Origin of the sequence: Nocardia sp. NPDC056564 (assembly GCF_042793755.1) — a bacterium.
Lineage (GTDB): Bacteria > Actinomycetota > Actinomycetes > Mycobacteriales > Mycobacteriaceae > Nocardia.
In genome coordinates, this window is sequence record NZ_JBHTUR010000009.1 from 169537 (window position 1) to 226391 (window position 56855).

53 protein-coding genes (1 of these 53 running past the window's edge) are annotated in these 56855 nt (G+C 68.8%); 24 read left to right on the plus strand and 29 right to left on the minus strand.

What is annotated here, in order from left to right:
* Positions 1–201 precede the first annotated feature (201 nt).
* Genes ACFQ9K_RS23220 through ACFQ9K_RS23245 form a run of 6 tightly spaced genes read left to right on the plus strand, consistent with a single transcriptional unit; the run spans position 202 to position 5447 of the window.
* The gene (locus tag ACFQ9K_RS23220) at positions 202–1614 is read left to right on the plus strand and encodes an ATP-binding protein (RefSeq protein WP_378722032.1); all 1413 of its coding nucleotides are present in this window, start codon (positions 202–204) and stop codon (positions 1612–1614) included.
* The gene (locus tag ACFQ9K_RS23225) at positions 1614–2039 is read left to right on the plus strand and encodes a roadblock/LC7 domain-containing protein (RefSeq protein ID WP_378722033.1); all 426 of its coding nucleotides are present in this window, start codon (positions 1614–1616) and stop codon (positions 2037–2039) included. The genes ACFQ9K_RS23220 and ACFQ9K_RS23225 overlap by 1 nt, the downstream gene beginning before the upstream one ends.
* The gene (locus tag ACFQ9K_RS23230) at positions 2036–2389 is read left to right on the plus strand and encodes a DUF742 domain-containing protein (RefSeq protein ID WP_150407764.1); all 354 of its coding nucleotides are present in this window, start codon (positions 2036–2038) and stop codon (positions 2387–2389) included. The genes ACFQ9K_RS23225 and ACFQ9K_RS23230 overlap by 4 nt, the downstream gene beginning before the upstream one ends.
* On the plus strand, positions 2364–2969 hold the full coding sequence (locus ACFQ9K_RS23235) for an ATP/GTP-binding protein (protein ID WP_378722034.1): 606 nt from the start codon (positions 2364–2366) through the stop codon (positions 2967–2969). Before ACFQ9K_RS23230 ends, ACFQ9K_RS23235 begins: the two co-directional genes overlap by 26 nt.
* The gene (locus ACFQ9K_RS23240) at positions 2966–4207 is read left to right on the plus strand and encodes a cytochrome P450 (protein ID WP_378722035.1); all 1242 of its coding nucleotides are present in this window, start codon (positions 2966–2968) and stop codon (positions 4205–4207) included. The genes ACFQ9K_RS23235 and ACFQ9K_RS23240 overlap by 4 nt, the downstream gene beginning before the upstream one ends.
* A 10-nt stretch (positions 4208–4217) precedes the next feature.
* On the plus strand, positions 4218–5447 hold the full coding sequence (locus ACFQ9K_RS23245; protein ID WP_378722036.1) for a cytochrome P450: 1230 nt from the start codon (positions 4218–4220) through the stop codon (positions 5445–5447).
* A gap of 77 nt (positions 5448–5524) precedes the next feature.
* On the opposite strand, the gene ACFQ9K_RS23250 is transcribed toward ACFQ9K_RS23245, so the two are convergent.
* Positions 5525–6331, minus strand: a complete 807-nt coding sequence (locus tag ACFQ9K_RS23250; RefSeq protein ID WP_378722037.1) for an SAM-dependent methyltransferase — start codon at positions 6329–6331, stop codon at positions 5525–5527.
* Between the two features lie 214 nt (positions 6332–6545).
* On the opposite strand from ACFQ9K_RS23250, the gene ACFQ9K_RS23255 reads away from it, so the two are divergent.
* Positions 6546–6920, plus strand: a complete 375-nt coding sequence (locus ACFQ9K_RS23255) for a VOC family protein (RefSeq protein WP_378722038.1) — start codon at positions 6546–6548, stop codon at positions 6918–6920.
* Here ACFQ9K_RS23255 and ACFQ9K_RS23260 read toward each other — a convergent pair.
* On the minus strand, positions 6907–8025 hold the full coding sequence (locus tag ACFQ9K_RS23260) for a glutamate--cysteine ligase (protein WP_378722039.1): 1119 nt from the start codon (positions 8023–8025) through the stop codon (positions 6907–6909). The two genes, ACFQ9K_RS23255 and ACFQ9K_RS23260, sit on opposite strands and share 14 nt — an antisense overlap.
* A 382-nt stretch (positions 8026–8407) precedes the next feature.
* Between ACFQ9K_RS23260 and ACFQ9K_RS23265 the strand changes: the two genes are divergently transcribed.
* The 6 genes from ACFQ9K_RS23265 to ACFQ9K_RS23290 all read left to right on the plus strand — a co-directional run bounded on the left by ACFQ9K_RS23265 (position 8408) and on the right by ACFQ9K_RS23290 (position 15496).
* Entirely contained in the window at positions 8408–9982 is a 1575-nt protein-coding gene (locus ACFQ9K_RS23265; RefSeq protein ID WP_378722040.1) for a Na+/H+ antiporter, read from the plus strand.
* Between the two features lie 90 nt (positions 9983–10072).
* A complete protein-coding gene (locus tag ACFQ9K_RS23270; protein WP_378722041.1) occupies positions 10073–11413 on the plus strand; it encodes an ABC transporter permease in 1341 nt (446 codons plus the stop codon).
* Between the two features lie 136 nt (positions 11414–11549).
* Positions 11550–12677 (plus strand): acyl-CoA dehydrogenase family protein, encoded by a 1128-nt coding sequence (locus tag ACFQ9K_RS23275; RefSeq protein ID WP_378722042.1) that lies wholly within the window; start codon positions 11550–11552, stop codon positions 12675–12677.
* A gap of 62 nt (positions 12678–12739) precedes the next feature.
* Positions 12740–13129 carry a hypothetical protein gene (locus tag ACFQ9K_RS23280; RefSeq protein ID WP_378722043.1) on the plus strand — a complete coding sequence of 130 codons (390 nt, stop codon included), beginning with the start codon at positions 12740–12742 and terminating at the stop codon, positions 13127–13129.
* Positions 13130–13160: 31 nt separating this feature from the next.
* On the plus strand, positions 13161–14864 hold the full coding sequence (locus ACFQ9K_RS23285) for a hypothetical protein (protein ID WP_378722044.1): 1704 nt from the start codon (positions 13161–13163) through the stop codon (positions 14862–14864).
* A gap of 125 nt (positions 14865–14989) precedes the next feature.
* Positions 14990–15496 (plus strand): PaaI family thioesterase, encoded by a 507-nt coding sequence (locus ACFQ9K_RS23290; protein ID WP_378722045.1) that lies wholly within the window; start codon positions 14990–14992, stop codon positions 15494–15496.
* Positions 15497–15564: 68 nt separating this feature from the next.
* Here ACFQ9K_RS23290 and ACFQ9K_RS23295 read toward each other — a convergent pair whose 3' ends face one another.
* Genes ACFQ9K_RS23295 through ACFQ9K_RS23320 form a run of 6 tightly spaced genes read right to left on the minus strand, consistent with a single transcriptional unit; the run spans position 15565 to position 20658 of the window.
* Entirely contained in the window at positions 15565–16407 is an 843-nt protein-coding gene (locus ACFQ9K_RS23295) for an acyl-ACP desaturase (protein WP_150407776.1), read from the minus strand.
* 16 nt (positions 16408–16423) lie between these two features.
* Entirely contained in the window at positions 16424–17344 is a 921-nt protein-coding gene (locus ACFQ9K_RS23300; protein ID WP_378720518.1) for an SAM-dependent methyltransferase, read from the minus strand.
* Positions 17341–17598 carry an acyl carrier protein gene (locus tag ACFQ9K_RS23305; RefSeq protein WP_378720517.1) on the minus strand — a complete coding sequence of 86 codons (258 nt, stop codon included), beginning with the start codon at positions 17596–17598 and terminating at the stop codon, positions 17341–17343. The genes ACFQ9K_RS23300 and ACFQ9K_RS23305 overlap by 4 nt, the downstream gene beginning before the upstream one ends.
* Positions 17595–18170: a PaaI family thioesterase gene (locus ACFQ9K_RS23310; protein WP_378720516.1), complete on the minus strand. Its 576-nt coding sequence runs from the start codon at positions 18168–18170 to the stop codon at positions 17595–17597. Before ACFQ9K_RS23310 ends, ACFQ9K_RS23305 begins: the two co-directional genes overlap by 4 nt.
* Positions 18171–18174: 4 nt before the next feature.
* Entirely contained in the window at positions 18175–18963 is a 789-nt protein-coding gene (locus ACFQ9K_RS23315) for a ferritin-like domain-containing protein (protein ID WP_378720515.1), read from the minus strand.
* Between the two features lie 39 nt (positions 18964–19002).
* Complete coding sequence (locus tag ACFQ9K_RS23320; RefSeq protein WP_378720514.1) at positions 19003–20658, minus strand: fatty acyl-AMP ligase; 1656 nt, start codon at positions 20656–20658, stop codon at positions 19003–19005.
* A 233-nt stretch (positions 20659–20891) separates the two neighbouring features.
* On the opposite strand from ACFQ9K_RS23320, the gene ACFQ9K_RS23325 reads away from it, so the two are divergent.
* The 4 genes from ACFQ9K_RS23325 (at position 20892) to ACFQ9K_RS23340 (ending at position 26116) form a co-directional block, all read left to right on the plus strand.
* Positions 20892–22130: a cytochrome P450 gene (locus ACFQ9K_RS23325; protein WP_378720513.1), complete on the plus strand. Its 1239-nt coding sequence runs from the start codon at positions 20892–20894 to the stop codon at positions 22128–22130.
* Between the two features lie 14 nt (positions 22131–22144).
* Positions 22145–23365 carry a cytochrome P450 gene (locus ACFQ9K_RS23330; RefSeq protein ID WP_378720511.1) on the plus strand — a complete coding sequence of 407 codons (1221 nt, stop codon included), beginning with the start codon at positions 22145–22147 and terminating at the stop codon, positions 23363–23365.
* 7 nt (positions 23366–23372) lie between these two features.
* Positions 23373–24752: an FAD-dependent oxidoreductase gene (locus ACFQ9K_RS23335; RefSeq protein WP_378720510.1), complete on the plus strand. Its 1380-nt coding sequence runs from the start codon at positions 23373–23375 to the stop codon at positions 24750–24752.
* A 98-nt stretch (positions 24753–24850) separates the two neighbouring features.
* The gene (locus ACFQ9K_RS23340; RefSeq protein WP_378720509.1) at positions 24851–26116 is read left to right on the plus strand and encodes a cytochrome P450; all 1266 of its coding nucleotides are present in this window, start codon (positions 24851–24853) and stop codon (positions 26114–26116) included.
* A gap of 63 nt (positions 26117–26179) precedes the next feature.
* Here the strand turns inward: ACFQ9K_RS23340 and ACFQ9K_RS23345 are convergent, their stop codons facing one another.
* A complete protein-coding gene (locus ACFQ9K_RS23345; RefSeq protein WP_378720508.1) occupies positions 26180–28156 on the minus strand; it encodes a glycoside hydrolase in 1977 nt (658 codons plus the stop codon).
* An 89-nt stretch (positions 28157–28245) separates the two neighbouring features.
* Between ACFQ9K_RS23345 and ACFQ9K_RS23350 the strand changes: the two genes are divergently transcribed.
* The 4 genes from ACFQ9K_RS23350 (at position 28246) to ACFQ9K_RS23365 (ending at position 32594) form a co-directional block, all read left to right on the plus strand.
* The gene (locus ACFQ9K_RS23350; protein ID WP_378720506.1) at positions 28246–28917 is read left to right on the plus strand and encodes a response regulator transcription factor; all 672 of its coding nucleotides are present in this window, start codon (positions 28246–28248) and stop codon (positions 28915–28917) included.
* Positions 28914–30287 carry an ATP-binding protein gene (locus ACFQ9K_RS23355; protein ID WP_378720505.1) on the plus strand — a complete coding sequence of 458 codons (1374 nt, stop codon included), beginning with the start codon at positions 28914–28916 and terminating at the stop codon, positions 30285–30287. Before ACFQ9K_RS23350 ends, ACFQ9K_RS23355 begins: the two co-directional genes overlap by 4 nt.
* A 126-nt stretch (positions 30288–30413) precedes the next feature.
* Entirely contained in the window at positions 30414–31040 is a 627-nt protein-coding gene (locus ACFQ9K_RS23360) for a LysE family translocator (protein ID WP_150407785.1), read from the plus strand.
* Between the two features lie 681 nt (positions 31041–31721).
* A complete protein-coding gene (locus ACFQ9K_RS23365) occupies positions 31722–32594 on the plus strand; it encodes a hypothetical protein (RefSeq protein ID WP_378720503.1) in 873 nt (290 codons plus the stop codon).
* 41 nt (positions 32595–32635) lie between these two features.
* Here the strand turns inward: ACFQ9K_RS23365 and ACFQ9K_RS23370 are convergent, their stop codons facing one another.
* The 4 genes from ACFQ9K_RS23370 to ACFQ9K_RS23385 all read right to left on the minus strand — a co-directional run bounded on the left by ACFQ9K_RS23370 (position 32636) and on the right by ACFQ9K_RS23385 (position 35573).
* Positions 32636–33046 (minus strand): RNHCP domain-containing protein, encoded by a 411-nt coding sequence (locus ACFQ9K_RS23370; RefSeq protein ID WP_378720502.1) that lies wholly within the window; start codon positions 33044–33046, stop codon positions 32636–32638.
* Positions 33047–33056: 10 nt separating this feature from the next.
* Entirely contained in the window at positions 33057–33431 is a 375-nt protein-coding gene (locus tag ACFQ9K_RS23375) for an RNHCP domain-containing protein (protein WP_378720500.1), read from the minus strand.
* 157 nt (positions 33432–33588) lie between these two features.
* Positions 33589–34923 (minus strand): MFS transporter, encoded by a 1335-nt coding sequence (locus ACFQ9K_RS23380; RefSeq protein ID WP_378720499.1) that lies wholly within the window; start codon positions 34921–34923, stop codon positions 33589–33591.
* The gene (locus tag ACFQ9K_RS23385) at positions 34923–35573 is read right to left on the minus strand and encodes a GntR family transcriptional regulator (RefSeq protein ID WP_378720498.1); all 651 of its coding nucleotides are present in this window, start codon (positions 35571–35573) and stop codon (positions 34923–34925) included. Before ACFQ9K_RS23385 ends, ACFQ9K_RS23380 begins: the two co-directional genes overlap by 1 nt.
* Before the next feature lie 248 nt (positions 35574–35821).
* On the opposite strand from ACFQ9K_RS23385, the gene ald reads away from it, so the two are divergent.
* Positions 35822–36928, plus strand: coding sequence for an alanine dehydrogenase (gene ald / locus ACFQ9K_RS23390; RefSeq protein ID WP_378720497.1), 1107 nt, complete (start codon positions 35822–35824; stop codon positions 36926–36928).
* 43 nt (positions 36929–36971) lie between these two features.
* Here ald and ACFQ9K_RS23395 read toward each other — a convergent pair whose 3' ends face one another.
* From ACFQ9K_RS23395 to pruA, 14 genes are all read right to left on the minus strand, one after another.
* Complete coding sequence (locus ACFQ9K_RS23395) at positions 36972–37496, minus strand: Lrp/AsnC family transcriptional regulator (RefSeq protein ID WP_150407792.1); 525 nt, start codon at positions 37494–37496, stop codon at positions 36972–36974.
* A 50-nt stretch (positions 37497–37546) separates the two neighbouring features.
* Entirely contained in the window at positions 37547–37699 is a 153-nt protein-coding gene (locus ACFQ9K_RS23400) for a hypothetical protein (RefSeq protein WP_378720496.1), read from the minus strand.
* Positions 37700–37727: 28 nt separating this feature from the next.
* Entirely contained in the window at positions 37728–39122 is a 1395-nt protein-coding gene (locus tag ACFQ9K_RS23405) for an amidase (protein WP_378720495.1), read from the minus strand.
* Positions 39123–39247: 125 nt separating this feature from the next.
* Entirely contained in the window at positions 39248–40522 is a 1275-nt protein-coding gene (locus tag ACFQ9K_RS23410; RefSeq protein WP_378720494.1) for an enolase C-terminal domain-like protein, read from the minus strand.
* Positions 40523–40524: 2 nt separating this feature from the next.
* Positions 40525–42036 (minus strand): aldehyde dehydrogenase (NADP(+)), encoded by a 1512-nt coding sequence (locus ACFQ9K_RS23415; protein WP_378720493.1) that lies wholly within the window; start codon positions 42034–42036, stop codon positions 40525–40527.
* Positions 41993–43129, minus strand: coding sequence for a mandelate racemase/muconate lactonizing enzyme family protein (locus ACFQ9K_RS23420; RefSeq protein ID WP_378720492.1), 1137 nt, complete (start codon positions 43127–43129; stop codon positions 41993–41995). The genes ACFQ9K_RS23415 and ACFQ9K_RS23420 overlap by 44 nt, the downstream gene beginning before the upstream one ends.
* A complete protein-coding gene (kdgD, locus tag ACFQ9K_RS23425) occupies positions 43126–44055 on the minus strand; it encodes a 5-dehydro-4-deoxyglucarate dehydratase (protein WP_378720491.1) in 930 nt (309 codons plus the stop codon). Before kdgD ends, ACFQ9K_RS23420 begins: the two co-directional genes overlap by 4 nt.
* Before the next feature lie 17 nt (positions 44056–44072).
* On the minus strand, positions 44073–44957 hold the full coding sequence (locus ACFQ9K_RS23430; protein ID WP_378720490.1) for a LysR substrate-binding domain-containing protein: 885 nt from the start codon (positions 44955–44957) through the stop codon (positions 44073–44075).
* 83 nt (positions 44958–45040) lie between these two features.
* Complete coding sequence (locus tag ACFQ9K_RS23435; RefSeq protein ID WP_378720489.1) at positions 45041–46081, minus strand: lactonase family protein; 1041 nt, start codon at positions 46079–46081, stop codon at positions 45041–45043.
* Complete coding sequence (locus ACFQ9K_RS23440; RefSeq protein ID WP_378720488.1) at positions 46078–47478, minus strand: sugar porter family MFS transporter; 1401 nt, start codon at positions 47476–47478, stop codon at positions 46078–46080. The genes ACFQ9K_RS23435 and ACFQ9K_RS23440 overlap by 4 nt, the downstream gene beginning before the upstream one ends.
* 114 nt (positions 47479–47592) lie before the next feature.
* Entirely contained in the window at positions 47593–48390 is a 798-nt protein-coding gene (locus tag ACFQ9K_RS23445; protein WP_378720487.1) for an NAD-dependent epimerase/dehydratase family protein, read from the minus strand.
* A gap of 221 nt (positions 48391–48611) precedes the next feature.
* Positions 48612–50048, minus strand: coding sequence for an amino acid permease (locus ACFQ9K_RS23450; protein WP_378720519.1), 1437 nt, complete (start codon positions 50046–50048; stop codon positions 48612–48614).
* Positions 50049–50245: 197 nt separating this feature from the next.
* Complete coding sequence (locus ACFQ9K_RS23455; protein WP_378720486.1) at positions 50246–51214, minus strand: proline dehydrogenase family protein; 969 nt, start codon at positions 51212–51214, stop codon at positions 50246–50248.
* A complete protein-coding gene (pruA, locus tag ACFQ9K_RS23460; protein ID WP_378983582.1) occupies positions 51214–52851 on the minus strand; it encodes an L-glutamate gamma-semialdehyde dehydrogenase in 1638 nt (545 codons plus the stop codon). The genes ACFQ9K_RS23455 and pruA overlap by 1 nt, the downstream gene beginning before the upstream one ends.
* 127 nt (positions 52852–52978) lie before the next feature.
* Between pruA and ACFQ9K_RS23465 the strand changes: the two genes are divergently transcribed.
* Positions 52979–54217, plus strand: a complete 1239-nt coding sequence (locus ACFQ9K_RS23465; RefSeq protein WP_378720787.1) for a PucR family transcriptional regulator — start codon at positions 52979–52981, stop codon at positions 54215–54217.
* An 84-nt stretch (positions 54218–54301) separates the two neighbouring features.
* On the opposite strand, the gene ACFQ9K_RS23470 is transcribed toward ACFQ9K_RS23465, so the two are convergent.
* Both ACFQ9K_RS23470 and ACFQ9K_RS23475 read right to left on the minus strand, forming a co-directional pair.
* Entirely contained in the window at positions 54302–54604 is a 303-nt protein-coding gene (locus tag ACFQ9K_RS23470) for a hypothetical protein (protein ID WP_378720788.1), read from the minus strand.
* A gap of 116 nt (positions 54605–54720) precedes the next feature.
* The gene (locus ACFQ9K_RS23475) at positions 54721–55314 is read right to left on the minus strand and encodes a TetR/AcrR family transcriptional regulator (protein ID WP_378720789.1); all 594 of its coding nucleotides are present in this window, start codon (positions 55312–55314) and stop codon (positions 54721–54723) included.
* A 107-nt stretch (positions 55315–55421) separates the two neighbouring features.
* Here ACFQ9K_RS23475 and ACFQ9K_RS23480 point away from each other — a divergent pair, with 107 nt between their 5' ends.
* Positions 55422–56855 carry the 5' portion of an alkyl/aryl-sulfatase gene (locus tag ACFQ9K_RS23480; protein ID WP_378720791.1) on the plus strand. The gene runs 609 nt beyond the window's last position, so only the first 1434 of its 2043 coding nucleotides appear in the window; its start codon is at positions 55422–55424; its stop codon lies beyond the right edge, outside the window.

Here is a 56855-nt window from a genome sequence, read left to right on the forward strand (position 1 = left end):
GGTTCTGGTAACTGTTCGGACACAATCTGTTGTTCGAACGGTCTCCGGTCCTCCGACGTGGACCAGATCCGACCAGGGTGTGCTGGTCGGCGTCGCGAGGAAGGCGAGACGAAGCACAATGACGGACAGACCACGCGCCCTCGTGCATGCGCGCTCGCAAGCGCACCCGATCCTCGGCGGCAATCGACGACGAAAGAACTGATGAATCAAGATATCGCCGTGGTGCTTTCCTGGATCCTCGCCGCTGCTCTCGTCATAGTGGCAGCAGTCGCGCTGTACGCGGTGCAGTACGCGAGACAGCAGCGGGCAAGGGCCGAAGCACTCAGCAGAGAGCAGAGAGCAGCGGAGGAAGCCGTCGAGCACTTCGCGACCACCACGCTGCCGTCGGTCGCGGAGTCGATCAGACGCTTCGACAGCCAGCCGCCGACGGTGGAAGTGCCGCCGGGGCTGGAGAATTCGCGCACCGCGCAGGTGTTGCGGTGGATCGCCGAGCGATACGCCGACGACCTGAGCCTGCTGCGGTCGGAGACCAGGGACCAGACCAACCACGAGGCGCAGCAGGCGATCAAGGTCGCCGAGGACAAGGTGCGCGGCGAGGTGTCGGCCGCGTCCCGGCAGGCGACCAGTGCGGCCGTGCGCTCGTTCGGCACGTCCGTGGTCAGCCTCGGCGCCGACGTCAGCCAGGTGGTCAGCTCCGCGCTGCGTGAGCACCGCAACGACGAGGTGTACGAGACCCTCACCCGCATCGACCACACCGTGCAGCAGATGATCCGCCAGGCGCAGTCCTACGTGATCGTCTGCGGTGGGCTGCCCGGCCGGCGCTGGCCGGCGCAGTCGCTCACCGACGTGGTCGGTGGCGCGGTCGGCCGCGTGCGCGATTACCTGCGGGTGCGCCCGACCCAGCTCGATCGGGTGGTGATCAGCCGGGCGGTGGAACCGCTCGTGCACACCCTGGCCACCCTGCTCGACAACGCGCTGCGCTATTCGCCGCCGACCTCGTACGTGGACGTCTCCTTCCAGGAGGGGCACCACGGCGTCACCGTGATCATCGACGACGCGGGCGTGCGGATGAACGCCGAGCAGATGGAAGAGGCGCGCCAGGTGCTCGCGCACGAGCGCTCGGTCGACATCCACCAGCTCGGCCCGTCGCCCAAGGTCGGCTTCCCCGGCATCGCGGCGCTGGCCCGCCGCTACGGCTTCACCGTCTACATCGACGGCCCGAACGTCTACGGCGGCATGCGCGCGATGGTCTACATCCCCGAGGCGCTGCTGATGACCCCGCAGCCCGGCCAGCACGAGGCCGTGCCCGCCCGCGCGGTCGAGATTCCCGCCGAACCCGCTCCCGCGGCGGTCACGACGACCGCGTCGCATCGGGCACCGGAGAGCGAAGAGCCCAGTGAGAGTGAGCCATTCGCCGTGCACGAGATCACCAACGGCGGCTTACCGAAGCGGCGCCGCCGAACGGTCGCGCTGGCTCCGGTGGGCCCGCGTACCGAACCCGGCCTCGCCCGGCCCGACGTGGCCGCGGCCTGGCACACCGGTTCGCAGAGCGGCCGTGCCGCCGCAGGCGAACAGTCCGACAATTCCGATCACACGGAAGGGATGACATCCTGATGGCCACACCCGTGACCGACAGCAGCAACAAGCTGGGCTGGCTACTCGAAGACCTCAGCGTCCCGGGCGTCAGATTCTCGGTCCTCCTGTCCGAAGACGGTTTACGGATCGCGCATTCCGCGGGTATCGAGCGTGATCAGGCGGAGCGTTTCTCCGCCGCCGCGTCCGGACTGCGCTCGCTCGGTAAGGCGCTCGGCGAGTTCTGCGGGGACGGCGTCAACGGGGTGCGGCAGAACATGACCGAGTACGACCAGGGCATGATCCTGATCACCGCGGCGGGCGACGGCGCGCTGCTCGGGGTCGCGACCACCCCCGAGATCGACGTCGCGCTCATCGCACACCGGATGAACGAGCTCGCCGGCCGGGTCGGACACGAGCTGGGCAGCCAGCCGCGCAGGCGTGTCGATGGTGGCGAATTGCCATGACATCACGGGCCCGGCGTGATCCCGACCTGGTTCGGGCATACGTGCGCACCGGGGGACGCACCCGTCCCACTCGCGAGTTGGACCTGGTCACCCTGGTCCGTGCCGCAAAGGACCCATCGCCGGGTGCCACGCCCGACGCACGCCGGGTCATCAATCTCTGTAGCCGCCGAGGCACGTTATCGATCGCCGAGATCGCCGCGTACCTCGATCTCCCGCCGTCCGTTGTCAAGATCGTCGCGGCCGATCTGATGGACAACGGCCACCTGGTCACACCTACCCCGGCGGAAAACCTGCCGGAGATCGCTCTGCTCGAGGAGGTACTTAATGGGCTCCGTGCTCTCGCCGTCTGATCGCCCAGTCGACTATGTGCCGGAGACCGTTACCCGTTCCGTAAAACTGTTGGTGGCAGGCAATTTCGGGGTCGGCAAGACCACCTTCGTGAGCAGCGTCTCGGAGATCAAACCGCTGCGCACCGAGGAGACGATCACCGAGGCCAGCGTCGGCGTCGACGACATGGCCGGCCTGCCCGGTAAATCGCAAACGACCGTGGCGATGGACTTCGGCCGCATCACGCTCAATCCGCGGCTGGCGCTGTACCTGTTCGGTACCCCGGGCCAGCAGCGGTTCGTCCCGTTATGGGAGGAGCTGGCGCGTGGTGCGCTCGGCGCGCTGGTGCTGGTCGACACCCGGCGCATCGAGAAGTCCGACGAGGTGCTCTCGGTGCTGGAAGAGCGCGGGGTGCCGTATTCGGTGGCGGTCAATCAGTTCGAAGGCTTCAAGAACTTTCCGTTGAGCGAGGTCCGCGACGCACTGGACCTGGCCCCCGAAACACCGCTCACCTCCCTGGACGCGCGCGACCGGGGCACCTGCCTGCGGTCCCTGATCACGCTCGTCGAATTCCTGTTCCATCGTCAGGAGTCACGACTTTGACCACGCCCCCGCGTTCCTGCCCGGTCCAGCACGGATCACCGATCGACACCGATGGCCCCCGGGTGTCGCTGTACTCGGAGGAATTCGCCGCCGACCCGCACGTGGCCTACCGCGAAATGCGCCGCCAATACGGCTCATTGGTGCCGGTGAGCCTGGCCCCGGACGTGCCGGCCACGCTGGTGATCGGCTACCACACCGCGCTGCGCATCCTCAACGATCCCGAGCATTTCCCGGCCGATCCGCGCACCTGGCAGAAGGGCGTTCCCGGTGAGTGCCCGATCCTGCCGATGCTGGAGTGGCGGCCCAACGCGCTGCGCAGCGCGGGGCTGGACCACAGCAAGTACCGGCAGGCCAACGTGGCCGCCATCGCCGAGGTCGACCTGCACAGCCTGCACGCCACCGTCGAGCGGATCGCCATCCCGCTGATCAACGCGTTCTGCCAGGACGGCGCCGCGGATCTGATCAGCCAGTACGCCTTCCCGCTCACCTTCGCGGTGCTCAACGCGATGCTCGGCTGCTCGCCGGAGATCGGCCAGCAGGTCGCCACCGGCATGGCCGCGATCTTCGAGGGCGTCAACGCGGACAAGGGCAACGCCATGCTCACCGACGCGCTGTTCGAGCTGGTGAACACCAAGCGCAAGGAGCCGGGCGACGACATCACCTCGCGGCTGCTCGCGCATCCGGCCAAGCTCGACGACGTGGAGATGATCCACCAGCTGGTCACCCTGTACGGCGCGGGCATCGAGCCGCAGCAGAACCTGATCATCAACACGCTGCTGCTCATGCTCACCGACGACCGGTTCGCCGGAAACGTTCTGGGTGGCAGTCTTTCGACCCGCGACGCGCTCGACGAGGTGCTGTTCACCGACCCGCCGATGGCGAACTACTGCGTGTCCTACCCGCGTCAGCCCATCCTCATCGACGGTGTCTGGCTGCCCGCCCATCAGCCGGTCGTGATCAGCATGTCCGGTTGCAACAACGATCCGACCATCAGTGTCGGTGAGTACGTGGATAATCGATCGCATCTGGCTTGGAGCGTCGGACCGCACGCCTGCCCCGCCCGGTCGATGGCCTACCTCATCGTGCAGGACGCCATCGATCAGCTCCTCGATGCGTTGCCCGAGTTGGGACTTGCCGTCGCCCCGGGTGAATTGTCTTGGCGGCCAGGTCCTTTCCACCGAGCGCTGGTCTCCCTCCCGGTAGTCTTCCCTAAGTCACCACCGTTGAACGTGTTTTAAGGAGACCCCGATGGACACCGAGCCTCTAGTCCTAGACCCGGCGGGCACCGACATCCAGGGCGAGGCGGCTCGCTTGCGCGAGCGCGGCCCGGCGACCCTGGTCGAGTTGCCCGGCGGCGTGCGTGCCTGGTCGATCACCGACGCCGACCTGCTCAAGCGACTGCTCGTCGATCCCAAAGTGTCCAAGGATGCCAGACAGCATTGGCCCGCCTTCGCCAACGGCGAAGTGCCGCAGGATTGGCCGTTGTTCCTGTGGGTCGCGGTGAACAACATGTTCACCGCGTACGGCGCCGATCACCGTCGACTACGCAAGCTCGTCGCTCCCGCGTTCACCCACCGGCGCACCGAGGCGATGCGCCCGCAGATCACCCGGATCGTCGAGCGGCTGATCGCCGAGCTCGCGGCCGTGCCCGCCGGCGAAGTGGTCGATCTGCGTGAGGGTTTCGCGTACCCGGTGCCGATCGAGGTCATCTCCGAGCTGATGGGCGTGCCGGAATCGCTGAACCCCGGCCTGCGCAAGTGCGTCGACGGCATCTTCGACACCGCGCTCAGCCCGGAGGAGTCGCAGGCCAATTACATGGAGATGTACCGCATCCTCGGCGAGCTGGTGGCCTTCCGGCGGGAAAACCCGGGCGACGACATGACCAGCCTGCTGATCTCGCATCGCAGCGAGGACGACGGCTCCAAGCTGACCGAGCAGGAACTCATCGACACCCTGCTGCTGGTCATCAGCGCCGGCCACGAGACCACGGTCAACCTGCTCGACCAGGCGATCTACGCGCTGATCACCCGGCCGGAGCAGCGGGCAACGGTGCTCGACGGCAAGGTCGGCTGGGCGGATCTGATCGAGGAGGCGCTGCGGTTCGAGGCGCCGGTCGCGCACCTGCCGCTGCGCTTCGCGGTGGACGACATCGACCTGGAGGGCGTGCGGATCGCCAAGGGTGATCCGATCCTGCCCGCCTACGCGGCGGCCAACCGGGATCCGAAGGTGCACGGCGACACCGCCGATGAGTTCGACGTCACCCGGGTTACCAAGGACCACTTGGCCTTCGGGCACGGCGTGCACCATTGCCTCGGCGCGCCGCTGGCCCGGCTGGAAGCGGCGGTCGCGCTCCCCGCCATCTTCGAGCGGTTCCCGAACATGCGCCTGGCCGCGGATCCGTCCGAGTTGGGCACCGTGGTCAGCTTCATCTCCAACGGGCACGGCAAGTTGCCGGTGATCCTGCAGCCCGCCGACTAGGAAAGCGCTGAATAGTCAACCAGCACAACCGGATTCGAACTAGGGGTGCCGCGGGCCGCGACACCCCTTTCGCATGTCTATGCCTTGCGCGCCAGGCCGGTCACGATCAGCCGCTCCCAGATGGTCAATTCGCGCTCGTCCGCGTCGACCGGCGTCACATCCGGCCGCCAGCTCGCGCAGGGCACTAAGCCGGGCTCGATGAGCTCCAGCTCGCCGAACAGCGCCGCGATCTCCGCGTCGGTGCGCCAGCGTCCGCTCCCGAACGTCGCCTGGAGCTTCTCCTCGGCGGCCGCCGACTCCCGATTGCCGCCCGAGCGGAAGTGCGAGATGTACACCATGCTGCCGGGCGCCAGCTGACCGATCCAGTAGCGCACCACCGCGGCCGGGGCCTCGTCGTCGTTGAGGTGGTGCAGGATCGCGCTGAAGATGACCGCGACCGGCTGGTCGAAATCGATCAGGTCGACCACCTCGGGATGCTCCCGGATCGCGCGCGGGTTCCGCAGATCGGCCTGGAACACGGTGGTCCCGGCATCGGTGGCCAGCAGCGCGCGGCCGTGCGCGAGGACGATGGGATCGTTGTCGACGTAGACCACCTTGGCGTCGGGCGCGTGGCGGCGGGCGACCTGGTGCACGTTGTCGGCGGTCGGTAGCCCGCTGCCGAGATCGATGAACTGCCGCATCCCGGCGCGGGCGAGGTCGCGGACCGCGCGGATCAGCGCCTGCCGATTGCTGGTGGCGATCGCCACCGAGCCGGGCAGATTGTTCTTGAAATGGTCGCCGATCGTCCGGTCGACGGCGAAGTTGTCCTTCCCGCCGAGCAGGTAGTCGTACACCCGCGCGATGCTCGGCTTGGATTGGTCGATCGCGTGCGGCAGGTCGGTCATGCGGTACCCCCGATGGTGGATTGTGTGTGCCTCATCGTAGAGGGCTCACGGCAGGCTTGGACCTCGAGTCTTATTTGAACACAACATGTTTCATCATCCGTAGGCCTCCGTCCGTCAGCAGCGCCGCCGGGCCGTGGTGGATCGTTCGGACCGTGTGTTTGCCTGCCGGGTGCGCCGGGTAGGCGACGAGGGTGCCGATCGAAGGAGGTTTCGTATGACATCAACCGGACCGGTGGGGCGCCTGCGCAGCGTGGTGCTGGATTGCCCGGAGCCGCGCAAGCTCGCCGAGTTCTACATCAACCTGCTCGGCCTCGAACTGGCCGAGGACGAGGACGACACCTGGGTGGTCACCGTGGACGGCGAGGGCAGGCGGATCGTGTTCCAGTCCGCGCCCGAGTACCAGCCGCCGCGGTTTCCCGATCCCGAAGCGTCCCAGCAGATCCACTTCGACGTGCTGGTCGACGACATCGAACAGGCCGAGCCGAAGGCGCTCGCGCTCGGCGCGAAACTGGTGCAGCCCAACGACAATGACCAATTCCGCGTCTACGCCGACCCGGTGGGCCACATCTTCTGCCTCATCTGGTTGTAGTCGCGCGACAACCGGCCAGGGTGGCCGCCGTCAGTTCGGCCACCACATCGCCGACGTCGTTGCGGGGCCGGAAGGCGTTGTGCTGGCGCATCGCTCCGTTGCCGCGCGCCAGCACGGCGGCGAGGGAATCGGTGACCAGCTGCCGGTCGCCGAGCTCGTCCAGCGCCGGACCGACATAGCCGACGAGTTCGCTCAGCAGATCGCGCACCGACAGGATGCGCCCGTGCACCGGGTCGACCGCGTTCCCGTCGAGTCCGGTGCGGGCCGCCTTCCAGTAGGCCGCGCGCAACACCTCGTCGCTGACCGGCGGCGCGGAGATGTTGCGCGCCAACGCGTCCTGCGCGGTCATCACCGTCGCCCGGACCAGGGTGGCGAGCAACACCGTCTCCTCGACGGTGGCGGGCACATCGCTGACCCGGATCTCCACCGTCGGAAAGGCGGCCGACGGGCGGACATCCCAATACACCATCTTCTTGTCCAGGATGCTGCCGCTCGCCAGCATCATCGCGACCAGCGCGTCGTATTCGGCCGCCGAGCCGAAATGCGGTGGGGGACCGGCGCTCGGCCAGCGCCGCCACAGAATGCTGCGCCAGCTGGCGTACCCGGTGTCCATGCCGCGGTAGATCGCCGAGTTCGCGGTGAGCGCCAGGAACAGCGGCAGCCAGGGGCGCAGGAAATTGCTGACCTGTAGGGCGGTTTCGCGATCGGGCACGGCCACGTGCACGTGGCATCCGCACAACCCCTGCTCCTGCGCGAGCGTCCCGAACGCGTCGGCGATCCGCTGATAGCGAGGCGTGTCGGTGACCGGGTACTCGTTCGGCACGGTCGGTGGAATGGCCGCCGCGAGCAGCGTGGCGCCGTTCCGCTCGGCGCAGTCGGCGATGCCGGAGCGCAGATCGCGCAACTCCGTGGCCAACTTCGTGGAATCGGCATGCACGCCGGTGCTGGTCTCCACCTGGCATCCGGTGAGTTCGAGTTGCAACTCGACGCCGAGGGCGGCCGCCGTCTCGGCGACCTCGATGTTCTTCGCGACCGGCAGACCGGTGCCGGGGTCGATGAGCAGAAACTCCTCCTCGACGCCGACGGTAGCGGCTTCTGCGTCCATGCAGGCGGGCCTACCCATCCGGCACGGTTGTACGCAACGGGGGCGATCCTCGCGATACCGAAGAACGCACCGCGAGACCGGGCGGTCCCGCGGTGCGTCGCGCTAGTTCGTGCTCGGACAGCTGGGTCAGATCCCGATTAGGTCTAGCACTGAACGAACCCAGTGGCTAACCATGCCGATGATCATCGGAAGCTCCTTTCACCACTTCGGGGAACTGCGTCGTAAACACCAGATTGCCGCAGCTCGCGGCAGCTCAAACGGTGATCGCCCGGACGTCCACCGGACATCTCGATCACCGCACTGTCCGCTTGCGCGAACGCACCGGGGTTTCTCAGGCGCACGCCGTCGCTTTTCTCAGGGAGCCGATCAACACTGTGTTGGCGTGAGTCATCTGGAGTTGCCGTTTCTCGTGCTGTTCGGCACGATCCTCGCCCAGCCGATCGGGCGGCGGCTCGGTGTGGCGCCCGCCGTGCTGATGACGGTGTTCGGGTGTGTGCTCGCGTTGATCCCGGCGGTGCCGCAGGTGCGGGTCGCGCCGGATCTGATTCTGCCGCTGCTGCTTCCGCCGCTGCTGTACGCGGCCGCCCGGCGCACGTCCTGGCGGACCTTCGCGCAGAACTGGAGTGCGATCGCGCTCCAGGCGGTCGGGTTGGTGTTCGCCACGGCGGCGGTGGTCGCGGTGGTGGTGCGGCTATGGGCGCCGGAGGTGCCCTTGGCCGCCGCGTTCGTGCTCGGTGCGCTGGTGGCCCCGCCCGACCCGGTGGCGGTCGGCGCGCTGGCCGGCCGGCTCGGGTTACCGCGCAGGCTGGTCGCGGTGCTGGAGGGGGAGGGGTTGTTCAACGATGTCACCGCGATCGTGCTGTACGGGATCGCGGTGCAGGCGGTGTTCACCGGCCAGTTCTCCGCCTGGTCGGCGGCCCTGGACTTCGTGGTCTCCGCCGTGGTCGGCGTCGCGGTCGGGCTGGTGTTCGGCTGGGGCGGCAGCCGGCTGATGCGCCGGTTGGACGAGGCCGCGTGGCAGGTGGCGCTGGGTTTGGCGCTGCCGTTCGCCGCCTATCGGCTGGCCGAGGCCTGGGGCGGGTCCGCGGTGCTCGCGGTGCTGGTGTGCGCGCTGTACCTGACCGACGCGGCGTCCGATTTCGGTGACAGCAACTACCGGCTGATCGGTGACTCGTTCTGGTCGATCGTCGAAATGCTGGTCACCGGAATCGCTTTCGGCCTGATCGGGCTGGAGCTGGCCACCGTGCTGCGCGACGTGGGGCCGGATTGGCCACGCTTCCTCGGCGTTTCCGGCGCGGTGATCGCGGCGGTGGTCGTGGTCCGGCTGGCCTGGCTGATGGCGACCTGGGCGCTGTTCGGCCGCTGGTGGCGGCGCCGGGAGGCGGACGAGCCGTACACCTGGCGCGAAACCATGGTGACCTGGTGGGCCGGGCAGCGCGGCGTGGCCACAGTCGCGCTGGCACTGGCCGTTCCGCTGACCACCGAGCCGGGCGCCGACTTCCCGTGGCGCAGCGGAATCCTGTTCACCGCCTTCGCTTTGGTGTTGTTCACCCTGCTGATTCAGGGACCGACACTGTCGCTCGTGGTGCGCGCGACGGGCGTGCGCGTCGACACCGAGGCGGAGCGGAACCTGGAGCGGCGGTTGTGGACGCGCGTCCTGCGGGCCGAGCTCGCCCGGCTGCGCGAGGTCGCGCGCACCGAGGACCTGCCCGACGAGGTCTATGACCGGCTGCACGTCGGCATCGAAAGACGGCTCGCCAGGGCCGATCCCGAGGCCGCCGACGACGCCAAGGCGGCCGCCGACCGCACCTTCGGCCTCAATCGCAAGCTGGCCCGGATCAATCAGGAGGTGCTGACCGCCGGGCGCGCCGAGGCGATGGCCGCGCGACGCGAGCCGGGCGTGCCGCCGGATCTGGTCGACCGGGTGATCCGCCGCCTCGACCTGCGCTCGCCGTAGGGGCTGCCACCGACTTCTCCGCATACGCAGAGCAAACGACCAGGCGAACCTCCCGAATCCGCGACCGGTCTGCTGCTACCGTCCCAGACCGTGACTACGGACAGCGTGGATGCAGCTCGTTCGGACCGCCGCCTCGGCCTGCGCATGTGGCTTATTCCGGTGGCCGTCCTCGCGGTGTTCATGGCCCTGCTCGGCACGATGTACCTGGACTATGTGGTCGATCCGGAAGAGAACATGCACGATTTCCCGATCGCGCTGGTCAATCAGGACGTCGGCGACACCATCGGCGCGCCGGGCCAGGAGCGGCAGGTCAAGTTCGGCGACGAGGTCACCGAGGGGCTGAAGCAGGCCGTGCCCGCGGACAAGATCGACCTTCAGGTGCTCGCGGTCAACGAGGCGTCGCAGCGGATGCAGGACAACAAGGTCTACGGCACCATCCTGATTCCGAGCGACTTCAGCAAACGTCTGGGCATCCTCGGCGTCGGCAGCGTCATCCCCGGCGACATCCAACGCCCGATCATCACCTTGCAGACCAATCCGCGCAGCGGCGCATTCGTCACCGAGATCGTCACCCAGATCGGTAGCCAGGCCCTCGATCAGGTGAACAAGCAGGTCGGCGCGCAACTGAGCGAGCAGGTCAAGGCCCAGCTGGCCCCGCCGCCGGGCGGCCCGCCCGCGCCCGAGCTGAGCGGCGCCGCCCGGGTCGCGCTCGCCGAACCGTTGCAGATCGTGGTCGAACCGTTCCATCCGCTGCCGAGCGGCACCGGCCAGGGGCTCACCGCGTTCTTCTACGCGCTGCTGCTCCTGCTGGCCGGCCTGGTCGGCTCGATGACCATCCACACCATGATCGACGCGCAACTCGGCTTCGTGCCCACCGAGTACGGGCCGTGGTTCGTGCACTTCCCGCCGACGCCGATCTCCCGCTTCCACACCCTGCTGATCAAGTGGGGCGTGCTGGTGGTGACCGCGAATGTGGTTGCGGGCGTGTTCCTTATCGTCGGCAACGCACTCGGCATGCCCATCGATCATCCGCTCGGCCTGTTCCTCTACAGCGCGCTCGCCATCATCGCGGTGGGCATCACCGGCCTGTCGATCCTCGCGGCGGTCGGCTCGGCCGGCCTGCTGCTCAACCTGATCCTGTTCATCATCCTCGGCCTGCCCTCCTCCGGCGGTACCGTGCCGATCGAGGCGACGCCGAAGTATTTCGGCTGGCTGGCGTCGTTCGAGCCGATGCACCAGGTGTTCCTCGGCGTCCGCGCGATCCTGTACTTCGACGCCAGCGGTCCGGCGGGGCTCAGCCGGGGCGTCTGGATGGCCGCGCTCGGCCTGGCCGTCGGGCTCGTCCTCGGCGTCGCGATCACCCGCTTCTATGACTACAAGGGCCTGCGCCGCACCGGAACCGGTCGTCCCGTAGCGGCCCCTCCGGCATAGGGACAGGCGCGGCGCCGACCCGAGCCGCCACACTGGCCGGTTCCCGTCACAGCGGGCCGGGCTTCTGCGTACCCTGGGTCGGCGAGTCGCCGGCGACCATGGTGGCCGCCGAATCCCTTCGACCAGAGAGCGTTTCGTGACAACTGCCCAGTTCCTTTTTCCGGTCCGCGATGCCGAGCGCACGGTGCTCGATCGAGTCGCCGAGTTGGCGGAGGGGTTCCGGGCCGTCGCGGCCGAATACGACGAGCGAGCCGAGATCGCGGTGGCGCACCTGACCGCGCTACACGACGCCGACCTGGACCGGGCCGTGTTACCCGAACGGGTGGGCGGGCTCGGCCTGAGCTACGCGGCCTTCGGGCACGTGGTGCGCACGCTGGCCAAGGCGGATCCGTCGACCGCGACGATCTGGACGATGCACGCCGGGGCGGGCGTCGCCCTCGCGGAGTTCACCGGCGAGACGCTCGGTTCGTTCTTCGCCGACGAATTCCTCGCGGGCAGGCGCTTCGCCAACGCGCTGTCCGAACCGGCCAGCGGCAACCGCTTTCTCAACCCGCAGCAGGACGCCGTGCCGGTGGCGGGCGGCTGGTCGCTGACCGGCGCCAAGCGCTTCGTCTCCGGCTGCGAGATCGCCGAATACCTCCTGGTGAACGCGCGCGTCGACGGCGTTCCCGCCTTCTTCGGCGTGGTGCCCGATGCGACCGTCTCGACCATCCCGATCTGGGACACCCTCGGCCTGCGCGCCACCCGCAGCCAGTTGCTGTCCTTCGATCACACCCTGCTGCGCGCCGAATATCGCGGCCGCGCACCGGGATTCGGTGACTTCGCGGTCATCCCCGCCGGGCTCCCGGCGATCTCGCTCGGCATTGCCGACGCGGCCCTGGACGCCCTGGTCGAGCACGCGCGGTCCCGGGTGATCCTCGGCAAGCCGCTGTCGCATCAGCAGTGGGTGCAGTACGAGGTCGCCGACGTGCAGACCAGGCTGGCGGCCGCGCACGCGCTGTACGAGCGTGCGCTCTTCGAGGCGGACAACGGGATACCGAGCTTCTTCCCGAACCTGTCCCGCGCGAAGTACCTCGCGAACAAGATCGCCGTCGAGGTGGCGCAATTGGGCGTGCGGGTGGGCGGCGCCTCGGGCTATCTCAAACAGTCACCCATCCAACGGCATCTGCGCGATGCCGAGGCGGGCCAGCTGATGGCGTACTCGACCGAGGTGATCGCCGGCGAGATCGGCAGACTCGTGCTCGGCGTGCCGGAAGGCGAGTAATCTCGATTCCCAGCGCCTGCGGCGGACCGCGCCGCGGCCGGCCGAGAGCTGGGAGTCGTCCGATGACCGCCGAACCGGTGAAGATCACCCTGTTCGACCTGGACCACGCCGACGTTCAAGACATCACCCGCCAATTATCTACGCAGTCACCGGGTTTGACGCCGGAACAGATTCCGGGCAGCCGCTACGGCGAGCCGACCATGCTCGTGCTCGCCGTAGCCTGCGCCACCCCGGCCATCCACGCGCTGGCCGCGTGGGCCATGAAGAACCGCCGCAAACAGCGAATCGAACTGCGCGCCAAGGTGTTGTACGCCGATGGCAGCGAGGTGGATCGCTCGGCGATCCTCTCGTTCAGCGAGAGCGACGCCCCGGACGCGCAGGTGATCAAACAGCTCATCGACGGGCTCGGCCTGCAGGGCCTGCCCGAGGGCGATGATGGCGGAAACCCGTAGCTGGACAGACCTTTCCAGCAACCTCACGCACTTGGGTGCGGTCCGGCTCGCCGACCATTTCGACGAGTTGCTGCACCCGGGCAAGGGTTCGCCGGAGCTGACCCTCGGCTGCCTGCACGAGTTCACCCACCACTGGTGCTTCCACTCGGCGGTCGGCTTCGCGATCACCGGGCTGCAATACCGGATGACCCGCGCGGCGCTCAGCGGAGAGGCGAGGGCGGTGGATCGGATTCAGCGCGACGCGGTCGCCTATCAGACCGTGACCGCGGTACTGCGGCCGCTGATCGAGGGATTGGCGCTGTTCGCCGAGTTCGATGCCAACACCGTCGGCAGCCCGGTCGCCACGTCGCCGATGCTCGCCGCCATCAACCTGTTCTCCGGCAAGGCCCCGCATATCCTCGGCCCGGCGGCGGACGGCGAGCTGGCGCCGCTGGCCGGCGATCGCGCGGCCACCCTGGCCATGTCCCTGCCGATCAGCGTGCACCTCAGGACGATTCGGGTCAGCGCCGCGGGCATCCGCCGCAAGGTGAACGTGCTCGCGACCGGGCTCGCCGACGATCCGGACGGATACCTGCTCGGTTATCTCGGCGTCAAGAGCATGTGGCGCGACCTGCGCCGCGGCTGTCACCGGCTGTACAACGAAACCGATCTGGCGCTGGCCGTGCTGCGCGGGTTCTTCTTCGAGGACCGGCGGCTGGTCGAGATCCTGCTCGGCACCGGCGAGCAGGACATGGGCAAGCTGGCCAACCGGATCGTCGGCCACGTCGCCGGCCGGGTGCGCGAACTCGCGCACATCACCGAGGCCGACGTGGCGCGTATCGAGGCCATGATTCTGGATCGTGAGCCGACGGGTTCGGCGAACTGGGCCGCCCCGCTGCATGTTTCGCCGGCACGGTGGCGTGCCGGACAGCGCGCCCACGCGGCACTGCTCGCGGAACTGAACGCCGAGTCCACGCAGGTGGCCGAGTCGGCTGACGCGGAGCTCGCCGAAGGGTTGCGCCAGGCGTTCGGCGTGGTGCTCGACCGACGGCACATCGTGCGGCTCGGCACGGCGGCGGTCGAGGTGACGGTGGGATGGCGCGGCAAATACGTTGTGCGGCTGGGCGGACGGGTGCTGCTGCGCGGCCGCGCGCCCGCCGCGCCGCGCCAATCCGGTTCCGGCACGGTGGAATTGGTGTTCAGCGCGCTGTCGTCCGGGCTGTACCGGGCGATCGTCGTGTACGGCCCGGAGTCGGCCGTCGATATCGTCGCACCGGGCATCGAACCCGGCGATGCCGAAGAAATGGCGTTGCTGCACACGCACGCCCACCCCGGCGAGATGTACATCGAGCTGTTCGAGCGGATGCGACTCGTGGTCGACAGCGTCCTCGACGGAACCCCGCACGCAGATCTGCTCGCCACCGTTCAAGCGCAACTACCCGAAGTAGCCCGGCGTCTCTACCTCGACAGTGCCCTGAACACCGTGCCCGACGACCGCCTCGGCGACGTGTGGCGCACGCTCGACGCCGGGGGCGTCTACGCCCTGCTCGACTACGACCGCGACCTCCTCGAAGCCTTGATCGTCCTCGGCGCGGTCGCCCCGCTCCTGCCGTTTCGCGCGCAACTACTGAACGAACTGGCCCTGCACGATTTCCCCGACCCCGAGACCATCCTGCGCAGGCTGGTCGAGATCGAGCAGCGCACCGGCTTCGGCCTGGTCAACGCCGACGACACCCACGTGCTCGTGCACGTCTGAGCACCGCCCTGCCACCGTCTTTCGATCACCCGATCGAACCTGAGAATGCAACGGCCGCAGTCCGGCCGGCGTTCACCGGGCGCTGATCGAATGGCCTGGCATCGTTCGCCAGGGAGGAAGAGGCCATGACCAGCACCGACATCAATGCCAACGAGGCCGTCACGCACACCAACGGCGCGGGCGCCCCCGCCACCACCGTGGCGTCGCGGGTCCACGAACTGACCACCGTCTTCGAGCGCGGGTTGCAGGAGAACCTGGGTGTCGGCGCGTCGCTGGGGATCCGCCTGGAGACCGCGGGCGACGGCTACACGCGGTACTACCTGGACCCGAACCCGGCCACCATCAACGCCATGTTCACCGTGCACGGCGGGGTCATCGCGACCCTGATGGACACCGCGATGGGCAGCGCCGTGTTCACCAAGCTCGGCGACGGCGTGGCCTATACGACGCTGGAGCTCAAGGTGAACTTCATCCGGTCGGTCACCCTGGACGGTTCGCGCCTGACCTGCGAAGCCAACGCGATCCATGTCGGCAGGCGCACCGCGACCGCCGAGGGCCGCATCGTCGACGGCAACGGCAAATTGATCGCACACGGCTCCACGACGATCCTGGTGCTGCACCCGGAGCAGTGAAAAACCGAAATAGCCCTGCCGCGGAATAACTTCCGCGGCAGGGCTATTTCGTTATCGGTAGCTGTAATTCAGGCGAGGGTGTGGCATTCCTCGATGAACCGCACCAATTCGTCCAGGCGATCGGTGCGGGTGTCCACTGTGCGGTCGATCACCTTGATCAGATGCTCGTACGCCTCGGTGTGGTCGTAGGACGCGACATCGGCGATTTTCAATGCCCATCGCCAATATCCGCGCATCGTATCGGCCAGCGGCATGCGGAAATTCGCGATCACGTCGCGGATCGGCTCTACCGTCGCGTCGCCGTGCACCCGCAGGTACCGGCCGACCACATCGGCCATGAAGCTGAAATGCCTGGCCTCGTCCCGGGACAGCCGGGCCAGCACCGACGCGAGCACCGGATCGTCGACCACGTCCCGCAGCTGCTGGTAGTACATCTGCGTCGCCTTCTCCTGCACCAGCGCGTAGGCGAAGAACTGCACCGGGTGGTCATAGGGCAGGTCGAACGGCTTCTGCCCCTCGATCGCCAATTCCGTACGCAGCGAACTGCGTTCGGCGATGCCGGCGGACTCCTGGTAGCGGGTCAGCGCGCGAGCGTGCGTGTCCTCCTCCAGCGCCCAGCGGACGGTGAAGTGGTACAGCTCGCGGTTGTGCACGAACGCCTCCCGGCTGACCGAGTCGTCCACGGGGAAATACCGGTGGTAGACCTCGAAATAGCCGGGCAGGTGGTCCTCGATGAGCGTGACGAACTGCACCGCCGAGCGCTGTCCCTCGGTGAGCCGGCCCGCGTCGGCGCGCGACCAGTCGAACGCGGTCTCCACATCCCAGGCCCGGGCCGCGGGGGAGGCGGCGAGGAAGCCGTCGACCGCCTCGGCCACCTCCTCGACCGGGATCAGGGTTGACTCGATATCCATCTGTCTCTCCTGGCCGTCAGCGGGCGTTACGGCAGGTCAGCGCGTAATGCTTGGTCGTGTAGCCCCATCCGGCATTGGCGATCTCCAGATAGTGCCGCAGCTTCGCGGCCAGCCCCGGCCCGTGCGCGTCGATGCGCTCGGCGGAGGCGTACACGTTCGCGATCCAGTCGTCGATGGTGCGGCGGTAGTGCTCGGTCAGGTCGTCCACCGCGATGATGGCGAAGCCGGCGTCCTCGGCGGCGGTGACCAGATCCGACAGCGGCCGCAGATCGCCCCAGCCGAAGATGTCCTCGCGGACGAACTCGGTGCCGGCCTTGTTGTCGAAGGCGTTGTGCGAGGCGGCATTCCGGAAGCAGCTCTCGGAGACATACAGCGTGCCACCACGACGCAGCACGGAGCGGGCCCGGCGGAAGACCTCGCCGAGATCGGGCATGTGCACGATCGAACCGAGCAGCGTGACCGCGTCGAAGCTGCGCGGCGCGAGTTCCAGCCGCTCGAAATGGCCAACCTGAGTATGGACCCGCTCGGCGACGCCCCGCGCGACCGCCTGCTCGGCGATGTACTCGTGCTGCCGCGGCGCCGGGCTGACACCCAGTGTGTCGCAACCGAACTCCTCGGCCATGAACAGGATCAGCGAGCCCCAGCCGCACCCGACATCGAGGAGCCGTTCGCCGCCGCGCAGCCCGAGCCGGTCGGCGACGAAGCGCAGCTTGTTGCGCTGCGCCTGCTCCAGCGTCTCGGTGTCCGAGGTGTAGAGCGCGGAGCTGTACTTGCGCAGCGGATCGAGGAACTGGCCGAAGATATCCGGATCCAGGTCGTAATGCTGATTGGTGTCCGCGGTGGCTGTTACATCGGCGCCGGTGGTGACCGTGCCGCCGAGGTCGCCCGCGACCTGTCTGTCGGCGTCGAAGACTGCCGGCTGGTTGATGGCCGTCATGCCGCCGCCTCTCGGAGTGCCTGATCCACGACCTTGACCACGTCATTGAGGGTGGACAGGCCGAATACGTCTTCGTCCTCCAGCTCGATGTCATATGTGCGCTCGATCTTGGCGACCATGCGCAGCACCCGCACCGAGTCGACCCCGGCCATGCCGCGCAGGTCGACGTCGGGTAGCAGCTCGGCCGCGGGGATGCCGGTTTCGGCGGCGGCGATCTCGGTGACCGTACGCAGGATGTCGGTGGGATTCGTCATGAGTGAACTCCATTCAGAGCGGCGGCGGAGGTGGTGGTGGAGAAGGCATTCGCCTTGGCCAGCGCGTCAGCGAGCACAGCGACCTCGTCGTCGCCGAGGGTGAGTTGGTGGCGCACATCGTCGAGCGCGAACCGTTGGTAGGCGGCGGTGGAGGTGGCGCAGACGGCGCCGTTGCCGTCCAGGATCTCCGCCGACGCCTGGCTGGGCCGATCCGGCGCTGGATCGGACAGCGTTGCCACGCAGCGGTATTCGTGATCGACCAGCAGCGGCGTGAGGAACCGGGTGCGCTGCGACACGGTGAACGCGGGGTAGTTGCGCGCGAGCACGATCAGGTTGCCCATCACCTCGTCGCAGATCACCCCGATCAGGCCGCCGTGCACGACACCGGGATAGGACTCGAACTCGCGCCCGAGCCGGAACCGGGCCTGCAGGCCGTCCGGGTGCGGGGTGAACGCCAGCCGCAGCCCGGTCGGGTTGTGCGGCGAGCAGCCGAAGCAGTGGTAGTCCGGGATCACCGACCACGGCACCTGCACGGTGGCGTCCTGGTCGTCTACGGCGATGGCGTGGTCCATCGGGCTAAGCGATCGTGTCGGCGAGGGCGCGGCGGACCTTGGCATTGCTGGACAGGTCCAGCCCGGTCATGTTGGCGAAGGTGCGACGCACCTTGTCGTGCAACACGTCCAGCTCGCCCTCGGCGGCCACCTCCTCGAGAAACAGGTCGAACCCGGTGTCGATGGTCTCGTGCTCGCCGAGTTCGCTGATGCCCGCCTTGAAGGTGCTCACCGGGTGCTTGATCTTGGCCTCGGAGCTGTAGACGTAGAGCGTCTCGAGCACCGACGGCAGCTCCTCTGGTCGCTTCTCCAGTCGCTTGGTCGCGTAGTGGATGAACTCGCGCGCATGCCCGGCTTCGTCACGACTCGCGCTGAGCAGCAACCCCTTCAGCACCGGCTCCTGCACCCAGCCCGCCACCGCGCGGTAGATGTGGTTCACCGTGAGCTCGGAGATGATGTTGGTGGCCAGCGTGGCCGAGGGCGTGCTGCCCGGCGCGTACGGCTCGCGCATGGAGTCGACCGCCTTCTCGTCCACGCTCTCGCCGATCGCGCCGAGCCAGGCGCGAAACGCGTAGTGGTGCTGCACTTCCTGGTAGCCCCACACCACCGCGAAGGTGGAGAAGTCGTAGTCGTCGACGAATTCGTTCATGAAGCCGTGGACGGCGGCGATCACATTGGACTCGCCCATCGTCGCGCTCTTGGCCAGCGTCACGTACTCGGGACGGACCAGCGAGCGGTCGACGGCGTCGAGGTCCAGGTCGGCCAGCTTCCAATGCAGGCGCTCGTAATGGCGGAAGACTTCATAGCTGTGCACAGGTGACTCCAGTTCGATCGGTGCGAAGTGCCTTGGCGGTCAGTGCTTTCGGGCGGAAACGAGGTCGCGGGCGGCGAGGCGTCGCAGCTTGCCGCTGCTGGTTCGGGGGATGCTGCGCGGTGCGACGAGGTACACCTCGACGGCGGCCAGGCCCAGTTCGGCGGCGACCTGGGCCTTGATCCGGTTGCCGAGCGCCTCGGCGTCCGCGCCGGTCAGTTCGGATTCGGCGATCAGCGCGATCACGTCCGCGCCGTCCGGGTCGGTGGCTGCCGTGCAGCGGCCCTTGTAGACGCCGTCGAGGTCGCGCACGGCGGCCTCGACGTCCTGGGCGTAGTAGTTCACGCCGCGCACGGTGATCATCTCCTTGCGCCGCCCGGTGACGAAAAGCTCACCGGCGCGGAGGTATCCGAGATCGCCGGTGCGCAGCCAGCCGTCGGTGAACAGGCCGGCCACCGTCTCCGGCTGGGCGCTCAGGTAGCCGTCGGTGACCGAGGGACCCTGGATGAGGATCTCGCCGACCGCACCGTCGGGCAGTTCGTGGTCGTCCTGGTCGACGATGCGCACCCGCATGCCATCGACGGCGGAACCGACTCCCGCGACTGCCTTCGCACCCGGGGCGTTCGGCGAAACCTGTTGTGCCTCAGCGGCATCCGAGAGCGCTGCCCGATCGACCCACTCGAACAACGACTCCCGGCCCAGCGGCGGGAAGGCGACGGCCAGGGTGGCTTCGGCCATGCCGTACACCCCGAACATGGTCGTCGGCGCGAAACCCGCGGGCGCGAACCGCTCGCAGAACGCCACGACTACGTCGCGGGAGATCGGCTCGGAGCCGTTGAACGCGATCCGCCAATTGCTCAGGTCGTAGTCGGTCACCTGCTCCGGCGCGATCGCGGCCAGCAGCGCCTCGTAGCCGAAGTTCGGCATGGCGGTGATCGTCGTTGCGCTGGCGGCGAATTCGGCCAGCCAGCGGGCCGGGTCCTTGACGAAGGCCAGCGGCGACCAGACGTGGGCGGGGATGCCGCGCAGGATCGCCGACAGCGTGCCGAACAGGCCCATGTCGTGGAACAGCGGCAGCCAGAACCCGCCGGTGTCGGCGAGGTCCAGCGCGATGCCGGCGCGGATCGCCGCCAGCCCGCTGAGCACGTTGCGGTGCGTCAGGCGAACACCTTTCGGCGTCGCGGTGCTGCCCGAAGTGAACTGCACGATCGCCAGGTCGTCCGCGCTCAGCACCGGCAGTTCGACGCCGTCGTCGCCCTCGGCGAACAGTGTTGCGGTGTCGACCAATTCGACGTCGACCGCCTCGCCGAGCATCGCCGCCAGCTCCGCGAACCGATGCGACATCAGCACGGTGCGCATGCCGGCCGCCTCGACGATCGCCGCCAGCTTCTGCGGGTATCCGCCCAGCTGCCGCGAACCGGCAGGCAACGGCAGCGGAGTCGCCGCGCCGCCCGCCGCCGCCACCCCGAACAGGCTGATCAGGAACTCGGGCGCATTCGGGCACAGGATGCCGACCGGCTCACCGCGGGGTACACCGCGCCGCACCAATGCCGCAGCGGCCGACTGGGAGCGCCGGTGCAACTCGGCATAGTCCACGGTTTCCGACACCGACCAGAACGTGGCCGTCACCTCGGGATACCCGGCCGCGATCTCGGCCATGCGGCCGTGCAGGGTTTCCACCGATTCCGCAGAATTCATGACTGCCACGACAACAGTGAATTGTGACGGTGCCTTGAACTGATTGTGAATTGCGGTGTTCGATAAACAAGGGCGATCAACCAATCGCAGTGCACAATAAAGGATTTCGACTATGGCGCGATAGGAACGGGTGATCGCCGCCGCTGACGGCTGTCGGGAACCCCGACGATGGACCGCGGAATTGCTTTCGCTTCCCGCATTTTATCCCGTTTCCAGTTATCCAGGAGTTGCCGGTGAGTTCCGACCATTCGGCGGTCGAGGAATTGACCCCGGTCCAGCTGGCGGTCATCGAGAGCGTCGCGCCGCACCTGCGGCACAACCCCTACGCCAGCTACGCGACGCTGCGCGCTGCGGGCCCGTTCGTGCCCGGTTCGCACGACATGCACCTGGTGACCCGTCACCACGAGGCGCAGACGATCATGCAGGACCCGCGCTGGAGCCACGCGGAGGAACCGCAGTTGCTGCACGGCGACAGCGATGTCGAGCTGCCCGGCTCGTTCCTGTGGATGGAGCCGCCGGACCACACCCGGCTGCGCGGCCTGGTCAGCAAGGCGTTCACCGCGCGCACCATCAGCGGCATGCGCGAGCGAGCCGAGCGGCTGGTCGACGACCTGATGGCGAAGATGCTGGCCGAACGCGACGTCGATCTGCTGGACGCGCTGGCCTATCCGCTGCCGCTGGCCATGATCTGCGACCTGCTCGGCGTGCCCGCGGAATCGCACGATCACGTGCGTGAGATCTCCACGGCCATCGCCCGCGGCCTCGATCCGGACCTGCTGCTGTCGCCGGACGAACTCGCGGCCCGCACCGCAGCGGTCTACGCCTTCCGCGACTTCTTCGGCGAATTGGTCGAGCAGCGGCGTAAATCCCCGCGCGAAGACCTGATCACCGCGCTGGTGCAGGCCGACGACGCCGGCGCCCGGCTCACCTCGAACGAACTGCTCGGCACCCTGCTGATCCTCGTGGTCGCCGGGCACGAGACCACGGTGAACCTGATCGGCAACGGCGTGCTCGCGCTGATCCGCAACCCGGACGAGTTCGAACGGCTGCGCGCCTACCCCGAACTGTGCGAACCCGCCGTGGACGAGGTGCTGCGCTACGACGCGCCCGTGCACCTCACCACCCGCACCGCGCACGCCGAGATCACCATCTCCGGGCACACTTTCGCGCCGGGCGACGCGGTCATCGTGCTCTTCGGCTCGGCCAACCGGGACCCCCTGGCCTTCCCCGACGCCGACCACTTCGACATCGCCCGCTACGCCCGCGGCCGGAAGTCGGAGCGGCACCTGTCCTTCGGGCTCGGCCTGCACTACTGCCTCGGCGCGCCGCTGGCCCGGCTGGAGATGCAGGTGGTGCTGCGCGCGATCACCGAGCGGGTCGCGGCCATGACCTTGCTCGAGGAACCGCCGTATCGGCCGAACGTGGTCGTGCGCGGCATGTCGCAACTTCGCGTCCGGCTGGACGGCCGATGAGCACAGGAGCCCCGATGAGCACCGCAGTCCCCACCGATGTCACCTTCGACGCCTTCGAACCGAGCGAACGGGCCGACCCGTATCCGGCCTACCGCCGCGTGCGCGATGCCGCACCGCTGTTCCCGTACGAATTCGGTGACGTGCCGGTCACTTTGATCACCCGCTACGAAGAGTGTGCCGCGATCCTGACCGGCAACGACTGGGGTCACGGGTACGCCGCTGGCATCAGCCCGTTCCGCGACACCACCGCCGCGATCCCCGGCTCGTTCGTCCGGATGGACCCGCCCGAGCACGGCCGCTACCGCAAGCTGGTGGCCAAGGCGTTCACGCCGCGGATGATGGCCGAGCTGGTGCCGCTGGCCGGGCAGGTCGTGCACGACCTGGTCGAGGCGGCCCTGCGCCGTGGCGAGCTGGACGTGCTGAACGGGCTGGCCGTGCCGCTGGCGGTGGCCATGGTCCCGGTGCGGCTGCTCGGTGCGGACCCCGCCGACGCCGCGCTGTTCCGGCAGTGGCAGCTGGCGATCGCCCGCGGCAGCGATCCGGATTCGCTGCTCGGCGAGGCGGATGTGGCCGCGCGCGGCACAGCGGCGATGGAGTGCATGGGCTACTTCGCCCGGCTGATCCAGCAGAAGAAGGCGAACCCGACGCCGGACCTGTTGAGCGCCTTGGTCGTCGCGAGCGTGGACGGGCAGCTGACCGAGCCCGAGGTGATCGGCATCGCGCTGCTCACCCTGGTCGCCGGCATGGAGACCTCGATCAATCTGATCGGCAACGGAATGCTCGCGCTGCTGCGCAACCCGGAACAGTTTGCGCTGCTGCGCGATGACCGATCGCTGATGGGGCCCGCGCTCGAGGAGATGTTGCGGTACGACGCGCCGACCCAGTTCACCATCCGGGTCGCGCTGGCCGATACCGAGGTCGGCGAGCACCGGTTCAAGCGCGGTGACGGGGTTGTCGTGCTCACCGCGTCGGCGAGCCGCGACGATCGGGTCTTTCCGGACGCCGACACGTTCGACATCACCCGCTACGCCGGAAACCGCCCCGCCCGCAAGCATCTCGGCTTCAGCCTCGGCATCCACTACTGCGTCGGCGCGCCGCTGGCCCGGATCGAGGCCGAGGCCGCGCTCGGCCAATTGCTCGACGAGGCGCCGAATCTGGCGCTCGCGACCGCGGACGTCGAGTACCAGCCGAGCCTGATCCACCGGGGGATCCTGTCGCTCCCGGTGCGGCTGTGAGGGCGTCATGACCGAGTCTCGGCACGCGGTCGTGCTCGGCGCGGGCATCGCCGGATTGCTCGCCGCCCGAGTGCTTTCCGACCACTTCGCGCAGGTCACCATCTTCGAGCGGGACACCGTCGAGGGCGTGGACGTGCGCCGCGGGGTGCCGCAGGCGCGGCATCTGCACGGGCTGCTCGATCGCGGCCGCACCATCATCGAACAGCTCTACCCGGGGTTCACCTCGGAGATGGCCGAGCGTGGCGCGACCACCGCGGAGGCGCTCGTCGGAACCCGGTGGTATGTCGGCGGATTGCGGGTCGCGCCGAGTTCGACCGGCCTCACCTCGGTGATGGCGACCAGGCCGCTGCTGGAAGCCGTGCTGCGGCAACGAACCCTGGCCACGCCCGGAGTTCGGCTGTGCGAAGGTGCCGCTCGTGGGTTGATCGGCGACGCGCACCAGGTGCAGGCCGTGTCGATCTCCGGCACGTACGGCACGCAGGCACACGCGACGGATCTGGTGGTCGACGCGACCGGACGCGGATCGCGAGCGCCCGTGTGGCTCACCGCACTCGGCGCGCAGGCGCCGGCGGAGGACCGCCTGGAGGTCGATCTCGGCTACGCGTCCCGGCTGTTCCGGCGCACGCCGGGACAATTGGGCGAGCACTCGTCGGTGATCGTGTCGACCGGCGCGAACGGCCGTGGCGGCGGGGCGATCCGGGTCGAGGGCGACCGCTGGCACGTCACCCTGGCCGGCCTGCTCGGCGATCATCCGCCGACCGACCCCGTCGGCTTCGCGGCCTTCGCGAACACCATCTCCTCGCCGGACATCCACGACATCGTGACCAGCTCCGAACCGCTCGACGAGGCTGTGCCGCACCGCTTCCGGTCGCCGGTGCGCCGCAGGTTCGAACGACTCGGCACGGTGCCGCGAGGCTTCCTGGTGCTCGGTGACGCGCTGTGCAGCTTCAACCCGCTGTATGCCCAGGGCATGGCGGTGGCCGCACAGCAGGTCATGGCGCTGCGCGATTGCCTGCACGACGGTGCCGAGTCAGCCGACCTGCCCACCCGGTTCTATTCCGCCGCAAGCAAAGTGGTGGACGCCGCCTGGCAGCTGTCCGCGGGCGCCGACCTCAGCCATCCCGGCGTGCTCGGCCCGCGCACGCCGCGGACCCGCCTCACCAATGCCTACGTGGCCCGCGTGCAGCGCGCCGCGCACGTCGATCCGCTGGTGGCGCGGACCTTTCTGCGCGTGGCCAACCTGGTCGAGCCACCTACCGCGCTGCTGCATCCGCGCATCGCGAGCCGAATCCTGCTGCGCGGCAACGCCAGACCCGTCGCGCCGCCCGGCTTCGGCGGACAACCGTCCGTCGACCGCACCCCGATCCTCACCGAGCCGACGAGGTAACGACCCGCATCGGCGCGGGCCCGCGCCTCCCGACCCATTCCGAACGACCGGCGGCACCGGCAGATCGCCGGTGCACCGCACAGGAGGGACCACTCGACATGGACTCATCGCACGCGAGCACGGCTGTCGCGGAACAAGATTCCGTACAGACCGCGATCGCCCAACTGTTCGGCCCCGACGGCAGATCCGACCCGTACACCCCCGCCCGCGTGCTGCGCGAGGCGGGCCCGGTGCACCAGACCCCGCTCGGCCACCGCGTGCTGACCCGCTACGCGGACTGCGTCGCGGTGCTGTCCACGACCGCGTGGAGCCACGCGGAAGAGGCCGCGATGATGCATCCCACGGTGTCGCCGGAGAACGCGGCCGACGAACTGCCCACCTCGTTCCTCTGGATGGAGCCGCCGGACCACACCCGGCTGCGCAACCTGGTGACCAAGGGCTTCACCCCGCGCATGGTGACCCGGCTGCGCCCGCGCATCGAGCAGCTCACCGAGCAACTCATCGACAATGCCCTCGCGGCAGGCGAATTCGACCTCATCGAGACCATCGCCTACCCGCTGCCGCTGATCATCGCCTGCGAGCTGATCGGCGTGCCCGCCGAGGCCTACGGCCAGGTGCACCGGTGGTCGCAGGACCTGGCCCGCGGCTTCGACCACGACTACACCCTGCCCGAGGAGGCGTTGAAGGCGCGCAGCGCCGGTTCGCGCGGCTTCATGACCTACTTCCGCGAACTGCTGAACGAGCGGCGGGTGGACCCGAAGGACGACCTGCTCAGCGTGCTGTCCCAGGTCGAGGACCGCGGCGACGTGCTCACCGAACAGGAGCTGCTGGCCACCTGCATCACCACCTTCGTGGCCGGGCACGAGACCACGGCGAACCTGATCGGCACCGGCATGTTGCAGCTCATGCGCAATCCGGACCAGATCGCCGCGCTGCGCGCGCGTCCCGGCCTGTGCGCCTACGCGCCGGACGAACTGCTCCGGCTCGAGCCGTCGGTGCAGATCACCACCAGGGCCGCCACCCGGCCGATCACCGTGGCCGGCCACGACTTCGAGACCGGGGAAGGCGTGGTGGTGCTGATCAATTCGGCCAACCGCGACGACGACGCCTACGTCGATTCGGATCGGGTCGACGTCGCCCGCTACGCCGACCCGAAGAATCCCGCCAAGAAGCACCTCGGGTTCAGCCTCGGCATCCACTACTGCCTGGGCGCGCCGCTGGCGCTGCTGGAGATGGAGATCCTCCTGGAGGTGTTGCTGCGCAAGGTGAAGGACATCGACCTGCTCACCGACACGCCGCCGTACAAGCCGAATGTCGTGATTCGCGGGCTGGAGGCGTTGCCGACGCGATTCACTCCCGCCTAGACGACTAGGATCTGGCCGAAGGACCCGGAGCCGGAGGGGCGCCGGGTCTTTCGCGTGTTCGGGTCAGTCGCCGGGGCAGAGTCGGCGTGCGGCGGCGTCTTTCGCCAGGCGGGCGTCGACGCAGCCCGCGGGTAGGTCGCCGGATGCGGTCGTGCCGAAGTTGGCGGTGACCGTCAGCGCGTTGTCGCCGAACGTGCTGCGCTGCACCAGATGATCATCGGTGAGCCACTGGAAGCCGGTCATCGGCAACGTGCCCGCCGCCTCGTGCAGCGGCGCGAAAAACTGTTGCAGCCGGGCGATTTCCGCACCGTGTTCGGTGAGCTGCTGCCGGTCCAGCGCCAGGTTCAGCGGTGTGTTGTTCAGGATGGCGGTCAGGGCGCGCATCGTCTGCTGGCGCGGCAGTTTGTAGTACGCGAGTTCCCAGCGGTCCAGGTTGATCACCGAGTCGTGCAGCACCGTTTCGTACAGCGGGACGCGATAAGCCGGATCGAACATCGCCTTGGCCGCCGCGGCGGGCAGTTCGGCGGGCTGGAAGAAGAACTTCGGCGCGTTCGCCGGTGCCCAGCCGCCCCAGGTTTGCCGGTCGCGCTGGGCCTGCCACAGCAGATCCGAGACCGGCGTCTGAGAGCCGTGGCTGTAGGCCAGCACCGTGCTCGCCCACGCGCCCGCCGACTCGGAACCGAGCACCTGTTTGCGTTCCTCGGCCAGCTTGCGCATGCGGGCGAGGCGGTTGTCGCGGTCCTGCTTCTTGTTCATCGGATGGCCGGGGCTGTAGTCGTCGAAGAACTCGCCCGCCGCGTCGACGTCGAGGAAGTAGGTGTTCGCGCCGTTGGCGGTGATGCTCGCGTAGCGGTCGTCGAGCAGACGCGGATCCTGGGCCAGCGCTTGCGTACTGAGATAGCAACCGCGCCCGCCGAACCCGGTCTCCGGCGTGCCGTTCGCGTCGTGCACGCAGCCGGTCGGCCACATCTGTCCGGGCCAGCGCGAACTCGGGTTGTCGGCGGTGGCGGGGTCCTGCGCGTTGTCGTACGAATCGTAGGGCCCGACAAGGTATCCGGCCTGTTTCGCCGCGTCGATCGCCGCGGGTGTCATCGGGTCGTCGCCGGCGTCGTAGCCGAGCCACATGCGGCTCAGGCCGAGATCTCGCATCGTGCGGATGGCCTCGGGTGTGCGGCCGTCGCCCCAGAGGTAGGCGTGGAATGCGCCGAGCAGCTTGGCGATCGGCGGATTCTCGCGGATCTTGTCGGCGAGGGAACGGAATTGATTGTGCTGGATGAGCCAGTCGCGGTAGTCCTTCGCGGCGGCGACGGGGGAGGCGTCGGTGAGGGCGAAAGTGATGGTGTAGTCGCGGGTGTCGGCTCTGGCCGCGAAATCGTGTTCGGCGGTGGTGTGCAGCTTTCCGTCGGTGGACTGCACCGTCAGGGTGGTGCCGATGTCGGTGGGGGCGAGGTAGCTCACGCCGCGGGCGCCGATGCGGTAACCCCAGAACGGCATCGTCAGTCCGGACGTCAGGTCGAGCGGATTGTCGACCAGGGCGGCGTCGGAGGAGTTCCAGAACGGGTCGGCGACCGGCAGCGACAGGCCCTCGCCGCGGGGAAGTTGTAGTGCGGCGGTGGCCGGATCGGTGCCGGTCACCGGCCAGGCCACCCGCTCGTCGCGGTCGCTCTGCATGCTGACGCGTAAACGGCCGTCGGCGGTGTCCGCGGTGACGGTCAGTCCCTTGTCGGGATAGGTCCAGGTGGCCAGCTCACCGGTGATCCGGATCGGGCCTGCCGCGCCGAGCCCGCCCGTCGCACCGCCGGACATCGCGATGCGCGCACCGTCGCCGGTGACGCCGGTGACGGCCAGCGAGGTCGTGTCCACGTCTGCCTGACCACCCTTGATCGGCAGCAGCACATGGTCTCCGCGCTGCTCGGGTCGTGCGCGCGCGGTGTCGCTGTCACATGCGGTGATACCCAGCCCCGCGAGCAGCGCGACGGTGGTGAGGGTGGCCCCGGCCGCGATCCTGCGGCGGGTGCGCTCGTTGCTCCGACGTCTCATGCCAGGCACGGTGCCGCGGCCGGATGAGAGTTCGATGAGACCGCCTCGGGTCCCGGTCCTGCGCGAACCCGATCCGTAGTATCCGGACCATGCGCGTTTTGGTGGTGGACGACGAGGACGCGGTCCGCGAGGCACTCGTGCGCGCGATGGACAGCGAAGGGTACGAGACCCGCGCCGCCGGCGACGGCGCCGCGGCACTGGTCGAGATCGAATGGTGGCAGCCGGAAGTGGTGCTGCTGGACGTGCTGATGCCGTTCATGGACGGGCTGACGGCGTGCCGGCGGTTGCGGGCGCGCGGTGATCGCACGCCGATCCTGATGCTCACCGCGCGGGACGCGGTGGCCGATCGGGTCGACGGCCTGGACGCGGGTGCGGACGATTACCTGGTCAAGCCGTTCGATCTGGATGAGCTGCTCGCCCGCGTTCGCGCGCTGGTCCGGCGCACCTATCCCGATGACGGTGCCGTGCTGTCCTGTGCGGACCTCGTCATGGACACCACCGCGCACGAGGTTCGCCGCGGCGCACGCCTGGTCGAACTCAGCCGCACCGAGTTCTCCCTGCTCGAGGTACTGCTGCGCAACGAAGGCCAAGCACTGCCGCGCGAGACGCTCATCGAACGCGTGTGGGGCACCGGGCTCGGCTCGACGTCGAACTCGCTCGAGGTCTACATCCGCTACCTGCGGCGCAAGCTCGAAGCCGGCAACGAACCCCGGCTGATCCACACGCTGCGCGGCATCGGCTACCGGCTGGCTCCGCGGTGAAACTGCCCGGTTCGCTGCGCGCCCGGATCGCGCTGTTCTGCGTCGCCGCCATCGCGGTGGCGCTCGCGGGCATGGGATTCGCCGCCTACGCCGTGGTCGCGCACGAACTCGACAGCTCCCTCGACCTCGGCCTGCGCAGGGAAGCAACCCGTATCACCCGCACGATCGCCACGGACGCGGATGTCGCCACCGCATCCGGACCGTGCCGATACCTGACCGCGCCGAGTTGCGTGCAGGTCGTGGCCGCCGACGGGCATATCGAATCCGAGCACGACCCGAACCAGCCGCTGCCGGTCGACTCCGCCACCACGGCGGTCGCCGCCGGCACCCGAGCCGCGTTCTTCAGCGACATCGGTCTCGACGGCTATTCGCTCCGGATGTACACCGCGCCACTGCGTTCCGGCTCCGCGGTGCAGATCGCGCAGCGCGCGGACCCGGTCGACACGAGTCTTCGCCGCGTCGCCTACGCGCTCGTCGCCGCGGCCGCCGTCGGGATCCTCCTCGCCATCGCTGCCGGTCTCGCCGTTGCCCGCCGCGCCGTCGCCCCGGTCACCACCCTGACCGCCGCCGCAGAACGCGTCGCCGGCACCCGCGACCCTCGGCACCACATCTCCGTCCCCGGGCCCGACGAACTCCAAAGCCTGGCAACCAGTTTCAACACCATGCTCGACGAACTGGACCAGGCCTTGACCGCCGAACGAACCTCCCGCGCCGCCCAGCACCGGCTGATCGCCGACGCCTCCCATGAACTGCGCACCCCACTGACCGCCCTGCGCACCAACATCGACCTGCTCCGCCGAGCCTCCCGGCTCAGCGCCGGACAACTCGACGAAACCGTCGCCGCGCTACGCGTCCAATCCGAGGAACTCTCCGGCCTCGTCACCGATCTGATCGACCTGGCCCGCGCCGACGACCCGGCCGCCGCTCCGGAATCGCTCGAAGACCTCCGGCTTGACCTGCTCGTCGCGGACTGTCTCCGCACCGCCGAACGTCACTGGCCCGCAGTCACATTCGAAACCGACCTCGCCCCGACCACAATCCACGGCGCATCCGCGCGCCTCACCCGCGCCATCACCAACCTCCTCGACAACGCCGCCGAATTCAGCCCGCCCCAAGGCCGGATCCACATCCGCCTGCACCACAACGAACTGACCGTTCGCGATGAAGGCCCTGGCATTCCACCGGACGACCTCGCGCACATCTTCGACCGCTTCTACCGATCCGCCACCGCCCGCACCAAACCCGGGCACGGCCTGGGGCTGGCCATCGTCAAGCAGGTCGCGGACCTCCACGGCGCCACCGCGACCGCTGAATCCCCACCCGGCGGCGGCGCGGTATTCCGCCTCGCCTTCCCCGAGCCGGCGGACTGAACAACTCCGGGCTTCGTCACCACCGGTGACATCCGGGCACGGCGACCGATCAGGAACGGCGGATCGGCCTGCACCCGCGCTCGATATTGCGTCGCCAGATACGGTCCGTGCTGCCAGAATCAGCCGATGCCGGTCGACCAGAACCTTCTTCTCGCCTTCATAGCCACCACGTTCATCGCGATGATCACGCCCGGCCCGGACATGCTGTTCGTCCTCGGCTGCGGGATGCGGGGTGGTCCGCGGGCCGGACTGCTCGCCACGGCGGGGGTGGCGACGAGCGAGGCGATTCACGTCGCGGTCGCGGCGGCCGGGCTCGCCGCGCTGTTCGCCGCGGTCCCGGTGGCCTTCACGGTGGTTCGGGTGCTGGGCGCCGGATATCTGATCTACCTTGGCGTGCAAGCGATTCGGCGGCGTTCGAGTCTGCCGTCCGAGGAAGCGCAGGTGGGTGTTTCCGGGCGGAAGGCGTATCTGTCCGGGCTGTTCACCAACCTGCTGAATCCGAAGATGGTGACGTTCACGATCGCGTTCCTTCCGCTGTTCATCGATCCGAGTCGCGGCCAGATCTGGTTGCAGTTCGTGATTCTCGGCGCGATCATGATCGCGTTCGAGTTCCTGGTCGACGGCGCGGTCGGGGTGCTGGCCGGCCGGATCGGCGGGTGGCTGCGCCGTCGGCATGCCGCGCGTCGCCGGATCGAGGTCGCCACCGGCGGGATCTTCATCGGCCTCGGCGTCCGGCTGGCCGTCCAGCACTAGCCGATACTCGCGAGTGATGCCGACCTCGAGCCGCGGTACGAGGTGCGCGGCGATCCCCCAGACCTGACAGCAACCATGAACAGCTCACAAGTTAACCGAGCTGACGACCCCCACGCCCTATCCGGCTCTCACCCGTCCGCCGAGTGGGACATGGCCGTGAAGCCACTTGCCCTCAGCCGCCACTACGTCCCGTTCGGCATTCGCCTACCCGCTGAGCGGGACATGGTGACGCCGCTACTCACCCTTTGTCGCGATCATGTCCCGTTCGCGATCGTCGTCACTGTTGAGCGGGACGTGGCTGCGGGGCTACTCGTACTTTGTCGCTGTCATGTCCCGTTCGGCGTCTTCGACGCCGCCGGATGGGATCTGGCATTCACCCTTCCGTCGAGTGGGATATGACGGCGGGGGATACCCTCGCTTCCGGAGGTACCGTGCTCGACGCACTCCTCAACGGCGAGTGGACCGAAGTGCAGCAAGCGATCCGCGCCGAGATCGCCGCGCACGGCGAGTCGCTCTCGGCGGCGCTGGCCGCGGCGATCGCCGCGTAACCCCGCCGATCCCCAGATTTGCCGCTGGCGTGCTGGGCTCGGAAGGAGAAATATAGGCGTGCAACCGCCAGTGGACGGCGGCGCGAAGCCAGACCACCGCCGCCCTGTTCGGGTACGAGATTGGGAGCGGACTGTGCACGACGCCACCGATACCTCCGAGGCGCGGGCGGACGCGTCCGCCGACGGACCCGCGGAGTCCTACACCTGGGAGATCGTTCACGACGGCACGACCGTCGAGTCCGGCGAGAGCTACCTGGGCGAGGCGCACCCGTTGACCGGCAGCACCGCGAGCCAGCACTACGAGATCGCCTGCGGGGTCTTCGAGCAGGCCTGTGACCAGGCGGTGGAGGAGCACCGCTACGAGGTGATGATGGCGCGCGTGGAGAACCGGCCCGAACCGCGCCCGGTCACCGTCCTCACCGTGCTGCTGCGCTACGCCGACGGCAGCGTCGCGGTCTCGATGACCGCGCACCCGCGGCACCGCCCGATCACCGACCAGGACCTGGACGAATACCGCGACTACCTGGAGTGGGCCGAAGCGGACCACCACCGCTTCCTCGAACCGACGACGCTCGGCGACGAACCCTTCGACCTGCCATGGGAATCCACCGAGGAGGAGTGGGCCCCCGACGAGACGATCGACCGGTCCGATCCCCGCCTGGCCCGGATCGCCGCGCTGGAGGCCGAGGCCGCCGACATTCGCGCCGAGGTCTTCGACCCCGACCACTGCCGCGAACTCCACTTCCGCGCCGACCAGAAACAACGCGAAGCCCGAACCGCCGCAACCGAAGCCGCCGCGTCCGGCGACGCGTCCGCGCTCGCGGCGGCCGAACGCGAACTCGCCCACCGCACCGAACGCGTCACCCGCTGGACCACCCTGCTCGCCGAATCCACCGCCGCCTACCTTCAGGCGGCCGCGCTGGATGCCGAAGCGGCGCAGGTGCGTCGAGCGTTGCAGGCCGAGCCGCAACCGGCCGAGGCGGGCCTGCTCGGCGAACCCACGTAGCCGTCCGGTGCCCGCCGAACCGAGGTGGGCACCGGACGCCGTCACAGCGCCAGCAGCGCGCGGTGCCCGATTCGCGGATCGGCCAACGGGCGCAACGCTATTCGCATGAGGGCGAGGGCGTTGTCGTCGCCGGCTATCCGGTTCGCCTTGACCGCACCGCAGGCCAGGCACTGGTGGACCAGCTGCCATTCGCCGTCGTCGCGGGCGGACATGCTCACCGCTTCCATCCGCCCCTTGCACGGCTCGGCCCGGTCGCCGGGAACGCGTCGGTCCACGTGACGGCTGGTCAGGCAGTGCGGGCAGTGATTGCGGTGGGCGGTGCCGGGCGCCGCGACCGGCACGTCCATCCGGCAGCCGAGGCAGCGGAACGCGTCGCCGGATTCGCCTGCGCGACCGTGCAATACGTGCTTGGCGCGTTGCGGGCGGTGACCCGCCGGTTTTCTGCGTGGCATGGCGCACCCCCTACAGATCGCCGAAGACTTCGAGCGGGAACGGCGGTTCGGCGAGCGGGCGGACCGCCATGCGCATCAGGATGAGCTGGTTGTCGTCGCCGCACACGGCGTGCAGCGCCAGCTCGTGACAGCGGGTGCACCGATGCACGACGGCCCATTCGCCGGTGCGCAGCACGGCGATCGACAGCGGCGCCATCCTGGCCTGGCACTCGGAGGTGCCGCCCTCGACGTGGTCGTGGGTGTGTCGTGAGTTCAGGCAGCTCGGGCAGTGGTTGCGCCAGCTGTTGTCGGGGGCGAGCGTGGCGACGACGAGGCCGCAGCGCACGCAGGTGAAGGTGTCGGTGCGCAGCGATGCGCTCGGACCGGAAGAGGTGTTGTCTGACACCCGGATTACTCCTTTGCTGAGGATTCGATAACAGCAGGAGCAGGCCGAGCGCGCCTCGGGGCTAGTTAGCGGCGGTTGGCTGTGCGGGCGCGAGCGAACCGATCCGGTTCGACTCGACGCGGTGAGGCGCGCTCGGCGCGGGCCGGGGCATAGACACTCATTTCTGGGCCGTCGGCCCGGTCACCGATCTCTCGGGCGCTGCCATCAGCGCGGCCGCAACCGTAGCAACGCGGGCTCGATCGTCGCCACCGATTTTGCCGTGCCCCGATCGGCTTCGATAGTTGCAGGTCACGAGGCCGAGGCTGCCCGCGGCCACGACCGCGGCCAGGACGAACATGACGGGGTAGCCGAAGCCGAACCGCTCGTTCAGGAACGACAGCAGGGCGGGTACGCCGAAGCCGAGGTAGCTCACCGAGTAGAACACCGCGGTGAGCCCGGCCAGATCGGTGGGACGGGCGATTCGTTCGATCTCCTGGAGCCCGGCGACGAGTCCGATGCCGTATCCCGCGCCGAGCACGACGGCGGTGAGCAGCGTCGCCCAGAGCGTCAGCGCACCGGAAGCCCAAGCGGCAGCGACCATTCCGATCGTGACGAACACCAGCGAGACGACGGCCGCACGAGCGGTGCCCGGCTTGTCGATCCGCCGCGCCGCCGACTGGATCGCGAAACCGCAGCTGAGCGTGATGACGCAGACCAGCGCCGAGAACGCGATCGGCACGCCATGCAGGTGCGGCGCCAGCAACGCGGGCATGATCGCGTACGCCGTTCCAGCGGAGGTGAACAACCACAGCGCGACCGGTAGTGCCACGCAGCGGAATCGGCGATGCCCGGCGGCGGGCACCTTCAGGTCATCCATCAGCCGCCCCGGATTCTCTTGGGGGAGCACCGTTTCCGGCGCTCGGGTCAGCCAGGACGCGGTCACCAGGCATAGTGTCACGCTGATCAGATAGGCGAGCTCGTTCGGCCACGGAGCCCACTGCGCCAGCACTCCGGCGAATCCCGCGCCTACCGCGAACCCGCCGGTGAGGCTCATCGCCGAACGCCGCGCCCCGGTGCCGCCCGGCGACGCGGGCCCGAACGGCGGCTGCGCGAGCTCCTTCAACCAGCTACTGCCCACCGCCATCGCCAGCCCGAGCGCGGCCCCGCACAGCACCCGACCGGCGGACAGCACCGGCACCGATGCCGAACCGAACGCCAGCAGCAGCGATCCCGCCGCGCTGATCAGCGGTGCCGGCCGCAGCAGCGCGCGCCGACCGTACCGGTCCGAGAGCGGGCCGCCGATCAGCAGCGCGGGCACGATGCCGAGCACGTAGTAGAACAGCAGCAGATCCACCGTGGTCGCGGGCAGCCCGTGGTTCTTGTACATCACCAGCAGTGGCGTGAATTCGTTTCCGCCCCAGGCGATCGCGAACATCGCCGCGGCGACGCTCCACCATGCCTTCGACGTGACCCGCACGGGTGCGGGCCGGACCGCGGTGGTCGGCGCAGGCATCACAGCCCCCGTAGTTCCAGCTGGTGCACGCCGGACAGGTGCTCGGCCAGCGCGGTGGCGAACTGCTCGACGTCCCCGGCCTCGATCAACCCGGCCAGGTGCGTGTGCTGCTCGATGATCCGAGCGATGTCGACCGGCCCGCGCCGCAGCGCGACGCTGTTCATCCGCCGCTGCCGCTCGCGCAGCGAGTCGTAGAAGCTCGCCAGCAGCGGGTTGCCCGCCGCGATCACGTACGAGCGATGGAAGTCGGTGTCCACCAGGGCGAACTGGTCGAGATCCCCGGCCGCGGCCAGCTCACGCTGCCGGTCGAGCGACGAACGGAGCATCGCGGTCAGCGCCGTGCGATCGGTGGCGGCCAGCGCGCGCACGGCGGCCGCCTCGACGACATAGCGGGCGTACGCGACGTGCTCGGCCTCGTCCGGCGGAATCGGCACCACCAGCGCGCCGCGCTTCGGGTAGAGCTTCATCCACCCCTCGGTCTCCAAGCGCAGGAACGCCTCGCGTACCGGGGTCCGCGACGTGCCGAGGTCGGCGGCGATCTCGCCCTCGCTGATCAGCTCGCCGCCCGGCAACGTGCCGGTGAGGATGCGTTCCTTGACCTCGAGATAGGCCTGCTCGGCTGATGAATACGTCTTAGACACAAGTTGCATCTTAGGCAGGATCGGCGACTTGCCTGCTGTGAGGTCGGTTACCCGCGGCCGAACATCCTGCGGGCTGAGGTGCCGAGGCCGCTGCCAATCTGAGGATTCGACGCCTCCGAAGCCGATCTGAAGAATTATCTTCAAAGATCTAGACCTGATCTTGCAGGATATTCATAATTTGAGGCAGAACGGTCTAGATTATGCGGACCAGCTATGAACATTCAGCTATCAACATCCATCGACATACAGGAGCGCAGGTGAAGATCGGGGTCCCCCGCGAGGTCAAGAACCACGAGTATCGGGTCGCGATTACCCCGGCCGGTGTGCACGAGCTCGCGTCCCGCGGGCACGAGGTGTACATCGAGACCGGTGCCGGTCGTGGCTCGGCGTTCGAGGACGAGGCATACACCGTCGCCGGCGCGCGGGTGCTGAACTCCGCCGACGAGGTCTGGGCCACCGCCGACCTGGTGCTCAAGGTGAAAGAGCCGGTCGCCGAGGAGTATTCACGCATGCGCGAAGGTCAGGTGCTGTTCACCTACCTGCACCTCGCCGCCTCCAAGGAGTGCACGGACGCGCTGCTGAGCTCGGGCATCACCTCGATCGCCTACGAGACGGTCACCGGCCGCGACGGCTCGCTGCCGCTGCTCGCCCCGATGAGCGAGGTCGCGGGCCGGCTGGCCCCGCAGGCCGGCGCCTACCACCTGATGCGCAACGGCGGCGGCCGCGGCGTGCTGATGGGCGGCGTGCCCGGCACCCCGCCCGCCAACGTGGTCGTGATCGGCGCGGGCGTCGCGGGCGGCAACTCGATCGCCATCGCGCACGGCATGCGCGCCGAGGTCACCGTCCTCGACCTGAACATCGCCCGGCTGCGCGAGATCGACGCGCAGTACAAAGGACAGGTCCGGACCATCATGTCCAACCGGCTCGAGGTCGAGAAGGCCGTGCGCGAGGCCGATCTGGTGATCGGCGCGGTGCTGGTCCCCGGCGCGAAGGCGCCCACGCTGGTCTCCAATGACCTTGTCGCGCAGATGAAGCCGGGTTCGGTGCTGGTCGACATCGCCATCGACCAGGGCGGCTGCTTCGCCGATTCGCGCCCGACCACGCACGCCGATCCGACCTACCGGGTGCACGAGTCGGTGTTCTACTGCGTCGCCAACATGCCCGGCGCGGTGCCCTACACCTCGACCGTCGCGCTCACCAATGCCACACTGCCGTACGTGGTCTCGCTCGCCGAGCACGGCTGGCGCGAGGCGGTGGCGCTGGATCAGGGCCTGGCGAGCGGTCTCAGTACGCATGGTGGTGTGCTGCTGTCCGCTTCTGTCGCGGCCGCGCACGGTTACGCCGCCGAAAGCCTGGCCGCGTAACACGTTTCGCAAGGGCGGCCGGCCTTCGGGTCGGCCGCCCTTGTCATGCCGTGGGATTCGTTCGCGGCCGCATGTGCTCGAAGATCAGGATCGTCTCGGTGGACGCGACCGCCGGGTGCTCGCTCAGGTTGTTCAGCACGAACCGGCGCAGCTCGTCGGTGTGCGAGGTGGCGACGTGGATCAGGTAGTCGTCGGCGCCCGCGATGAAGTACACGTTGAGCACCTCCTCGAACTCCGACATCTGCTCGCCGAACTCGGCCAGATGCTGGCGGGCGCTGGCCCGCAGCCGCACCGCGATCATGGCCTGCAGGCTGCGGCCGAGCGCGGCCGGATCGATGTCGGCATGGAATCCGCGAATGACGCCGCGTTCCACCAGCGCGCGCACCCGCCCGAGGCAGGTGGACGGCGCGATGCCCGCCGCGGCCGCGAGCGCGTTGTTCGTCATCCGGCCGTCGCGCGCGAGCTGGTCGAGCAGAATCCGGTCGATATCATCGATCGGCACCCCGGCCGGCGGATGGATCGGCGGCACCGGCGCGGTCGAGCCGCCGGGTGAATCATTCTTACGCATTCCTCGACCGTACAGAATCTTGTTCGTGGAAATCACCTTTGTTGTGAATATTATTCGCCGAATTCGCGTTTTGTTGGGTCCGCGCACGCCATGCGGACGCGGCTGCGCGGGCGTCCGGCCGGATCGGTCGTGGACACCGTGCACCCCACGATGCTGTGCGCGAGGTCGACGAAAGCGGGTGCGATTTCACCCAATTCGGTCACCTCGTCACCTTATCCGCCGAATCGGATTTCAGCCTGCCGGACGAGCGTGCGGCCGTGCCCGTTCCAGTTGCGCGGCGACGGTGAGGATGGTCGTCTCGCCGTTGCTCGGCCCGACCAGCTGAACCGCCAGGGGCAGCCCGTCCGCGGCGATGCCCGCGGGCAGCGAGGCCGCGGGGTGGCCGGTCACGTTCCACAGCGTGGTGTAGGCCACCATGGGAATGGACCGGAGCTGCGCGCGGACGGTGCTCGCGCCATCCAGCACGCCGATGCGCGGCGGACGGCCCGCGAGGGTGGGGGTGAGCAGCAGGTCGCAGTCGGCGAAGACCCGATCGACCTTGTGCGCCAAGGCCGCTCCCTGCCGGATCGCCCATTCGACGACCGGGCGCCTGGCCCAGGCGCCGAGCGCGACGGTCTGCCGGGTGCGGCGTTCGAGGCGTTCCGGATGCTCGACCTGCTCGGCCTCGTCGCGCACGCCGCCGAAGAACTGGGGGAAGAAGGCCTGCAACGACTCCGGGTAGTGCGGATCCACCTCGAACACCGAATGTCCCAGGTCGGCAAGCAGTTTCGCGGTGTCGTGCACCGCGCGCACGTGCTCGGGATCCGGCTTCGCCAGGGCGGACGGCGATGTCGTGCTGTAGCCGATCCGCAGGGCGGCGCCGGGTTGCCGCGCGGCCTGCTCGAAGGACATCACCGGGTCCGGTGCGGTGAACCGGTCGCCGGGGGTATTGCCGCGGATCACGTCGTACACCACCGCGGAGTCCAGCACGCCCCGGGTCAACGGCCCGGTCGCCCCGAGCGACCACCACAGATGCTCGAACGGCGCGACCGGAACCCGTCCGCGCTGCGGCTTGAGGCCGAACAGCCCGCAGCAGGCCGAGGGGATCCGGATCGAGCCGCCGCCGTCGCTGCCGATCGCCACCGGGACCAGGCCGGCCGCGACCGCCGCGGCCGAACCGCCGCTGGAGCCGCCGGTCGTGCGGTTGCGGTCCCACGGGTTGCGGGTCACGCCGTAGGTGCTCGACTCGGTGAACGGCCACTGCCCGAATTCCGGCATGGTGGTCTTGCCGACGATGATCGCGCCCGCCGCCCGCAACCGGCGCACGACCTCGGCGTCGGCCGCGGCCGGGGTCGAGTTGGCCCTGGTGCCGAAGGTGGTCACCAGGCCGGCGACGTCGATCTCGTCCTTGATCGCGATCGGGATGCCGTGCAGCGGACCGACGGCACCCGCGGCGCGCTCACGGTCGCGCTCGATCGCCTCGGCCCTGGCCTGTTCGTGCCGGATCTGGGTGAAGGCGTTCAGCTCTCCGGCCGCGTCGATGCCGGTCAGCGTGGCGGCGACCAGCTCCTGCGCGGACAGGACTCCCTGCTCCAGCAGTTCCCGCTGCTCGAGCACGCCCGCCGATACGACGTCCTGGAGATCCATCTGCACCGCTCCTCTCGGCCACACAGCGCTGCGTGACCAACACGACCGAACCGCCGGGCCGAAGACCGACAGTAGATAGCCGTACGACCATTCCGCAATCACTACGGATGCGGATCACAAGGAGTTCAGTATTTGGCCGAACCGGGTGGGCGATAGCCCGGATCGGCGGCGCGCATGGCCGCGACGTCGTCGCGATCGCGCAGCGCGGGCAGGCGTTGCCAGCGCTCGTGCAGCCGGGCCAGCGCGTCCCGGTCCAGATCGATGCCGAGGCCGGGGGTGTCGGTGACCTCGATGGCGCCGTCGGTGAAGGTGAACGGCTCGGTGATGACGTCCTCGGCCTGCCAGGGGTAGTGGGTGTCGCAGGCGTAGTCGAGGTGCGCGACGGTTGCGGCGACCTGGGTCATCGCGGCGAGGCTGATGCCGAGGTGGGTGTTGGAGTGCATGGAGATGCCCTTGCCGTAGGCGTGGCAGACCGCGGCGAGGTCGCGGGTCGCGTGCAGGCCGCCCCAGAAATGGTGGTCGGACAGCACGACCTGGACGGCGTTCGCGTCGAAGGCCGGACGGATCTCCTCGACGGCGGTGACGATCATGTTGGTGGCCAGGGGCATTCCGGTGCGGCGGTGCAGTTCGGCCATGTCGTCCACGCGGGCGGTCGGGTCCTCGAGGTATTCCACGATGCCGGTGAGTTGTTCGGCGACCGTGGTCGCGGTGGCCGGGGACCAGCCGCCGTTGGGGTCGAGGCGCAGCGGATGTTCGGGAAAGGCCTTGGCCAGCGCGGTGATGGCGGCGACCTCCGCGTCCGGCGGGAACACGCCGCCTTTCAGCTTGAAGGAGCGGAATCCGCCGTGCGCGCTGAACTTTTCGGCCAGCCGGACGACCCCGTCCGGGTCGAGGACCTCGCCCCACTCGTCGGCCGGGGCGTTCGGGGTCGGGTGTTCGGCCCACTTGTAGAATAGGTAGCCGGAGTAGTCGACCCGGTCGCGCACCTTGCCGCCGAGCAGGGCGTGCACGGGCAGGCCGAGTTCGCGGCCGTGTGCGTCGAGGGCCGCGGTCTCGAAGGCCGAGAGCACGCTGAGCCGGACCTTGTCGGTGGTCAGCGTGCCGCGCAGGCCGCCGGCGACCGGATTGTCGTCGAGCAGGCGGGTCGCACCGGCGTCGAGCAGCCGGATCGCGTTGATCGCCGGGACCGGCATGCCGATCAGCTTCGGCGCGAGTTCGGCTGCGCGGGCCAGGTATTGGTGGTCGCCGTAGGTTTCGCCGAGACCGACCGCGCCGCTGCCGGTTTCGACTTCGACGATCAGTCGCGGCGTGTAGGGCTGGTGCACGCCACCGACATTGAGCAGCGGGGCGTCGGCGATGAGGATCGGCGTGAGGCGGACGTCGGTGATGACGGCGGACATGGTCAGTCTCGCTTTCCGTCGATGCGGCGGGGGAGGCGCCACGGGTTGTCGTCGCGGAGGGCGGGTGGGAGCAGGCTGTCGGGGAAGCCCTGCCAGGCGACGGGGCGCAGGAAGCGGTCGATCGCGGCGGCGCCGACCGAGGTCGTCGTGGGCGCGGTGGTGGCGGGGTAGGGGCCGCCGTGTTGCTGGGCCCAGGTGACGGTGACGCCGGTGGGCCAGTCGTTCCAGATGAGCCGTCCGGCCAGGGCGGTGAGCGCGGGCAACAGCGGGCGGACGTCCTCGATCTCGCTGTCTTCGGCGAAAACCGTTGCGGTGAGTCCCGGTTCGAGTTCGCCGAGCAGCGCGTTCAACTCGGTCGTCGCCGCGTACTCGACCACCAGCGCGGCGGGGCCGAAGCATTCGGTGCGCAGCGATTCCGCGCCGGCCAGGAAATCGGCGGCGGAGATCGTCAGCAGGGTCGGCGCGAGCAGGTCACCGTGCAGGTCGGGCGCGGAGAGCGCGGTGACCGAGGGCTGGTCGCGCAGGTCGGTGACGCGCGTGCGGAAGCCGTCGGCGATGCGGTCGTTGAGCAGCCGTTGCCCTGGCGCCTCGCGCACGGCCGTACGGAGCGCGTCGGTGAGACCGTGGCCTGCGGGCAGCAACAGCAGTCCGGGCTTGGTACAGAACTGCCCGGCGCCGAGGGTGAACGAGCCGAGGAAGCCCGTCACGATCTGGCGACCGCGGGCGCGCACCGCGGCGGGCAGCACGACCACCGGATTGACGCTGCCCAGCTCGCCGTAGAACGGGATCGGCCGGGGGCGCGAGGTCGCGATGTCGAACAGCGCGCGCCCGCCGGGCACCGACCCGGTGAAGGCCGCGGCGGCGATGGCGGGATGCCGCAGCGCGGTGGTGCCCGCGTCGATGCCGTGGATGACCTCGAAGCCGCCGGCCGGCCCGCCCGCCTCGATCAGCGCGTCCCGCACGATGACTCCGGTGCGTGTGGACAACCGCGGATGCCCGGGGTGGGCCTTGAGCACGACCGGGCAGCCCGCGGCCAGCGCGGAGGCGGTGTCGCCGCCCGCGACGCTGAACGCGAACGGGAAGTTGCTCGCGGCGAACACCAGCGTCGGACCGAGCGGGACCACGCTGCGGCGGATATCCGGTCGCGGCCCCATCGGCCACTGTGGGTCGGCGTGATCGACCGTGGCCCGCAGGAATTCGCCGTCGGCCAGCACCTCGGCGAACAGCCGCAGCTGAAACGTGGTGCGCGCCAACTCGCCCCGCAACCGCGGGCTTTCCGGGAGCTTGGTTTCCGCGGCGGCGAGCGGCACCAGCTCGTCGGCCGCGGAGTCGATCGCGTCCGCGACGTGGATGAGCCACCGTGCGCGCTGGGCAGGTGTGGATTCGGCGAGCGGGGCGGCGGACTCCGCCGCCGCGTCGATGATCCGGGACAGGTCGTTCGGGTCGGTATCCATGATTTCTCCGAAAGAGTCAGGCGCGGGCGGAGTATTCGGCGACGGTCCAGGCGCGCGCACGGTCGCTGAGCGTGACGCCGAGGCCGGGACGTGCCGAGAGGAGCATGCGTCCGCCCGCGATGTCCAGTCGCTCGTCGAACAGCGGATCGAACCATTCGAAGTGCTCGACCCAGGGTTCGCGGGCGTACGCGGCGGCCAGGTGGACGTGCACCTCCATGACGAAATGCGGTGCCAGTTGCAGGTTTTCGCGCTCGGCCAGCGCCATCACGCGCAGGAACTGGGTGATGCCGCCGATCCGCGGTGCGTCGGGCTGCACGATATCGGCGCCCCCCGCACGGATGAGCTGGGTGTGCTCGGCGACGCTGGTCAGCATCTCCCCGGTCGCGATCGGGGTATCGAAGGTGGCCGCGAGCAGTGCGTGGCCGTCGAAATCGTAGGCATCCAAGGGCTCTTCGATCCACACCAGCCCGAACGGCTCGAACGCCCGGCACATCCGGCGCGCGGTCGCCCGGTCCCACTGCTGATTCGCGTCGACCATCAACGGCACGCCGTCGCCGAGCTTTTCCCGCACCGCGGTGACCCGGGCCAGGTCGACGGCGCTGTCCGGGTGTCCCACTTTGAGTTTGACACCGCCGATCCCGTGCTCGAGCGACGCTGCCGCCCGGTCGAGGACCTCCTCGATCGGCGCGTGCAGGAATCCGCCGGAGGTGTTGTAGCAGCGCACCGAATCCCGGTGCGTGCCGAGCAGTTTCGCCAGCGGCAAGCCGGCGCGCTTGGCCTTCAGGTCCCACAGCGCGACGTCGAACGCCGCGATCGCCTGCACCGCCAGCCCGCTGCGTCCGACCGAGGCGCCCGCCCACATGAGCTTGTCCCAGATCTTGGCGATATCGCTGGGATCCTCGCCGAGCAGCACCGGGGCCAGCTCCCGCGCGTGCGCGAATTGCCCCGGCCCGCCCGCCCGTTTCGAGTAACTGATGCCGAGGCCGACGAGTCCGGACGCGGTGGTGATCTCCGCGAACAGCACCGCCACCTCGGTCATCGGCTGCTGCCTGCCGGTCAGCACCTTGGCGTCGCTGATCCCGGTCGGCAGCGGCAGCGCGACCGAGGAGACGCTGACCTCGGTGATGCGGTCCAGTGTCGCCGCGCCGGTCATGCCGCGCCCGCGCCGGTGACGGTCGCGATCAGCGCCCCGAGTTCGGTGCGTTCCGCGTCGGTGAGGTTGGTCAACGGCGGCCGCACCGGCCCGGCGGGACGGCCGATCGCGGTGAGCCCGGCCTTGATGATGGACACCGCGTAACCGGGCCGCCGGTCGCGAATATCCAGATAGGGGATGACGAACTCGCGCAGGTGCCGGTAAACGGTGTCCCGATCCCGTGCCCGCACCGCGCGATAGAACGCGAGCGCGAATTCGGGCAGGAAGTTGAAGATCGCGGAAGAGTAAGTGGTGACACCCATTTCGGTGTACGGGAGGGCGAAGGTTTCCGCGGTCGGCAGGCCGCCGATGTAGGTGAGCCGGTCGCCGAGCCGGGCGTAGATCCGGGTCATGGTCTCGATATTGCCGACGCCGTCCTTGAATCCGACCAGGTTCGGGCACCGGTCGGCCATCCGGGCCAGGGTCACGTCATTGCAGGTGGCGTTGGCGCGGCTGTAGAAGATGACGCCGAGCGAGGTGGCCGCGCAGATCGTGGCGACGTGCTCGATCAGACCCTCCGGCCCCGCCTCGGTCAGATACGGCGGCAGCAGCAGAATGCCCTCGGCCCCAGCGACTTCCGCCGCCCTGGCCTGCTCGACCGCGGCCGCGGTCCCGGCCGTGGCCGGCGCGATCACCGGTATCCGGCCGCCGGTCTCGGCGACCGCAGCCCGCACCACCTGATCGATTTCGGCGGGGGTCAGTGAGAATCCCTCGCCGGTACCGCCGGCCGCGAACAATCCCGCGACGTCGTATTGCGCCAGCCAGGCGATGTGCTTGCGGTACGCGGCCTCGTCGAAGGCCAGGTCCGCATCGAAATGCGTGACCGGGAACGACAACAGCCCCTTGCCCAGCGCGGGGCCCAGTTCGTCAGCGGATAGATGCGACATGTGTTTCCTTTCGATGATCAATGCGCGGGTGGCAGCGAGTCGAGCAACCGCACGACCCGCGGCAACGCCGGGTTCGCGCAGTTGCGCCGCCACACCGCGTACAGGACAACCGGATCCTCGACGCCGTCCAGCGGCCGGAACCGCACGCCGTCGGGGTGCAGGTGGCTCGCGGTCTCGGGCACCAGCGCCAGCCCACGACCCGCCGCGACCAGCGCGAGCATGGTGTGCACCTGGGTCAGCTCGTGCGTCGACGTATAGGGCACGGCCGCAAGGATTCCCGCGACCAGGTCGGCGAAATACCGGGCCGGGCCCGGCGCGTACACCAGCAGCGTCTCCCCGCCCAGCGCCTCGGTCGCGATCGGGCCGTCGCCGGACAGCCGGTGCCCGTCGGGCAGGGCGAGCATGAGCCGCTCGGAATGCACCAGCTCGCAATCGAATTCGGTCCGATCGAACGGTGGCCGGGCCAGCGCCAGGTCCAGCGTTCCGCTGCGCAGGTTCTCGAACTGATCGGAACTGACCATCTCGCGCAGCACCACCTCGACGCCGGGCAGTCCCTGCTCGATGTGGTTGAGGAACCGCCCGAGGAACCCGAATCCGGAGGCCGCGGTGAACCCGATCCGTACCGTGCCCGCCCCGCCCGCCGCGACCAGCCGCGCGGTGCCCGGCGCGCCCTCGGCCAGCGCGAGCAGCCTGCGTGCCTCGATCAGGAACACCTCGCCGGCCGGGGTGAGCTGTGCCTGCCGCTGGCTGCGGTCGAACAGCTCTACCCCGATGTCGCGTTCCAGCTTCTGGATCTGCCTGCTCAGCGGCGGCTGGGTCATGCGGAGCCGCTCCGCCGCCCGGCGGAAGCTGCCCTCGTCGGCCACCATGACGAACCCGCGCACCTGCTCCAGTGAGATCATGGCTGCCAGCCTGCCCGCCGCGGCCCGAAGATGCGGCTGATCCAGCAGCCACGGGCGAGTCCCGCGGTCCTCGACGCGGCGGGTCATGCGGCAGGCAGGTCGATGATCTCGACCCAGTTGGGGTTGCGGCCGACCGGGACGCGGTGCAGCGCCGTGAGCGCACCGGTGGCGTGGTCGATGGCGTAGCTCGTGATCGCGTCGGAGTTCTGTCCCGCGGCCACCAGGAAGCGCCCGCGCGGATCGATGGCGAAGCCGCGCGGCTGGGACTCGGTGGGGGTGTGGCCGAGCGGTTCGAGCGCGCCGGGCGTGCCGTCGACGCGGAATCCGACGAGGGTATCCGACGTTCGTTCGGACACATAGAGATAGCGTCCGTCGGGGGTGATGTGCACGTCCGATGTCCATGGACTGCCGGAAAAGTTCTCCGGCAGTACGGAAATCGAGGACACCGGGGTGAGCGTGCCGGTCTCCGGATCGAACAGGTAGCTGCCGACCGTTCCGTTCAGCTCGTTCGTCACGAAGGCGACCCGGCCGCTCGGATGGAAGACGATATGCCGCGGCCCCGCACCGAGTTCGGTGCCGACGGCCGCCGGTCGGTGGGGCGTCAACCGGCCGGAGGTCGCGTCGAACCGGTACTGCAGGAGATGGTCGCCACCCAGTACCGCGGCGAATACCTGCCGATTCGACGGATCGGCGACGATCGAATGCGCGTGCGGCGCAGTGCCAAGGACCGCGACCGGTGGCGCCGCGACGACGCCGTTGCCGGAGATCGGGTTGACCGCGATCTGGTTGCCGCTGTAGGAGGCGCTGAACAGGAACCGTCCCGTCCGATCGGTGGCGAGATAGGCCATGTTGTCCGGCAGCGGAGTGGTCGCGGCGGCCGTCAGCCGGCCGCTCACCGGATCGATGGCGTACGTCGTGACCGCGAACGGTTCCGACCGCAGCCCGGCGTAGAGAAACCGGCGGTCCGGCCTGATCGCCATCGGCATCACCGTCCCGCCCGCAGGCACCGACTCCACCGGTGTGAGCACACCGGCGGAGTCGAGCGCCAGCACCGAGATCTCGCGGCTGTCGGCGTTCGACACGTAGACGACACCGCGCGTCCCGGCCTCGGATATCCGAGTCACGCCTGCTCCACGGCGCGCCCGCCGACCCGGGCCCGTAGATCCAGTTCGATCTGCTCCAGACTGCGTCCGTTGGTCTCCGGCACGAACCGCTGCACCAGCACGAACATCACCACGCTCACCCCGGCGAAGCACCAGGCCGACTTGGCCAGTCCCAGATGGTCGTTCATCACCGGGAACAGGAAGGTGATGGCGAACGTCGAACTCCACAGCACCACGCTGCCGACCCCCATGCCCACGCCGCGCACGCGCAGCGGGAACACCTCGGCCATCATCACCCAGACCACCGCGCCCCAGCCGAGTTCGTATCCGGCCAGATAGACGTTGAGCAGGATCAGCGTGGTCAGCCCGGTCACGGTGTGGTTGTCCACGGTGAGCACGATGACGCCGAGCAGGAACAGCGACGACGCCATGCAGACGTTTCCGAGCAGCAACAGCGGTTTGCGCCCCCACCGGTCGACCACGAAGATCACCCAGGCGGTGAACGCCACCTTGACCACGCCGAGCACGATGGCCGCCAGCAGCGAGGTCGAGTTGCCGAAGCCGAGATCGGTGAACATGGTTGGCGCGTAGAGGTTTACCGCGTTCACGCCGGAGAACTGCTGGCCGATCGCGAGAATCAGCGCGACGATCAACGCGGGCCGCGCCCAGGGCGCCCACAGATCGCGCAGGCGGCCCTTCTGCTGCACATCCAGCTGATTCACCGTGCGGATGTTGTTCAGCTCGCTGTCGATCTCGTCCGACCGGTGCGTGCCGGCCAGCACGGCTCGCGCCTCGTCCTCGCGGCCCGCCTTCACCAGCCAGCGCGGCGTCTCCGGCAGCACGGTCATGCCGAGGAACAGCACCACCGCGGGAATCGCCGCGACGCCGAACATCAAGCGCCAGTTGCCGGATCCGGACAACGCCCAGTCGACGATGTAGGCGATCAGGATGCCGGACACGATCATCAGCTGGTTCAGCGTCGACAACGCGCCGCGCGCCCTGGTCGGCGCCAGTTCCGAGAGATAGGTGGGCACCGTCGCGGAGGAGCAGCCCACCGCGATGCCGGTGACGAACCGGGCGATGACCAGCACGGTCACATTCGGCGCCGCCGCGCAGCCGAGCGCGCCGATCCCGAACACCACCGCGGCGATCATGATGGTCCGCCGCCGGCCGAGCCGATCGGTGATCCGGCCCGCGATGGCCGCGCCGATGATCGCGCCCGCGGCCAGGCAGCCGCCGATCACGCCTTTGGTCACCGAGGTCAGCTCCCAGGCGTCCTTGATGAACAGCAGCACGCCGGAGATGACCCCGAGGTCGTAGCCGAACAGGATGCCGCCGAGCGCGCCGAAGAAATAGAGGAAACGAACATTGGTGCCGAGGGCCGATTTCCGGGCCTGCACCGAGGATTTGTATTGCATTGTGCTGCGCTTCTTTCGCGGTCGAGCAAGTGCCCTCAGCGTCACATGCTGAACAGGCGGTATTGCGGAAAGCGTGATGCGAACTCGGTATCGCGCTATGCGTTTCGAGTTGCGTCAGAGGGGATTGGGCGTGCCGAGCGGGGTATCGAGGAATGCGCCGCCGATAAACTCCGGCGCCGTACCGCCGAAGAGCTCCGCCGCGAATTTCTCGGCGTCGTCCAGGCTGCGATAGCCGAGTTCTTCGGCTTCGCGCAACGACACCACGGCGCGGGTATTCTTCGACACGCCCCAAATCACCCGGAACCCAGGGTGTTCCGCGTTCAGGCAGGCTTCGAACAGGCGTGCGCCGTCGTCGGGCGAGAGCCACATCGACAGTCCCCGAACATCATTCGGCCGCTCGAAGCACGACCCGATCCGGACGCAGAGCACATCCATGCCGAACCGTGAGTGGTACAGACTGCCGAGGGCTTCGATCGCCGCCTTGCTGAACCCGTAATAGGTGTCCGGTCGCGCAGGCGCCTCTCCGGCAATGCCATCCGGCCCGGCCTCGTCGACCCTCCGGTATCCCACCGCGTGATTGCTCGACGCCAGCACCACGCGCGAGATGCCTGCCTGCCGCGCGGCCTCCAGAACGGTATGCGTCCCATCGACATTCGCCGCGAGCACCCGCGCCCAGCCGTCCTCGCGGCTGATCCCGCCGAGATGGATGATCGCGTCCACGTCGCGGCAGGCGGCCGCCATGGTGCCGGGGTCGGTGAGCGAGCCGGTGACGATCTCGACCCGCTCATCCGTTGCGGGAGCGGGGAGTTCGGTCAGATCCAGCAGCCGCAGAACGCGGTCGGGGCGGCGTAGTCGCGGCCGCATCAGCGTGCCGATCCCACCGCCCGCGCCGGTGATCAGAATCCGGGTCATGTGTCCCTCCTGGGTCCAGCGGCGACTGTGGTTTGGATCACTCGCCGTGCGACTGCCAGAAGGCTAAAGCGCTGGACTGATGCCTGTCCAACACTCTTTCGATATCGACTGATGCCAGTCGGGCATCAGTGCTGCCCGAAGAACAAGGCTGGGTGGGTGGCCCGAAGGCCGACCCACCCAACCGGCCCGAGGGACTGGCGTCAGTGCCCCTCGGAGTTCTCTCAGACGAGCTCGGCGGTGTCCGCCGTGCCCGTGCGCTCCAGCTTGGAATGCGTGCGCGAGTACAGGAAGTACACCGCGAGCCCGACGACCAGCCACACCCCGAACCGCACCCAGGTCTGCCACGGCAGCGACCAGATGAGATACAGCGAGAAGCCGATGCCGATCAGCGGCACCACCGGCATCAGCGGCAGCCTGAACTCGCGGGGCTCATCCGGCCTGGTGCGGCGCAACACGATCACGGCCACCGACACCACGATGAACGCCATCAGGATGCCGATATTGGTCAGCTCGGCCACCACGGTGATGTCCAGCAGCCCGGCCATCACCGCGGCGCCGATGCCGACGATCCAGGTCACCCGGGTCGGCACCTTGCGCACCGGATGCGTCTTGGCGAACCACTCGGGCAGCAGCCCGTCGCGGCTCATCGCGTACCAGACGCGGGTGACGCCGAGCATGAAGGTCAGCACCACGGTGACGATGCCGACGATCGCGCCGATCGCGATGATGTTCGCGATGCCCGGCATCCCGACCGACTCGAACGCGGTGGAGAACCCGCTGGTCGGGCTGATGTCGGTGTACTTCTGCATGCCGGTCAGCACCAGCGTGGCCAGCACGTAGAGCACCATCGCGATGCCCAGCGAGTAGAGGATCGCCTTCGGCAGATGCTTCTTGCCGTCCGTCGATTCCTCGGCCGCCGTGCTCATCGCGTCGTATCCGAACACCGCGAAGAACACGGTGGCCGCGCCGGTCCACACCGCGCCCTGGCCGAACGGGAAGTACGGCGTGTAGTTCGAGCTGTCGATGTGGAACACGCCGAGCACCACGATCAGCACGACCAGGGCCACCTTGATGCCCACCGCGACGGTCTCGAACCGGCCGACGCTGCGGATGCCGCGGGAGAGCAGCCACGCCGTGCCGAGACAGAAGAGCATTGCGAACACGTCCACCACGTGGCCGTCGCCGGTGCCGTGCGCGCCCATCATCCAGTCCGGCAGCGTGATGTCCACCTGCCCGAGCAGGAAGCGGAAGTAACCGGACACGCCGATCGCGACCACCGCCGCCACCGCGATGTACTCCAGCAGCAGATCCCAGCCGATGAACCAGCCCGCGATCTCGCCGAGTGAGACATACCCGTAGGTGTAGGCCGAGCCCGCCTTCGGCACCATCCCGGCGAATTCCGCGTAGCAGAGCGCCGCGGCCGCGCTGGCGACACCGGCGATCAGGAACGAGATCAGCACCGAGGGTCCGGTGACGGAGTGCGCTACCGCGCCGGCGAGGGTGAAGATGCCCGCGCCGATGATGCCGCCGACGCCGATCGCCGTGAGCTGCCACAGGCCGAGCGAACGGGACAGCTGCTCATCGGCAGGCCCGTCGTCCTCGACCTGTCCCATGGGTTTGCGGCGCAGCATTTGGCTGCGCAACTCCGCGATGGACATGTAGTTCCTTTCGTCCTCCACGCTCCGCGACTATGCGTAACGCAGATCACACTTCGAGCTGTGGTTACTAAATACGACCACAGCGCGACTGTGATCGGCGAGTTGGCCAAATATTGTTCAAGGTGGTTGGCCAACCGGACGGGCGGCCTCGCGCATGCGCGCTCGCCAGCGCTATGCGCCGTGCGACGCGCCGACCGTCACCGCTGACTACCCGGCTTCAGCGACCGCAGGAAGAACGCCACATTGGCCGGACGCTCGGCCAGCCTGCGCATGAAGTAGCCGTACCACTGATCGCCGTAGGGCACGTACACGCGCAGATGGTTGCGCTCCTCGACCAGCCTGCGCTGCTCGGCGTCGCGGATGCCGTAGAGCATCTGGAACTCGAACTCGTCGGCCTTGCGGTGGGTCGTGTCGACACACCGCTGCGCCTCCGCGATGAGCGCCGGATCGTGCGTCGCGACCATCGGGTAGCCGTCGCCGAGCATTAGCACGCGCAGGCAGCGCAGGTAGGACTCGTCGACCTCCGTGCGGCTCTGGAACGCGACGGACGCGGGTTCCTTGTAGGCGCCCTTGCACAGCCGGATCCGCGAGCCGTACCCCGACAGCTCCCGGCAGTCGCCCTCGGTGCGCCGCAGGTACGCCTGCAACACCGTGCCGAGGCTGGGGAAGTCCGCGCGCAGCTCGCGCACGATCCCGAGCGTGGAGTCGGTGGTGGTGTGGTCTTCGGCGTCGATGTTCACCCAGACCCCGGCCTCGGCGGCGGCCGCGCAGATCCGGTGCGCGTGCTCGAGCGCGATCGCGTGCCCGTCCTTGGGCAGCGACTGGCCCAGCGCGGACAGCTTGAGCGAGACCTCCAGCGGCCGAACCGCTTCCGTCTCGATCTCGACCTCGAGCCGGCTCAGCGCGGTCAGCATGTGCAGGTAGTGCGTGACCGTGGTGCGGGCCTGCTCGATCTCGGTGGTGTCCTCGCCGAGGTAGTCGATGGTGACGTAGCGGCCGGAGCCGAGCAGCGCCTCGACCGCGGCGACCGCCTGGTCCGCGGAGTCACCCGCGACGAACCGGTCGACCAGTTTCTTGGTCGTCGGCATCCTGGTGATGGTGCGTTCCATGCGCGGCGAGCGGGACGCGGCCAGCATGGCGGGGCGCAGCAGCGCGGAAAAGGCCATCACATCTCCTGGTGCGGGTAGCGGTGATCGGTCGCCGGGACGAACGTTTCCTTGATGGTGCGGGCGGAGGTCCAGCGCAGCAGGTTCTGCGGTGAGCCTGCCTTGTCGTTGGTGCCGGAGGCGCGCGACCCGCCGAACGGCTGCTGGCCGACGACCGCGCCGGTCGGCTTGTCGTTGATGTAGAAGTTGCCCGCGGCGAACCGCAGGCCCTCGGTCGCCTTGGCGATCGCGCCGCGGTCGTCGGCGATGATCGCGCCGGTCAGCGCGTACGGCGAACCCCGGTCGACCAGCTCGAGGGTCTGCTCGAACGCGCCGCGGACCGAGTCGTCGTAGACGTGCACGGACAGGATCGGGCCGAAGTACTCGGTGCTGAACGCCTCGTCGGTCGGATCCTCGCCGAGCAGCACGGTCGGGTCGACGAAGTAGCCGACCGAGTCGTCCGCGTGCCCGCCGGCCGCGATGGACAGGCTCGGCGTCGCCTTCGCGCGGGCGATGGCCTCGACGTTCTTGTCGAACGCGCGCTTGTCGATCAGCGCGCCGCCGTAGTGGCTGAAGTCGGTGACGTCGCCGTAACTCAGCGTGGCCACCTTATCGAGGAACTCGCGACCCATCTTGGCCCACACCGACTTCGGGATGAACGCGCGCGAGGCGGCCGAGCACTTCTGGCCCTGGTAGTCGAACGCGCCGCGGATCAGCGCGGTGGTCAGCACGTCCGGATCGGCCGAGCTGTGCGCGACGACGAAGTCCTTGCCGCCGGTCTCGCCGACCAGGCGCGGGTAGGAGTCGTAGTCGGTGATGTTGGCCGCGACCGAGCGCCACAGGTGCTGGAAGGTCGCGGTGGAACCGGTGAAGTGGATGCCGGCCAGGCGGCGATCCGCCAGCGCCACGTCCGAGACCTTCGGGCCCGCACCGTGCACCAGGTTGATCACGCCGGGCGGCAGGCCGGCCGCCTCCAGGAGCTTCATCGTCCAGTACGCGGCGACCGACTGGGTCATCGCCGGCTTCCAGACCACGGTGTTGCCCATCAGCGCGGGCGCGGTCGGCAGGTTGCCCGCGATCGCGGTGAAGTTGAACGGGGTGATCGCGTAGACGAAGCCGTCCAGCGGCCGGTACTCGACCTTGTTCCACACGCCGGGGGCGGAGATCGGCTGATCGGCCAGGATCTGCCGGGCGAAATGCACGTTAAACCGCCAGAAGTCGACCAGCTCGCACGGGCTGTCGATCTCGGCCTGGTACGCGGTCTTCGACTGACCGAGCATGGTTGCGGCGGCGATCGTTTCGCGCCACGGTCCGGCCAGCAGGTCGGCGGCGCGCAGGAACACCGCGGCACGATCCTCGAACGACAGCGCCCGCCAGGCGGGCGCGGCGGCGGTGGCCGCGTTGATCGCGTCCTCGACGTCGCCGGACTTCGCGGTGGTCAGCGTGCCGAGCACGGCGGCGTGCCGGTGCGGCTGCACGACCTCGATCGTCTTGCCCGAACTGCGCCGGTGCTCGCCCGCGATAACGTGGTGCACCTCGGTCGGGGTCGCGCCGAGCTCGGCCAGTTTCGCCTGCAACCGTGTACGTTCCGCACTACCGGGCGCGAACGTGCCGACCGGCTCGTTGGCCGGCCGCGGTGTGGACACGATGGCGTCCATGATTCCTCCTGCTGGATGTGGCAACTCTGAGGTCAGGCGAAGTCAACACCGGAAAAACGCGCGGGAAATGGGCTAAAAGGACAAAGATGGGATGAGTGTGTTGTCGAGTTGGCCGAAAGGCGTAGTCGTGGCTGTTGATAGTGGGCTGGTTGCCGCGGACATCGACCTGTTCGGTCTGGCGCAGATCGTCGCGCAGAACGCGGGTGGCATGGTGTCGATCGAGGACCCGCAGTCGCATGTGCTGGCGTATTCCGCCTCCGACGAGGCGGCCGACCCGATGCGGGTGATGTCGATCCTGGGGCGGGAGGGGCCGCGCGAGTATCTGGCGGTCCTGCGCAAGTGGGGAGTGTTCGATCGGCTGCGACAGACCGACGAGGTCATCGATGTGCCGGAGCACAAAGAGCTGAACATCAAGCGCAGGCTCGCGGTGAGCGTCCGGCATCCCGCCGACGGCGCCGCGCGGGCGCCCCGGGTGCTCGGCACCATCTGGTTGCAGCAGGGGGATCGAGAGTTCAAGCCGGACGCGGCGGAGATCCTGCGCGGGGCCTCGGCGATCGCCGCCCGGCTCATTTCGCGCAGCCTGGATGCGCCGTCCACCGAGGCGTTGCTGGTGCAGCGGTTGTTCGGCGTCGGTGGGCCGGTCGATGTCGCGACGGTCGCGGCGGCGCTGAATCTGCCGCTGACCGGTCCGGCCGCCGTCGTCGGGTTCGCGCTCACCGCCACCGAAACCGCGCCCGCCACCGAGCCTTCCGCGCTGGGCAACATGCTTCGCTTGCGCGCCAGCTCATTTCGCAGCGACTCGGTGACCACGACGCTCGGCGACCGGGTTTATGTGTTGCTGCCGAGCTACAAGGCCGCGCACGCGGTGACCGCGTGGACCCGCCAACTCGTCGAGCAGCTGGAATCCAAACGCGCACTGGCCCTTCGAGCGGCCATCGCCTGCCCCGTGCCCGAGCTGGGCGGGGTCGCCGGCGCGCGGCGTGAGGTCGATCGAGTGCTCGACAGCACCGTGGCCACCTATCCCCGCGGGCGGGTGACCACCCTCGCCGACTCCCGCACCGCCGTCCTGCTCGGCGAAATCCTCGATCTCGTCGGCACCCGCCCGGAGTTGCACGACCCTCGCCTGCGCGCCCTGTCCGACTACGACCGCAAGCATTCCGCCAGCCTGCGCGAGAGCGTCGACATCTATCTGCGCGAACACGGCGACGTCCGCAACGCCGCCACCGCCCTCCAGGTGCACCCGAACACGTTGCGCTATCGCATCCGCCGCGTCGAGGAGATCCTCCGCATCGACCTCACCGACCCCGCCGACCGCCTGCTGCTGGAAATCCAGCTCGCCCTGCACCGCCGCGAACACGGCCGCTGAGCCAGCCGCACCACCCTTGACTTCGCGCACCTGGAATCGCATGCAATTTTCGGTGCGGGAAATCAGGAGTGGTGCGGCCGCGCGCTAGCACTTTCCGGTGGCGGCGTCCCGGATGCCGGCGATGGTGGATTGGCGGTCCACTTCGCTGAGCGACGGCCACTGCGCGGATTGGGGGAGCAGCGAAATCGTCTCCTCCGCAGTCTTGTTCGCCGACTCCTGGCTGACGTCCTTCAGCTTGCTCAGTACCGGCAGATAGTTCTGGCACGACGACCCGCGCACCTCGGCATTCAACGTGGGCGTGGCCGGCGCGGCATCCTTACCGCCCGACGAACTACACCCGGAAAGCGCCAACACAACCCCGATAGCCAGCAAGGCAATGCTTTTCATCCACGATCTCCTCATCAGAATGGGGAGACCCTACCCGCCCCCACCACCCCCGTCCACGCAACTGGAGCCCCGCCCAGTCAGGCGATACCGCCCGCTCAGCCGGATGATCATGTCGGTCAGCAGGGGTGGGCCGGGGTGAGTAGTGCGTGGAGGGAGTGGCGGATGGCGGTGGAGGCCGCCTTCTGGGTCAGGCCTCGGCGGTCGGTGAGGTGGTGGCGGAGCGGCCAGGCGAGGGTGGCGTCGAGGAGGTCGAGGAGGTGGCCGGGGTCGGGGCGGGGGAGTTCGGGGGCGAAGGTTTCGGCCAGGGCGGTGCGGATTCTGCTGTCGGTGAGGCGCATTCGTTGATCGATGGCCGGGATGCGCTGGGATTCCAGGAGACCGAGGATGCGCGGGTTGCGTTGGCGGGCGAAGATCGCCTCGCTTTGGCGCAGGGCGGCGTCGATGCGCTGGGCGAGCGGGAGACCGGGGTCCGGGCGCTCGATGAGGGCCTCGACCTCGGCGGACTGCTGGTCTACGACGGCGATGCGGAGGTCGTCGCGGCCGGGGAAGTGGACGAAGATGCTGCGCTCGGAGACGCCGGCCCGGGCGGCGATGCTCCTGGTGGTCGGGTCGGTGTCGCCGTCGATGACCAGGGACAGCAGGGCGTCGACAATGGCGCGGCGGGTTTGCTCGGGGTTGCGTCGTCGCCGGGGTCGGGTCGCCTCGCTCATAGGGTTCATCCCACCACATGGTGACACTATTGCAGTAAGACTGCAATAGTGGGTAGGGTCGGCAGGGCTCAGCGGCCCGGCTGTGCCGATCGAGATGGGAGCGCGACATGGATGGTGAGCAGGAGAAAGGCTCGGTGCCGCGAGTATCTCGACGGGGGGTGTTCGGGGTCGGCGCGGCCGCGTTGGCGGCGGCGGGGACCGGGGTCGGATTGAGCGCGTGCGGGGATTCGGTGACGCTGAGTCCGTCGGCGACGCCGGTCGAGCCGAGCGCGCACATCACCGAGGCGAACAAGCGGATCGCCGCCACCCTGCCGTTCGCCGACGCCGCCGACTTCGCGGACGCCGATCGCGGATGGATCGCGTCGCTGGAGCCGGGCGTCGTCCACGACAGTGCCGGAAAGGTCGTGTGGGACAACGATTCCTATGGCTTCCTGCGGGAACCCTGTCCGCTGTCGGTGAATCCGAGCCTGTGGCGACAGTCGCAACTGACCGTCAAGCAGGGGCTGTACGAGATCGCGCCGGGCTTCTATCAGATCCGCGGCTTGGATCTGTCGAATATGACTCTGGTCGAGGGCAATACGGGCGTCATCGTCATCGATCCGCTGGTGTCGGCGGAGACCGCGGCGGCGGGCCTGGCGCTGTATCGCAGGCATCGCGGCGACCGGCCGGTCACCGGCCTGATCTACAGCCACGCCCACGTCGACCACTTCGGCGGCACCCTCGGGGTCACCACGAAGGACGAGGTCGCGGCCGGCCGCTGCCCGGTGCTCGCGCCGTCCGGATTCCTCGAACACGCTGTGTCGGAGAACATTTACGCCGGAACGGCGATGGCTCGGCGGGCCGCGTACATGTATGGAGCCGCCCTGCCGCGTGGTCCGAAGGGGCAGATCGGCGCCGGCCTGGGGCAGACGACCTCGGTCGGCACGATCACCCTGCTCCAGCCGACCAGGGACATCACCCGTACCGGCCAGGAAGAAACGGTCGACGGCGTCCGGATGGTGTTCCAGCTGACCCCGGGCACCGAGGCGCCGGCGGAGATGAACTTCTACTTCCCGGACTGCCGCATCCTGTGCATGGCCGAGAACGCCACCCACACCATGCACAACCTGCTGACCCTGCGCGGCGCCCTAGTGCGCGATCCGCACGTCTGGTCCAGGTACCTGACCGAGTCGATCAACCTGTACGCGCGCAACGCCGATCTCGTGTTCTCGTCCCATCATTGGCCGATCTGGGGGACGGACCGGGTCGTCGAGTTCCTGTCCGTGCAGCGAGATCTCTACGCCTACCTGAACGATCAGACCCTGCGCCTGCTCAACCAGGGCTATGTCGGCAGCGAGATCGCCGAGATGATGCGCCTGCCGCCGGCGATCACCGAATCCTGGTCCACCCATGGCTATTACGGCTCGGTGTCGCACAACGTCAAAGCCATCTACCAGCGTTATATGGGTTGGTTCGACGGCAATCCCGCCCACCTGTGGGAACATCCACCGGTCGAGTCCGCCAAACGGCACGTCGACGCGATGGGCGGCGCGACCGAGACC

Bases quoted from the DNA above. Each gene is read 5' to 3' on its own strand.
- ACFQ9K_RS23220 (WP_378722032.1), top strand. From the start codon at position 202: ATGAATCAAGATATCGCCGTGGTGCTTTCCTGGATCCTCGCCGCTGCT.
- ACFQ9K_RS23225 (WP_378722033.1), top strand. From the start codon at position 1,614: ATGGCCACACCCGTGACCGACAGCAGCAACAAGCTGGGCTGGCTACTC.
- ACFQ9K_RS23230 (WP_150407764.1), top strand. From the start codon at position 2,036: ATGACATCACGGGCCCGGCGTGATCCCGACCTGGTTCGGGCATACGTG.
- ACFQ9K_RS23235 (WP_378722034.1), top strand. From the start codon at position 2,364: ATGGGCTCCGTGCTCTCGCCGTCTGATCGCCCAGTCGACTATGTGCCG.
- ACFQ9K_RS23245 (WP_378722036.1), top strand. From the start codon at position 4,218: ATGGACACCGAGCCTCTAGTCCTAGACCCGGCGGGCACCGACATCCAG.
- ACFQ9K_RS23250 (WP_378722037.1), bottom strand. From the start codon at position 6,331: ATGACCGACCTGCCGCACGCGATCGACCAATCCAAGCCGAGCATCGCG.
- ACFQ9K_RS23255 (WP_378722038.1), top strand. From the start codon at position 6,546: ATGACATCAACCGGACCGGTGGGGCGCCTGCGCAGCGTGGTGCTGGAT.
- ACFQ9K_RS23260 (WP_378722039.1), bottom strand. From the start codon at position 8,025: ATGGACGCAGAAGCCGCTACCGTCGGCGTCGAGGAGGAGTTTCTGCTC.
- ACFQ9K_RS23280 (WP_378722043.1), top strand. From the start codon at position 12,740: ATGACCGCCGAACCGGTGAAGATCACCCTGTTCGACCTGGACCACGCC.
- ACFQ9K_RS23290 (WP_378722045.1), top strand. From the start codon at position 14,990: ATGACCAGCACCGACATCAATGCCAACGAGGCCGTCACGCACACCAAC.
- ACFQ9K_RS23295 (WP_150407776.1), bottom strand. From the start codon at position 16,407: ATGGATATCGAGTCAACCCTGATCCCGGTCGAGGAGGTGGCCGAGGCG.
- ACFQ9K_RS23300 (WP_378720518.1), bottom strand. From the start codon at position 17,344: ATGACGGCCATCAACCAGCCGGCAGTCTTCGACGCCGACAGACAGGTC.
- ACFQ9K_RS23305 (WP_378720517.1), bottom strand. From the start codon at position 17,598: ATGACGAATCCCACCGACATCCTGCGTACGGTCACCGAGATCGCCGCC.
- ACFQ9K_RS23310 (WP_378720516.1), bottom strand. From the start codon at position 18,170: ATGGACCACGCCATCGCCGTAGACGACCAGGACGCCACCGTGCAGGTG.
- ACFQ9K_RS23320 (WP_378720514.1), bottom strand. From the start codon at position 20,658: ATGAATTCTGCGGAATCGGTGGAAACCCTGCACGGCCGCATGGCCGAG.
- ACFQ9K_RS23330 (WP_378720511.1), top strand. From the start codon at position 22,145: ATGAGCACCGCAGTCCCCACCGATGTCACCTTCGACGCCTTCGAACCG.
- ACFQ9K_RS23335 (WP_378720510.1), top strand. From the start codon at position 23,373: ATGACCGAGTCTCGGCACGCGGTCGTGCTCGGCGCGGGCATCGCCGGA.
- ACFQ9K_RS23340 (WP_378720509.1), top strand. From the start codon at position 24,851: ATGGACTCATCGCACGCGAGCACGGCTGTCGCGGAACAAGATTCCGTA.
- ACFQ9K_RS23345 (WP_378720508.1), bottom strand. From the start codon at position 28,156: ATGAGACGTCGGAGCAACGAGCGCACCCGCCGCAGGATCGCGGCCGGG.
- ACFQ9K_RS23350 (WP_378720506.1), top strand. From the start codon at position 28,246: ATGCGCGTTTTGGTGGTGGACGACGAGGACGCGGTCCGCGAGGCACTC.
- ACFQ9K_RS23360 (WP_150407785.1), top strand. From the start codon at position 30,414: ATGCCGGTCGACCAGAACCTTCTTCTCGCCTTCATAGCCACCACGTTC.
- ACFQ9K_RS23370 (WP_378720502.1), bottom strand. From the start codon at position 33,046: ATGCCACGCAGAAAACCGGCGGGTCACCGCCCGCAACGCGCCAAGCAC.
- ACFQ9K_RS23380 (WP_378720499.1), bottom strand. From the start codon at position 34,923: ATGCCTGCGCCGACCACCGCGGTCCGGCCCGCACCCGTGCGGGTCACG.
- ACFQ9K_RS23385 (WP_378720498.1), bottom strand. From the start codon at position 35,573: ATGCAACTTGTGTCTAAGACGTATTCATCAGCCGAGCAGGCCTATCTC.
- ACFQ9K_RS23395 (WP_150407792.1), bottom strand. From the start codon at position 37,496: ATGCGTAAGAATGATTCACCCGGCGGCTCGACCGCGCCGGTGCCGCCG.
- ACFQ9K_RS23405 (WP_378720495.1), bottom strand. From the start codon at position 39,122: ATGGATCTCCAGGACGTCGTATCGGCGGGCGTGCTCGAGCAGCGGGAA.
- ACFQ9K_RS23410 (WP_378720494.1), bottom strand. From the start codon at position 40,522: ATGTCCGCCGTCATCACCGACGTCCGCCTCACGCCGATCCTCATCGCC.
- ACFQ9K_RS23420 (WP_378720492.1), bottom strand. From the start codon at position 43,129: ATGACCGGCGCGGCGACACTGGACCGCATCACCGAGGTCAGCGTCTCC.
- kdgD (WP_378720491.1), bottom strand. From the start codon at position 44,055: ATGTCGCATCTATCCGCTGACGAACTGGGCCCCGCGCTGGGCAAGGGG.
- ACFQ9K_RS23430 (WP_378720490.1), bottom strand. From the start codon at position 44,957: ATGATCTCACTGGAGCAGGTGCGCGGGTTCGTCATGGTGGCCGACGAG.
- ACFQ9K_RS23440 (WP_378720488.1), bottom strand. From the start codon at position 47,478: ATGCAATACAAATCCTCGGTGCAGGCCCGGAAATCGGCCCTCGGCACC.
- ACFQ9K_RS23445 (WP_378720487.1), bottom strand. From the start codon at position 48,390: ATGACCCGGATTCTGATCACCGGCGCGGGCGGTGGGATCGGCACGCTG.
- ACFQ9K_RS23450 (WP_378720519.1), bottom strand. From the start codon at position 50,048: ATGTCCATCGCGGAGTTGCGCAGCCAAATGCTGCGCCGCAAACCCATG.
- ACFQ9K_RS23455 (WP_378720486.1), bottom strand. From the start codon at position 51,214: ATGGCCTTTTCCGCGCTGCTGCGCCCCGCCATGCTGGCCGCGTCCCGC.
- pruA (WP_378983582.1), bottom strand. From the start codon at position 52,851: ATGGACGCCATCGTGTCCACACCGCGGCCGGCCAACGAGCCGGTCGGC.
- ACFQ9K_RS23470 (WP_378720788.1), bottom strand. From the start codon at position 54,604: ATGAAAAGCATTGCCTTGCTGGCTATCGGGGTTGTGTTGGCGCTTTCC.
- ACFQ9K_RS23475 (WP_378720789.1), bottom strand. From the start codon at position 55,314: ATGAGCGAGGCGACCCGACCCCGGCGACGACGCAACCCCGAGCAAACC.